Source organism: Streptomyces sp. NPDC006487 (assembly GCF_042870555.1).
In the GTDB taxonomy this organism is placed as follows: domain Bacteria; phylum Actinomycetota; class Actinomycetes; order Streptomycetales; family Streptomycetaceae; genus Streptomyces.
Map to the genome: position 1 here is coordinate 171,087 of NZ_JBIAHN010000016.1, position 55,793 is coordinate 226,879.

Below are 55,793 nucleotides of genomic sequence, written 5' to 3' on the forward strand. Positions count from 1 at the left end.
CTGTTGTGCGGCAGGCAGGCGACCCGGCTGAGTTCGGATCCGGTGCCGACCGTGGTGGGTACCGCGAGCAGCGGACGGGTGCGGCGGGTGCGCGGGTCCAGGGTGAGCAGTCCGCTGCGGCCGGTGGTGCGCAGGGCCGCGCGGGCCCGCTCGTCCCCGTGGGCCACGGACAGGAGCTTGGCCCGGTCGAGGAGGGCGCCGCCGCCGATGACGGCGACGAGTCCGGCGCCGGCGGTTGCGGCGGCCAGGGCGAGGATCTCGTCCGGGCCTCCGTCTCCATCGGGGACGATGGTGTGGGTGGTGTGTCCCGCCCGGTCCAGTTCCGCGGTCACCAGGGCGGTGATGCGGGAGTTCGCGACGGCCGGGTCGAGGAGCAGGGCGGTGACGGGACGGCTCCCCCCTGCCGGGTGGGCGTCGTCGAAGTCCGCCAGCCAGTCGCTGAGCCCTTCGGGGCCGATGAGCAGCCGGGTGGATCCGGACCAGGCGATGTTCACCGCAGTCCTCCGGAGAAGTTTTCGACTCCGCGGCGGACGGCTTCCATGAGGGCGTCGATCTCGGCGTCCGTCGCGGTGAGCGGCGGCATGATCTGGATGCCGTGGACGCCGGCGTGGACGATGGCGCCCGCCGCCCGGATGGCGGTGATCTGGGCGAGGACCCGGGCCTGCGGGAGGGGTTCGCCGCCGGCCGTGACGATCCGCAGGGAGCGGAAGAGGCCGCGGCCGTCGTGGGAGTCGAAGAGGGGGTGTTCGGCGACGAGCCGGTCCAGGTGGGCGCCGAGGGTCTCGGCGGCGCGCCGGCCCCGGGAGACGGCGTCGAGGCGGCGCATCTCCTCGATGGTGGCGATGATCGCGGCGCAGGTGACGGGGGTGCCGGCCTGGGTTTCGCCGTGGGTCAAGGTGGCGTCGGCTTCGCGGAAGGCGTCGGCGATCGTCCGGGAGACGATGACGGCGGCGGCCGCGCAGGTGCCGTTGGTCAGGCCCTTGGAGGTGACCAGCAGGTCGGGGCGTTCGCTCCACCGCTGGGAGGCGAACATCGATCCGGTGCGGCCGAATCCGGTGGCCACCTCGTCGGCGGCGAGCAGGAAGCCGTGTTCCTCGCGGAGCCGGAAGAGGGTCTGGAGGTACTCGTCGGTGAGGGGGACGGCGCCGCTGCCGAGGACGGGTTCGACGACGACGGCGGCGATCTGGGAGCCCTGGGCTCGCATCAGCTTCTCGATGTCGGCGGGGTCGTTGGGGGTGACGTGGCGCACCAGGCGCTGGTCGACCCCGTAGACCTGCTGGCCGAGGTTCTCGCCGGTGAGGGCGAAGCCGCCGAAGGTCAGGCCGTGGTAGCTGCCGCGCAGCCCCACGATGATCTTGCGCTTCTCGGCGCCGCGCAGGGCGTGGTAGTGCCGGGCGGTCTTCATGACCAGGTCGTTGGCCGCGCCGCCGGAGGTGGAGAAGAGGACGCGGGCGAAGTGGTCGGCTCCGCAGAGTTCCACCAGGGCCTCGGCGGCCTGCCGGGCGTAGGGGTGTTCGTAGCGGAAGACGCTCAGGTACGAGGCCTTGAGCAGGGCCTGGTGGCAGGCCTCGGCGATGTGCCGGTTTCCGTGGCCGAGGTTGGCGTTCCACAGGCCGGAGTCGCCGTCGAGGAGTTCGCTGCCGTCGGCGAACCGTACGTACATCCCCTCGGCGGAGACGGCGCAGATGCCGTCGTCGCCGTGGGCGGAGGGCGGGAGCAGGGAGGTCCACAGGGCCGGGTGGCCGTGGTCGGGAGCCTCGTCCTGTCCGGTCAGGGTGGGCAGGGCGGTGGTCATCACAGGGCCTCGGCTTCCAGGAGGACGTCGTGGTGGCGGCCGCCGCCGGGGATGGGCGTGGTGGAGCGGATGGCGAAGCCGGCGGCTTCGAGTTCGGCGACCAGCAGGGGTGCGGGCATCACGCCGATGGTGGTGGTGGCGACGTGGACGGGGCCTTGGGCCGGCGGGTCCGCGGGGATGACGGTGACCGTGCGGGAGCTGTTGCCCGAGGTCCACTGTTCGATCATCCGGTAGGAGCGGCCGGTGATCTCGCCGGGGGCGAGGATCTCGCTCTCGTCGCTCCCGTCGTCGGCGGCGTCCACCTCGACGGTGGTGAGCAGGAACCTGCCGCCGGGCGCCAGGTGTTCCCGTACGCACCGGTAGAGGCCGGGGCGGGCCTCCGGCGGGAGGAGGGAGATGGAGGTGGTGCCGAGGACGACGGCGCCGAAGCGGCGGCCGAGCGAGAAGTCGCTCATGTCGGCCTGGACGGGGGTGCAGCGGCCCTGGAGGGAGGCCGGGGTGGCGGCGAGCCGGTCCCGGAGCAGTCCGATCATGTGGCCGGAGAGTTCGAGGGCGGTGACCTCGCGGCCGAGGGCCAGGAAGGGGAAGGTCAGCCGGCCGGAGCCGGCGGCCAGGTCGAGGACCGGGCCGGGGATGCGGCGCAGGGTGGTGAGGAGTTCGCGGACCTCGTGCGGGGTGGTGCCGGCGATGTCGTGGTAGACGGGGGCGCCGGCCTCGTCGTAGAGGTCGCACAGGACGGCCCGGTCTCCGAGTTCGGCGACGGCCTCGGCGGCGCGGCCGGTGAGGCCGGTGCCCGCGGCGGCGGGGCTGAGCAGCATGGCGCCCATCAGCGGGTCGCTCCTTCCGCGGCGTCGGGGGTGGCGGTGCGGGGGGCGGCGGACTCGGTGAGGGGCAGTCCGATGCCGGAGAAGTAGGCGGCGACGGCGTCGACGGTGGCCGGGTCGGCGTAGTCGGCGGCGGCCCGGGCGGTGCCGGTGACGAGGAGGGCTTCGGCGGCCTGGGCGGCGTCGAGGGAGAGGGCGATGGTGCGGCGGTCCCCGGGGTGGTGGATCAGGGCCTGTTCGGCGTTGAAGAGCAGCACCGGAGTGTCGCCGGAGGTGTCCTGGGGGGCGGCGTGGGCGGCGAGGGCGGGGACGAGGCGCCCGCCGAAGCCGGAGACGCGGGGCTGTTCCAGGCCTCGGGTGACGGCTTCGCGGATGGCGCCGACGGCGGCCAGGTAGCGGGAGATCCAGGGGCGGGCGGCGAGCCGCTCGCGGCGCAGGTCCTCGTCGAGCACGCCGGCCAGGGCGCCGGTGGAGTCCTCCCAGGCCCGGTGCAGTTCGGCGGCGGGGGTGCCGACGGGGCCGAGGGGTGCGGCGCCGGGGGCGACGCTGACGGCGCCTTCGGCATCGACGTAGAGGCGCAGGGCCGGGCCGTCGCCGTCGCCGTTGCCGCCGAGCGCTCCGAGGTCGGCGAGCTGGACCGAGGGGTGGGTCAGGAAGGCGGAGAACTCGCCGTCGTTCAGGGCCCGGTCGGCGTCTTCCAGGAAGGCCTGGAAGTCGGCTTCCTCGACGATGCGGACCAGGGTGGGCCCGAGGACGGAGAGGTAGGGCGTGATCGAGTAGGCCTGGACCTGGAGGTAGAAGTCGGGGTGCAGGCCGGCCTCCGCGCCGGGTTCGCCCAGGGAGCCCTGCCAGACGATGACCTGGGCGCCGGTGGCCTCGTGCGGCTCGGGCTCGGCGGTCGGTTCGTCCCCGGGGACCAGGACGACGGTGCCGGGGCCGGCCACTCCACTGCCGAGCAGGGCGTCGAGGTGGGCGGCGTCCTCCAGGACGACCGTCGCGGTGAACGGCGGGCGGGGGGCGAGTGCGGCCAGGGGGCGTCCGGTGCCCCACTGCAAGGCGTGGGCCTTGACGGAAGTGAGTGTCATGAACATGCCTAACGTGAGTGCGTGGGTGGACGCGGGCGCCTGATGACGCGGAGGAAGGGGATCGGCCGGGCGGCCGGAAGCCTGAGCGGGTTACGGGCGGGCAGGGGCGCCGGAGCTACGGAGCTGCGGGCGCGGGGCCCGGGCCGCCTCGGGTCAGGAGGCGAGTCCGAGGAGCGTGAGCAGCGAGCGCAGTTCGCGGCTCGCGGCCTGGGCGCCGTACAGCTGGGCCACGCCCGTGACGTTGAGGACGATCTCGTCGACGCCCGCCTCGCGGAAGGCCTCGAGTTTCGCGAGGAGTTCGGCGGGCGCCCCGTAGAGGAAGGCGTCGCCGGCGACCAGGGCCGCGCCCCGCGCACCCTCGTCTTCGGCCTCCGAGCCGGTGGCGGCGGGGAGTTCCACACCGCCGCGCCGGAGCATGTCCTGGTAGTGCGCGGCCTTCAGGTGGTGCCGGTTGGAGGCGAGGGCGAGGCGTACGGGGTCCCGGTCGGGCGCCGCCAGGGCGATCGGCACCATGGCCACCACCTTGGGCGCCGGCCGGTCCGCGCTCTCGGCGCTCTTGCGCACCTCGGGCACGATCGTGTCGGCCAGGTAGCGGGCCGGGGTGAGCCAGCAGATCGCCGCGTCGGCCACCTCGCCGGCCACCCTCGCCATGCCGGGGCGCAGGACACCGAGGCCGATCTCGACGGGTGGTCCGGGCACCGGCGGGAGCAGCGCCTCCTGGTGCAGGTACTCCCCGTCCAGGACCGCGTCCGTACCGTCGAGGGCGGCGCGTACGGCGGTCAGGTACTCCCGGGCGGCGGTGAGCGGGCTCCGGTACGGGGCTCCGAGCAGGGCCTTCTGCACCGCGGGGGCTCCCGGCCCGTAGCCGGCGAGGACCGGCTGCCCCGTCATCAGCGCGAGGGAACGGGCCTGGAGGGCGGCCTCCGTGGGGTGGCGCAGCGGCATCAGGGTCACTCCGAGCCCGACGGGGACCCGGAATCCGGCGCCGGCGGCGTGGGCGAAGGCCTGGTGGGTCTCGGTGACCAGGCTCTGTCCCTGCCAGAGGCGTTCGGCCCCGGTCCAGTGGACGAGCCCGGCGAAGGGCAGGAGCTGCTCGGGGCGGCTCGGTACGAAGGGGACGAGCACCGAGTAGGCGGTCATCGGACTTTCTCTCCTTGTGCTCGGGGGCCGGGAGTTCGTTCCCGGGAGCCGGATGATTGAAGATCGAAATCGTCGAGGAAGATCGAATACCGCGAGAACGGGCCACCGGGGGGAATTCCGGGTCGGAGATCATGTGCCGATCTCTTCCGGAAGGACCCTCCGGGAGGAGGTGCTAGTCCCAGTTGTGGGTGTCGCGGCCCGGGATGATCACGCAGACACCGGGGAGCGGGAGACCGGCCGGAACCGGTACGCAGACCTGGGTACCGGGGGTGGGAAGCGGGGCGGGAGCGTCGGCGCTCGCGGTGCCGGCACCGGCAAGACCGATCAGTACGGCGGCGGCGAGAGTGACGCTGAGGCGCTTCATCACGGTGGTTCCCCCTTGATTTGCGGTCCGTACCGGACCCGGCCTTTTCCCGCCCGGTCCCGGTGGCCTCCGGTGTTTTCCCGGCGGCTCCTTGTGACCACAACTCTGCCGTTCGCAATGGCTTCGTTCGAGGGCTCTCACGCGCAGCTTGCTGCGTTCTGCGAGGTCACTTACTGCACCGTCCGCGGCACCCTTCCGCGCCGGGACCTGGAAGCGGAATGGATCATTGCCGTAGCCTCGACCCGGGGTAACAGGTAGATCTAGGCCAGGTAATGACCGGCCACGGCGTTGGGGGAATCCATGGGGGATCCGGATCTGGCGTTTCTCGATATCGATCCGGAGGACGAACGCTTCTACCGCGTCCTGCTCAGGAGCGGCGGCGCCGATCCCGAACAGCTCGTGCGGCACGCCGATCTGGACGAGGAGGCGGTGCGCGTCCTGCGGCAGCGGGCCACGGCCCTCGGTCTGGCCGCGATGACCGACGGGCTGCTGCGCCCGGTCAGTCCCGCCAAGGCGGTGCAGCACCTGATCGACGCACGGCTCGCCCGGATGCGGCAGGAGCTGGAGACGAGGGCGGCGGCGGACGCGATCGTGGCCTCGCTGCTCGCGGAACGGGACGCGGCCACGACCTCGGACGCGATCGCGGGGGCGGACCGGCCCCCCATGGAACGGCTGATGGGCATCGAGCAAGTGCGGGGGGCCATCGACGAGCTGACCTTCTTCACCCGGTCGGAGTCCATGACCACCTGGCCCTCCGGGGTGATGCGGCCCGAGATCATCGAGACCTCCCGGCCGGCCGACGCCCGCATCCTGCGGCGCGGGATCCGGATGCGCAGCCTGTTCGGGGCCGCCGCGCTGGACGATCCGGCCACGATGGCGTACCTGCGGGAGATGGTCGGCAAGGGGGCGGAGGTGCGGGTGTCCCGCCTCGACCTGGAGCGCATCCTCATCTTCGACCGGGCGGCGGCGCTGACGCCGATCGATCCCTCCGACAGCAAGCGGGGAGCGCTCCTGACCCGTGAACCGGGCCTGGTGACCACGCTGGTGTCCCTCTTCGACCGGATGTGGGGCCAGGCGCAGGAAATACCGGCGGCGGCGGACGAGGAAGGGCCGGCGGTGTCGGGCGAGCGCCCGACCGAACTGGAGCGCCGGATCCTGGAGTCGCTGTGCACGGCCGACAAGGACGAGAACGGGGCGCGGGACGTGGGGATCTCGGTGCGGACGTACCGCAAGTACGTGGCGACGCTGATGCACCGGCTCGACGCGTCGAACCGGTTCCACGCGGCGCTGCTCGCGCGGGAGCGCGGCTGGATCTGAGCGGGGCGGCCCCGGCGGCCGCCCGGTAAGCACGGAGTCCGCGTCGGAGGTGCTCCTCCCACGCGGACTCCCGCTAAGACGGCCACGGCTACGCGCGGGACCGCTGGAGCGCGCGGGCGCAGGAGAGCACGCCGACGGCGAGCACACCCATGACCACGTACCGCGCGGTGCCGTCGAACAGCACGGTGGACGAGGCCAGGAGGGCGATCAGCACACCGGTCGTGACGGCGAGCGGGTTCTTCTGGGTCTGGGCCATGGTGGTGGCTCCTTCGGAAGCGGGGATGGCCATTCCACTCTGACAGCGGGGTCCGTCCGCCCGGCCCCGTTACCGGTGCAGCATCCGGCATTCCGGCTCGCAGCATGCTGCGAGCCGGCCGCGCGAGAACGCCCTCCCGGCGCGGTCACCGCCCCTCGCCGCCGGATCAGCGGTCGGTGCGCGGCGCGTGCAGGCCCGTGACGACCATGTGCGTCAGCAGGGCGTAACTCTCGTCCAGGGCCTCGGGCAGCGCGAAGCCGCCGCCGGTCTCCAGGGAGACGAAGCCGTGGGCGGTGGCGCGCAGGCAGCGGGCCGCGTGGACGGCCGCGGAGTCCTCCAGGCCGTAGGCGCGCAGGGTGGCGAAGAGGATGGTGATCAGCCGTTCCCCGGCTTCGGCCGTCCGCGGCTCGGGGCTGTGCAGCAGGGCCGCGTACCGGTGGGGGTGGTGCAGGGCGTAGGTGCGCCAGGCCGTCATGAACGCGCGGATCGCCTCGTCGGCGGAGCGGCCGATGACCGCCACGCCGATCTCGTCCGCCATCTCGTTCATGATCCGCGCCGACAGGAGGTCGCGGAGCTCGGCGAGGTTGCGCACGTGCTTGTAGAGGGAGGGCGTCGCCACGCCCGCCAGGCAGGCCACCGCCGACAGGGTCAGGCCCGCCGGGCCCTGCGCGTCGACGAGGCCCAGCGCCACGTCGACCACCGCGTCGGCCGAGAGCGAGGCCCTAGGCACGGGCGGCCTCCTTCAGGAAGGACACGATGGCCGCGGCGGTTTCGGCGGGGAACTGCGCGTGGGCGTAGTGGCCCGCGCCCGCGATCGTCACGAGGCGCCCGCGCCCCTCGGGCAGTTCGGCGACGATGGCCGCGCCCTCGGCGACCGGGTCGGCCCAGTCGCAGTCGAGGCCGCCCTCGACGATCAGCGCGGGGCACCGGACGTCGCCGAGGCGGGCGCCCGCGTCGGTGGGGGCGGACATCCCCATCTTGGCGACGACGGCCATCCGGCCCGGCCGGCTCAGGTCGGCGTCGAGCGCCGCGAGGTGGGCGGCGTGACCGGCCGGGCGGGTGCCCGGGTAGGCGTGGTCGAGGTAGCGCTTCCACAGGCCGGCGCTGCGCAGGATGCCGGTGCCGAGCAGCAGGAGCATGCCCTTGCGGTAGCGGGCGTTGGAGCCCAGGGCGCCGAAGTCGATCTTCTGGGCGCGGGTGAACGGGCTGATCTCGACGATCGCGTCGACGAGCGCGGGCTCCTGTGCCGCCGCGATGGTGGCGGCGCCGCCGGCGAAGGAGTGGCCGACGATGACGGCCGGTCCGCCGAGGTGCCGGATCAGGGCGAGCAGGTCGCCCGCCACGTCGGTGCGGGTGTACGAGGCCCAGCCGGTGCTCGATTCCCCGTGTCCGCGCAGGTCGGTGGAGGCGACGCGGTATCCGGCGGTGACGAGGAGGGCGGCGGTCTCGCGGTAGGCCGCGCGGTTGTCGCCCATGCCGTGGGCGAGCACGACCAGCGGGCCTTCGCCCGTGACCTCGTAGGCGAGCCGCCCGTCGTCGGTGCTCAGAAACTCCGTCATGACCCGTCCCCCGAAGCTGTGATCAACACCTGCGGCTAATCCCTGTTGCCTGTAAGCTAATACCATTAGCCGTCAGGGTCAACTCCTACTTCGGGTCACTGTTGAACTTCGCGGCCGACCAGAAGTAGCCGAGGACGGTGAGGGCCAGGCACCAGGCGACGGCGAGCCAGCCGTTGTTGCCGATCTCGGTGCCGAGGAGCAGGCCGCGCAGGGTTTCGATGGCGGGGGTGAAGGGCTGGTACTCGGCGATGGGCTGGAACCAGCCCGGCATCCCCTCGACCGGAACGAAAGCACTCGACAGGAGCGGCAGGAGGATCATCGGGAGCGCGTTGTTGCTGGCGGCTTCCGCGTTGGGGCTGATCAGTCCCATACCGACCGCGATCCAGGTGAACGCCAGGGCGAACAGCACCAGCAGCCCGAGCGCCGCGAGCCACTCCAGCGCCGTCGCGTCCGTGGAACGGAACCCGATCGCCACACCGACGCCACCCACCAGGACCACGGACGCAATCGACTGGAGCACACTGCTGACGACGTGTCCGATGAGTACCGCACCCCGGTGGATCGCCATGGTGCGGAAACGGGCGATGATGCCCTCGGTCATGTCGTTGGACACCGACACCGCCGTACCGATCGTGGTCGACCCGATCGTCATCAGCAGCAGACCCGGCACCAGATAGGCGATGTAGTCGGACCGGCCCCCGCCCCCGATGCCCGCACTCATCACGTCTCCGAAAATGTAGACGAAGAGCAGCAGGAGCATGATCGGCGTGAGCAGCAGGTTCAGGGTGAGGGACGGGTAGCGCCGGGCGTGCAGGAGATTACGGCGCAGCATCGTGGACGAATCACGGACCGCGAGGGACAGAGAGCTCATCGGACGTTCTCCTTGGACTGGCTGGGCAGGGACTGGTCAGGGGTGCCGGTCAGGGCGAAGAACACGTCGTCGAGGTCGGGCATGTGCACGGTCAGCTCGTCCGCCTCCACACCCGCCGAGTCCAGCCGGTCAAGGACCGAGCGCAGCGCACGCTGACTGCCGTCACTGGGGATCTGCAGGACCAGCGCCTCATCGTCCCGGCCCGCCTCGCCGAGTACCGCGCCGGCCGACCGGTAGGCATGCGGATCGCAGAACCGCAGGCGCACATGCCCGCCCGGGATCATCCGCTTCAGCTCTTCCGCCGTGCCCTCCGCGACGATCCTGCCGCCGTTCAACACCGCGATCCGGTCCGCGAGTTCATCGGCCTCCTCCAAATACTGGGTCGTGAGGAAGACCGTCACACCACCCGCCACGAGCTCACGGATGATCTGCCACATGTTGTGCCGGGACCGCGGATCAAGACCCGTGGTCGGCTCATCAAGGAAAATGATCCGCGGATCACCCACCAGCGTCATCGCAATGTCCAGCCGACGCTTCATCCCACCCGAATAGGTAGACGCAGGCCTCTTCGCCGCCTCCACCAGATCGAACCGCTCCAACAACTCAGCAGCGACCCGCCGCCCCTCCACCTTCGGCAAATGATGCAGATCCGCCATCAAAAACATGTTCTCCTCACCCGTGATCAACCCATCCACGGCCGAGAACTGCCCCGTCACCCCGATCGCCGCCCGCACCCCGCCCGGGGAGGCCGCGATGTCGTGGCCCGCGACCTGGGCCTGACCGCCGCCGGCGGTGATGAGCGTGGACAGGATCTTCACAACGGTGGTCTTGCCCGCGCCGTTGGGGCCGAGCAGGGCGAAGACGGAGCCGGCCGGGATGCTCAGGTCGATGCCGTCGAGGACGGTCTTGTCGCCGTAGGACTTGCGCAGACCGACGGCGGAGACGGCTGCCGGAGACGGGTGACCGCCACCTCGGCGTGATGTGGACATGACAGAAGAAGGCATGAGGCCCTCCATTCGAAGGCTGAAGCGACAGGGGGAGAGTCGAGAGGAGAGTCGGGCGGTCAGGCCCCGGCGGTGGCGCGACGGACGTCGATGTTGCCGTACTTCGTACGGGCGCGGACCTTGACGGTGTCCGCGCCCCCCTCCGGGCTCCCGGACGCGGTGAGCGTGTTGCGCACCTGGCCGGAGCCCGAGCTGACGTCGAGCCAGGCGGCCGTGCCCTCGCGGACGCCGACCTCGATGGCCCCGTACGAGGTCTCCAACTCCACGGTGCCGCGGGCGACTTCAGCCACCCGCAGGGTGCCGTGGGCGGTCTTGGCGGTGACCGAGTCCTCTGCGCGCCGGATCTCGATGTCACCGTTGGCACCGCTCACCCGCAGCTCGCCGATGGCGGCTCCGACGGTCGTGGTGCCGTGCGAGTTCTTCAGGACGGCAGGGCCGTCGACGAAGCCGAGGCGCAGGCTGCCGGAGCTGGTGGTGATCTCGGTCGCCCCCTCGGCCCGGTCCACGGTGATCGAGCCGTGCGACGCGGTCAGCTTGAGCGGGCCGGTGGTGTCGAGGCGGACATCACCGGACGAGGTCTTCACCCGGACCTCGCCGAGCCGGCCCTCGCCGAGCACCTGGGTCCAGGAGCCGGTCGTGTCGACGTGCGAGCCCGTGGGCAGTTCCACCGTCACGTCGACGATGCCGGGCTTGCCGAACGGGTTGGACTTGGGCGTCCTGACGGTCAGCACGCCGCCCGCGAACGCGACCTCGGTCTGCTCGGCGGTCCGTACGTCCTTGTCGCGCTTCGGGTCCCGGGGCTGCACCGCGACGACGGTGTCGAGGCGGTCGCCCGCGGTGAACTGGATGGAGCCGGCCTCCACGTGTGCGGTGACCGAGATCGCTTCGGAGGTGTCGAAAGAAGGCATGGCTGTCCCGTCCTCTTGAGTCTTCTGGGCGTCCCCGCTGGTGGGACGTGGTGTGGGAGAACTGATGCGGTGCGGTGATGGAGCCGGACTAACGGACCCAGCCCGTGAAGCTCTGCCCCACGCTCTGGGACTTCTCCGCCGTACGCGGCCGGGCGCCGCCGTCGACCGCGGCCGACACGGCGCGCACCAGCCACGCGTTGACCGACAGCCCCTCACGGCTCGCGGCCTCCTCGGCGCGGGTCTTGAGGTGGGCCGGCAGCCGCAGGTTGACGCGGGCGGTGCCGCCCTCGTCCCCCTCGGGGGATGCGTGCGGCGCGAGCGGTTCGGCGAACGCAGCGGTGGTGGCGGGCTCCACGGGGGCGTGAATCTCGACCGCCGGAACCGTCACCACGAACTCGGGGTCGAGCCCGCGCAGTCGTACGTCGACCGAGCCCGGGGCGAGTTCGCGGGTGATCTCGTCCATCGCGGCGGAGAGCACGTTGAGCAGGGTCAGCCTGGTGGCCGACTCCAGAGGGGCGGTGAGCCTCTCGGCCAGCTTGCGGGCTTCGTCGCCGCCGGCCTCGGCGGCGACGGCGAGCTCTTGGCGGAGGGTGGCGACGTAGGGCGTGAGGTCCATGTCGCACAGCATGGCACAGACGTGGCGCCATGTCGAGCCAATGTGGCGCCACTCTGCCGTGCGGCGATGTCGCGAACCATGAAATGCCTGGTCAGCGCGATGGCGCCATCATGCACCATCGTGGCGCTAGGGCGGCATCATCCCTCCTCGGGGCAAGGCCCTACCCGCCCTGCGGGCAATCCAGCCGCGTGCACGTACAGGCCGACGCCAGGAAAAATCCAGCCCCTCCGGCGTTTGAGGAGCGGGGGTCCGGGGGCTGGCCCCCGGAGACGGCGCCGCACGCGGCAACGGGCCCGGGGTCAGGACGGGGACGCCGTCCGCCGCGCGTAGTGGCGGGCCGCCTTCGCGCGGTTGCCGCAGCCCGTGCTCGTGCACCAGCGGCGGGTGCCATTGCGGCTGACGTCGTGGAAGCGCAGCCCACAGCTCGGGTTCGCACAACTCCGCACCCGGTCCCCCGCCGTGCTGAGCAGCCGGAGGTGGTCCGCCGCCGCGAGGTACCCGAGCAGGCGGCCCGAGTCGGGCACCTCCAGCCGCTCGACGGGCCCGGCGGCGGTGAGCAGCCGGCGGATGCGGCCCGCGTCGAGCAGCCGGTTGAAGGCGTCGAGCGCCCCCGGCCCCGCGTCGGCGCGCCCGACCACGCCGGCCAGCGCGGAGCGGGCGGCCCGGGCGGCGGCCAGGGTGGCCCGGTCGGCACGCAGCTCGCCGCCGGCGTACGCGGCGGCCACCCGGGACCCGGCCAGCCAGCACGCGAGGCCGTCGGTGGAGTCCAGCAGGTCGTGGCGGCCGTACCGGTCGTGCCAGTCGGTGTTGAGGAGGTCCAGGCTGAGCGGCTCGCCGGTCAGCGGACGCGGATCGGGTGCGCCGGCCCCCGTGATCGGTACGCCGGCCCCCGTGATCGGCGTGCCCGCCCCCGTGATCGCCGCCCCCGCGCGGTCCACGCTCATCCCCTCGGCCCGGTCATCCCCGCGGCCCGATGCGCACGGCTTCGGGGACGGTCACGAAGGCGCAGTACGGCGACGAGCCCTCGACCCGGTACAGCTCCACGGCCTGCGGCGCCGCGAGGATCCCCGGCAGGATCAGCTGCCACAGCCGGGTCAGGTGTCCGCGCAGCGGCCCGCAGGAATCGCCAGGGCGGTGTTTCTCCCCGCGCAGGCACACGTCCATCCCGATCAGGGAGTGCACGAGTTGCGCGGCCGTCCCCCAGGGGTCGGCCGCGCCGGCCAGGGCGTCGGCCAGCTCCTCGCGGACGGCATCGGTCCAGGAGACGCTGCCGTCGGGGTAGTGCACGAACTCCCGGGTCAGCCGCGCGCCCGCCCGTACGACGGGGTCGTGACCGAGTCGCCCGGCGACGGCGTGCGTCATGTCGACGGCGGCTTGCAAGGGCCGGATCCCGCGGTGCGGTACCGCGGCCAGCGCGCCGACGACGGTCTGCCGGGCTTCCGTGCGCACCGCTCTGACCAGGTCGTCCTTGGCGGGGAAGTGGTACATCAAGGCACCCTTGGTCACTCCCGCGGTGGTGCAGATGACGGCGAGCGAGGCCCCTTCGTAGCCGTAGAGGTCGATGGCCTTGGCGGCGCCGTTGATCAGAGCCCGGCGCGTCCGCTCGGCTCGCTCCTGCTGCGCCATGGGCGCTCCTCGTGCGTAGGGGATGGAGACGTACGGGTGGTGCGGCCGGGGCGGGCCCGCCCCGGCCGCACCACCCGTACGGTCAGGCCGCGGAGCCGGCCGGGACGGAGGCCAGGCTGTCCTCGAAGCTCTTGCGGAGCTGGGCGCGGCGGAGCTTGCCGATGCCGGTCTTGGGGATCTCGGACCGGTCGACGGGCAGCAGGTGCCGTACGTCGACGCCGAGCCGCTCGCGGACGCGCTCGCGGATCCGCTCGCCCTGCTCCCCGGTGAGGGTGCCGGTGCGCGGGCTGAAGAAGACGGCGAGCTCCTCGGGGCCGCCGGGCTCGGCGGTGACGAGGGAGGCGACGGTGTACGAGGGCTCGATGAAGTCGAGTTCCTCGACGGCGGCCTCGATCTCGTGGCCGTGGTAGGCGATGTCGCCGAGCTGGATGACGTCGTCGGTGCGGCCGGTGACGGTGAGGATGCCGTTCTCGACGTACGCCAGGTCGCCGGTCTTGAACCAGCCGTCCTCGGTGAAGGACTGCCGGTTCTGCACGGGGTTGTCGTAGTACCCGGAGGTGATGGTCGAGCCGGTGACCTGGAGGCGGCCGGTGATGCCCCAGGGCACGAGCTCGCCGTGCTCGTCGACGACCCGGATGCGGGTGCCGGGCTGGGGGCGGCCGACGGGCACGTAGCGGTCGTCGCCGGCGGCGGCCTCGGTGAACTGGCAGTCGGCCACACCGGCGGTGGTCTCGGACATGCCCCAGCCGGGGAACATGGCGGTGGCGGGCAGCCCGTAGGGGGCCAGCAGGTCCAGGAAGCGGCGGACGACGCCGGAGCGGACTGCCTCGCCGCCGTTCATGATGTAGCGCAGCGGGCTCAGGTCCCAGCCGCGGCCCTCGAAGCGGTCGGCCTGGTCGTTGACGAGCACGAAGGCGAAGTTGGGCGCCCAGGTGGTGTCGGCCCGGTGGGTGGAGACGGCGTCGAGCCAGCGCAGCGGGTCCTCGAGCACCCACTGGATCTTGGCGTGGACCTGCGCGGCGCCGAGGAAGACGTCGCGGGCGTGGAACATCACGAGCCCGCCGATGTGGTCCAGCGGCATCCAGTTGAAGGTGCGGGTGTCCGCGTCGAGCTTGTTCGCGCGGGAGGTGGCCGCGCTGCGCGTGAGGATGTTGCGGTGGGTCAGGGTGACGGCCTTGGGCACGCCGGTGCTGCCGGAGGTGAGCAGCAGCACGGCCGGGTCCGCGGCGTCCGGCTGGTGCGGGGCGAGGTCCGGCTCGTGGGCGGTGCGCAGGCTCGCCACGTCGCCCAGGTGGGCGGCGGTCCAGCCGGCATCGGCGGTGACGGCGGGCGCGATCTCCTGGCCGGTGCCGGTCAGCACGCGGGGGCGGCCGTACCCGCCCCAGACGCGCTCCAGCAGGCCGGGGCCGTTGACCGCGTCGGCGCTGACGGGCAGCGGCAGGAAGCCGCCGAGGACGCAGCCCCAGAAACCGGCGAGGAGGTCGGCGTCGTCGGCCGACTGGAGGATGATCTTCTCGCCGACCACGGCGCCGGAGGCGCGCAGGCCGGCCAGGACGCGCGAGGCGTCGTCGAGCAGCTCGGCATAGCTCTGGTGGACCTCGGTGCCGTCGGCGCGGATGTACGTCACCCCCCGGCCCTCGCTCCCGGCGACGGCGCGGGCGAGGGCGGCGCCGAGGTGCCCGACGCCGGTTTCGGGGGCGGGCCCGCCGTCGAGCAGCGATATGCCGGTGCCGGTCATGCCTGGTTCTCCTCTTGCTGAGCGGTGTCGGACGCGGTGGGGGCGGTGCCGGCGGGGGTCGCCGTGGCCACGATGACGAGCGGGCCCCGGCCGTGGAAGGGCGCGGGCTCCTTGCGGAACCCGCCGTACTCGGCCGTGATGGTCAGTCCCGCCGCGGCCAGCAGTCCGCGCACCTCGGGCCCGGTCAGGACGGCCTGGTCGAAGAAGTTGTCGTACATGGCGACCGTGCCGTCCGCGGTGCGGACCAGCAGGGTCTCCTCGTTGCGCCAGTTCGCGGCGTGCGCGTTGATGAACTGGCGGGCGAGGCGGGTGATGAGCACCCCGTCCCGGCGGTGGTGGCCGATGCTGTCGGGCTGGAAGGAGTCGACGAAGTTCAGCAGGTGGCCGAACTCCAGGACGACCTGCCCGCCGGGGGCCAGCAGCTCGCGGAGGGAGCGCAGGACCGCCGGGAGCCGGTCGCGCTCCAGGTAGTTGAGCGTCATGAAGAGGCTGTAGACGAGGTCGTAGCGCTCGTCGGTGCGGTACTCCTCGGCGCGGGCCTCCACGTAGGAGATCCCCGCACCGCCGGCGGTGCGGGCGTACTCCAGGAACGCGGCGCTCTGGTCGACGCCGGTGCCGCGGTGGCCGCGCTCGCGCAGGGCGCGCAGGTTGGATCCGGTGCCGCAGCCCAGGTCGAGCACGGTGCCCGCGTCGGGGAGCAGGGACGCGAGGAACTCCGTCTCGGCGTCGAGGTTGCGGAAGTCCTTGCGCATGATCTCGTAGTACTCACCGGGGAATTCGAAGCTCGTGCCGGTCAAATCCGTCATCCTCCTCGGATGTCAGTGCTCGTCGGTCGTCGGTGCGCGGTACTCATCGGCGCGCAGTACTCATCGGCACTACGTGGGCACGGCCTCGCGCATGGTCCGGTAGCCGCGCGGGGTGAGGCCGTACCGGTCGCGGAAGAGGCGGCTGAAGTGCGAGGCCTGGTAGAGGCCGGACCGTTCGCCGATCACCCCGACGGGCAGGTGTCCGAGCCGCGGGTCGCGCAGCTCCGACCTGCAGCGGGCGAGGCGCTCGTCCCGGATCCAACGGGCGGGGCTGGTCCCGTGCTCCTGGAAGATCCGCTGGAGGTAGCGCAGCGAGATGTTGTGGTGCTCGGCGACCGCCTGCGGTGTGAGCTCGGGGTCGGAGAGCCGTGCGCGGATGTACGCCTGGATGCCCAGCATGAGGTCGTGCCGGGCCACCTCGTCCTCGGCGGCCACGTGGCGCAGCCGGTCGGCGAGGACGGCCGCGGCCAGGCCCGCCACGGTGGCGCCGACCCGGTCGACGGCGGAGTGGATCTCGGTGCCGTGGTCGTGGAGTCCGGCGAGGAGCTGGGAGAGCAGGGCGCCGGCGCCCATCCGCCCGCACCAGCCGGTGGCGGTGAGCTTCGCGGTGTCCCCGGCCGACATGCCGAGGTGCCGGTGCGGGAGCTGCACTTCGACCAGGTGGAAGGGCCGGGGCAGCAGGAGGCGGTACGGGCGGCTGGTGTCGCAGCAGATGATCTGCGGGCCGCTCGCCTGGCCCCGGCGGCCGTCCTGGTGGACGTGGATCTCACCGGCCAGTGCCCGGAACACCCGCAGGGACTCGGAGGGGTCGGGGCGGATGTGGCGGCCGGGGCGTACGGCCTCGTGGGCCTCCCCGGTGACGAGGGAGATGGTCACGTCGCCGAAGTCGCGGCGGACGGTGGTCCCGTACACGGACTCGCCGTGTGTGCGGATGACCCGCGCCGTGCCGGGGACGGGCGCGGCGAGCGGTGGACTGCGGTCCGGCACGGATGCGCTCGGCCCGCGGAGGGGCAGCATGTCCATCGTTCTCCTCGCTCCGGGAAGCGTCATGCCCTCGTGACAGGCAGGCCCATAAAAACATACGTGCATGCAGGTACTAGCACGCCATCAGATGTTGTAATCAGCAGGGCCCAGGACCGGCTTTCGTGCGTAAACAGGCCATGAACAGGCGCATTTACGCAAGCCGACAGACAGGTCGGCCGGTACAGTTGAGGGTGAGGACTGGCCGGACAACGCGGCTTCACGTGCGGTCATGGATGTAGTTTCCGAACGAGGGGTATCACGTGACGATCAAGGTCGGCATCAACGGATTCGGCCGCATCGGCCGCAGCTTCTTCCGCGCCGCCCTTCAGCGGGGCACCGGCCTGGAGGTGGTCGCCGTCAACGACCTCACCGACGCCGCGACGCTGGCCCACCTGCTCAAGTACGACAGCACCCTCGGCAAGCTCGGCCACGACGTCCGCGCGGCCGAGGGCAACCTCGTCATCGACGGGCGCACCATACGCGTGACCGCCGAGCGCGACCCGGCCAAGCTGCCGTGGGGCGAGCTGGAGGTGGACGTGGTCATCGAGTCCACGGGTGTGTTCACCGACGCGCACAAGGCACGCGCCCACCTGGAGGCCGGTGCCCGCAAGGTCATCATCAGCGCGCCCTCGAAGAACGAGGACCTGACGATCGCCTTCGGCATCAACGACGACCTCTACGACCCGGCCGTGCACGACATCGTCTCCAACGCCTCGTGCACGACCAACTGCCTGGCCCCGCTGGCCAAGGTCCTCGACGACGCGCTCGGCATCGAGCACGGCCTGATGACCACGGTCCACGCCTACACCGCGGACCAGAACCTCCAGGACGGACCGCACACCGACCTGCGCCGCGCCCGCTCGGCGGCGACGAACACCGTGCCGACCACCACCGGCGCGGCCAAGGCCATCGGCCTGGTCCTGCCGCAGCTCAAGGGCAAGCTCGACGGGTACGCGCTGCGCGTGCCGATCCCGACGGGCTCCGCCACCGACCTCACCGTGCGCGTCGGCCGCGCGACGACGGTCGAGGAGGTCAACGAGATCTTCGCGAAGGCCGCCGAAGGCGCTCTCGCTGGCATCCTCACCTACACCGACGAGCCGATCGTCTCCAGCGACATCGTCACCGACCCCGCGTCGTGCATCTTCGACTCGGGCCTGACCAAGGTGATCGGCGACGGGCGCCAGGTCAAGATCGTCGGCTGGTACGACAACGAGTGGGGCTTCTCCAACCGCGTTGTGGACACCGCCCTGCTGATCGGCGCCCGCTGACCGGCGCCCGTAGCCGGGCGCCCGCCGACGGCCACCCCGTCGGCCGCGGCGCCCGTCCCGACCGGAGGTTCCCGATTCCCGTGATCAAGACCCCCCACCACGAGGGTGAACAGGCCGTCCAGAAGCAGGCCGGCGAAGGCGGTCCCGGCTGGGGCTCGCCGATGTTCGACGACGTGATCCAGCCCGGCTTCGACCAGTACCTGATGCGTCAGCGCATGCTCTTCCTGGGCGGCGCCGACGCCACGGGCGCCATGTGGTCCTCCCTGGTCACGGGCGACCCCGGCTTCGCCCTGCCCACCAGTCGGCGCACGATCACGCTGTCCTCCCTGCCCGTGCCCGGCGATCCGCTGGCCGGAGCCTTCGCCGAGACCGCCGACATCGGACTGCTGGCCCTCGAACCGCACACGACGACCCGGATCCGGATCAACGGCGTGGCGCGGCGCGAAGGGGAGTCGCTGCACATCCGCACAGAACAGGTACTGGGCAACTGCCCCAAGTACCTCCAGGTGCGGGTCCCGGTCGCGGACGGGCCCGCCTCCGCGCCCCGGGAGACCCGGGACGGCGACGCGCTCACGCCCGGGCAGGAGAAGTGGATCACCGGGGCGGACACCTTCTTCATCGCCAGCCAGGCCGACGGCTACGGCGCGGACTCCTCGCACCGGGGCGGCGACCCCGGTTTCGTCACGGTGGCGGGACCGCGCAGGCTCGTATGGCCCGACTACTTCGGCAATTCCTTCTACATGACCCTGGGCAATCTGCAGCTCAACGAGAACTGCGGACTGCTCTTCCTGGACTGGGAGTCCGGCCACACCCTGCAACTGACGGGCAAGGCACGGATCAACTGGGCCGAGGGGGACCGGGCGGACGTGCCCGGAGCCCTGCGGATGTGCGAGTTCGACATCGAGCGCGTGGTGCAGATCGACGGGGCGACCCGGCTGCGCTGGGCCTTCGGCGGTCCCTCGCCCTACAACCCGCCGGCACCGGCGCGCGGCTGACCCCCCGCGGCCCCGCGCCGTCCCCCTCCCCCGCTTGACCCCCGGTCACCGTCCGGCCGTGCCGCCTCCCCCGTCGGCACGGCCGGACGGTGTTGTACGCCCTGCCCGCCCCCGCGCTCTTCCCCGTCCCCGTCCCCTTCGAAGGACTCCCACCCTTAAGGATTGCGCCATGCCCGATGCCGACGATCCGTACACGACCTCCCCCCGGCTCCGCGCCGACGTCTCGACGCTCCCCGCCTACGTGCCGGGCCGCGCGGCCCGCGACGAGTTCGTCGACAAGCTCTCCTCGAACGAGAACCCGTACCCGCCGCTCCCGTCGGTCATCGCCGCGGTCGAGACCTGGCTGGGCCGCCTCAACCGCTATCCCGACCCCACCGCGGCCGAGCTCATCACGGAACTCTCCGGGCGCCTCGGCGTACCCGCCGGCCACCTGGTGCTGGGCACCGGCTCGGTCGGCATCACCCAGCACCTGGTCGCCGCCGCCGCGGGCCCGGGCGACGAGGTCGTCTTCGCCTGGCGCTCGTTCGAGGCGTATCCGCTGCTGGCCTGGGCCGCCGGGGCCACCTCCGTACAGGTCCCGCTGCGCGACGAGACGCACGACCTGGACGCACTGGCCGACGCGGTCACCGACCGCACCCGCCTGATCTTCGTCTGCAACCCGAACAACCCGACCGGCACCGCCGTACGCCGCGCCGAACTGGAACGCTTCCTGGACCGCGTGCCCCCGGACGTGCTGGTCGTCATCGACGAGGCCTACCGCGAGTTCGTCGACACCCGCGAAGACGTCCCGGACGGCATCGACCTCTACCGGGACCGCCCCAACGTGGCCGTGCTGCGCACCTTCTCCAAGGCCTACGGACTGGCCGCGCTCCGCGTCGGCTACGCGGTGGCCCACCCCCGCGTGACGGCCGCCCTGCGCGCCTGCTCCGTACCCCTCGGCGTGAGCGGCCCCGCCCAGGCCGCCGCCCTGGCCTCGCTGCGGGCCACGGAGGAACTCCGCGAGCGCGTGGCCGACCTGGTCGCGGAACGCGATCGCGTCAGCGCCACCCTGCGCGCCGAGGGCTTCGAAGTCCCGGAGAGCCACGCCAACTTCGTCTGGCTGCGCCTCGGCTCCCGTACCGCCTACTTCGCGGACGCCTGCGAGGCTGCCGGCCTGATGGTCCGCCCCTTCGGCGAAGAGGGCGTCCGCATCACGATCGGCGCCCCGTCCGCGAACGACCGCCTCCTGAAGACGGCGGCCGACTGGAACCACTGAGCCGGGCACGTACGAACGAGGCGGCGCACTCCGACCTGCGGGTCGGGGTACGCCGCCTTCGGACGGGACGGGACTGCACGTCAGAGGCTGCGGGCGGTGATGTCGCCGTAGGCGGTGGTCGCGTGGATGTCGAGCCTGGCGGCGGCGCCCTCGGCGTTGCGCAGGGCGTTGTGGATCCGGCCGAGGGCGGCACCGGCGTCGAGGGTGGCGCTGACCCCGCGCCCGGCGCCGACCACGATCTCCCCGTACTCGGTGTGCAGTTCGACCGTGCCGCCCAGCGCCTCGACGATGCTCAGGTCGCCCTTCTGGGTGCTGATCCGGGCGGAACCACCCAGACGACCGACCGAAACGTCACCGGCCGCCAGGGTCACCTGGGCACTCGCAGCCTCATCGAGCTTGACCGAGCCCTGCGCGGCCTCGAAGACCACGTCACCGAGACGTCCGACGCCCCGGAGCTCGGCACCGGCCGCCTTCGCCTCGACCCGGGAACCGGCGGGCAGCTGAACGGTCACCTCGACGGCGCCGGAGGCACCCAGGAGCTGGCTCTTCGCCGAGGCCGTGATCCGCAGCACCCCGCCCCCGAACTCGACCAGGGTCTGCTCGGCCGCCTTCACATCGCGGCCCTTCGAAGCGTCCGCGGGCCGGACCTCGACCACGGTGTCCGCACGATCCGCGGCGATGAACCGGACGGCGCCGGCGGGGATGTCCAGAACGGCGGAGATCGGGGCGGTGGTGGCGAACTTCTGCATAATTCTCTCCTGCGACTCGTTGTTTCCGATGAAGGAAAAGCTACGTTGCTTTCCAAGTTCCAGCAAGAAGTTCGTTGCGATGAACCATGATATCCGCAGGTCAAAAGCCCACAATCATTGCGAAGGGCTGAAGTCAAATGCAACGACAGCCACTCAGGACGTTGCAATGAGGTGAAAGTGAACGCTATACTGGAGGCACGACGACCCAAAAAGGAGACCGCGATGCCGGGAGGCAGGCTCACCCAGCAGGAACGCCGGCAGATCGCGCTGGGAGTGGCCGATGGCCTCGCCTACGCGGAGATCGCCAGACAGCTGGACCGACCGACCTCGACCATCACGCGCGAGGTCATGCGCAACGGAGGCCCCAGCGCCTACCGCGCCGATCTGGCCCACCGCGCCACCGAAGCCCGCGCGCACCGGCGCAAGCAGACCGCGCCCCGCGTACCGCAGGCCGCCCCGCAGGCCTACGGACGGGACGCCGAGGCCGTACGCGCCTACGAGGAGGTGTTCACCACCGTCATGATGGCTTCGGGCATGCCCACCATGACGGCCCGGGTGATGGCCTGCCTCACCCTCACCGACACGGGCAGCCTCACCGCGTCGGAACTCGTCCAGCGCCTCCATGTCAGCCCGGCCTCGGTGTCGAAGTCGATAACGTTCCTGGAGGGACAGGGCCTCATCCGACGGGAACGCGAGGAAGGCCGCCGCGAGCGCTACGTCGTCGACGACGACATCTGGTACCAGTCGATGATGGCCAGCGCCCGCTCCACCGCCCAGATCGTCGAGACGGCGCGGCAGGGCGTCACCGTCCTCGGCGCCGGCACCCCGGCCGGCACCCGCATGGAGAACATCGCCCGCTTCCTCGACTTCGTCTCCGAGAGCATCGCCCGCGCCGCGGAACAGGCCCGCGAGATCCTCCACACGAAGCCGCAGGCCCCCTCGGACGCCGGTGACGCGGGTGATGCGAGCGACCCCGAAAGGAATGTCGCGAAGACCGATGAGTTTCCCGGGGAGCCACGGTCTTAGATCATGAAAGGCGCGCCACAGCGGCCACGCACGTGGCCGCAGGGCGTACCGGACGACCTGACGAACCTGACGATCCGCCGAGAGCCCGCCACTACAACCCGAGGAACACACGATGCGCACCCTGATCAGCTCCGCCTTCATCTCCCTCGACGGCGTCGTGGAGGCTCCCGGCGGCGAGCCCGGCTACCGGAACTCAGGCTGGACCTTCAAGAACGTCGAGTTCCTGCCCGAGGCGTTCGAGATCAAGGGCCGGGAGCAGAAGGAATCCGCCGCGATGCTGCTCGGCCGGACCAGCTACGAGGCGTTCAGCCCCGTGTGGCCCGGCATGGAGGACTTCGCCGACTACAAGGTGATGCCGAAGTACGTCGTGTCCACCACCCTCGCCGAGGACGACCTGGTGTCGGACTGGGGCGACACCACGATCCTGCGCTCGCTCGACGAGGTCGCCGCGCTGAAGGAGACCGAGGGCGGCCCGATCATCATGCACGGCAGCGCCGCCCTGAACCGGGCGCTCTCCGACGCCGGCCTGATCGACCGGTACCACCTGCTGGTCTTCCCGCTGCTCCTCGGTGCGGGCAAGCGGCTCTTCAGCGCCACCGACAAGGACGCGCAGAAGCTGAAGCTCGTCGAGCACGCGGCGTACGACAACGGCCTGCAGCTGAACGTCTTCGACGTCGTCCGCTGACCCGAGCCCGTCCCCGCACGCCGTCAGCCGAAGGTGCCGAAGAGCCGCCGCAGTTCCTCGTGGAAGCCGGGGAAGGTCTTGGCCACGCAGGCCGGGTCGTCGAGGGTGCTGCCGGGTGCGCGCAGGCCCAGTACCGAGAATGACATCGCGATGCGGTGGTCCCGGTGGCAGGCGACCGTCGCCGGGGCCGGGGTGCCCGGGTGGACGGTGATGCGGTCCGGGCCGTCCTCCACCCGGATGCCGAGCGCGCGCAGGTTCCCGGCGACGGCGGCGATGCGGTCGGACTCCTTCAGGCGGGCGTGCGCGATGCCCGTGATGGTGACGGGGGCGTCCGTGAGCGGGGCGATCGCGGCCATCGTCATGAAGGTGTCCGAGATGTCTCCCATGTCGACGGTGAATCCGCCGCGCAGCGGGCCGGTGCCCGTGACCTCGGTCCAGTCGGCGGTCCTGGTGACCCGGGCCCCGGCGCGCCGCAGCACCTCCACGAACGCGGTGTCGCCCTGGAGGCTCTCCGTGCCCAGGGCCTGGACCCGTACGGTGCGTCCGGTGACGGCCGCCGCCGCGAAGAAGTACGAGGCGGTCGAGGCGTCCGGCTCGATGTCGAGGTCGGTGGGCCGGTACCCGCCCGGGTGGACCGTGATCGCGCTGCCCTCCTCCTCGACGCGGGCGCCGAACTGCCGCATCAGGGACAGGGTCATGTCCACGTACGGACGGCTGACCAGCCTCGGCACGTCCACCGTGAGCGGCCCGCCCATCAGCGGCGCGGCCATCAGCAGCCCGGAGAGGTACTGGCTGCTGAGCCCGGAATCCAGCTCGACGCGGCCGCCGGCCAGCCCCCGCGCGGTGAGGGTGAAGGGCAGGCCCGTGCCGCGCACCCGCGCCCCGAGGCCGGTCAGCGCGTCCAGCAGCGGCCGCAGCGGGCGGGCCCGCAGCTGGTCCGAGCCGTCGAAGGCGATCTCCCCGCGCCCGGTGGCCGCGAAGGGCGGCAGGAAGCGCGCGGCGGTGCCGGCGTCGGCGCACCAGACGCGGCCGGGGCCGGCCGGTCCGGTGCCGCGCCCGGTGACCTCCCACACCTCGCCGGAGCCGTCTCCGTAACCCGAGCCGTCGCCGTACCCGTAGCCGCTGTCGCCGATGTCGCGCACCCCGGTGCCCAGGTCCGTGAGCGCGGCCCGGAAGGCGAGGGTGTCGTCGCTGACCAGGGGCGCACCGAGGCGGCTGCGCCCGGGGGCGGCGGCCGCGAGGAGCAGCGCCCGGTTGGTGATGCTCTTGGAGCCGGGGATCCTGGCCTCCAGCACGGTCGCGGCGCTCATCGGGCCGTGGCCTTGCGCTGGGCCCGCTCGACGCTCGCGCGGGCGGCCGCGGCGACCTTCGGCGCGGTCAGGCCGTGGAGTTCGTACAGGGACTGGTAGGGCGCCGAGGCGCCGAAGGAGTCGATGCCCAGTGAGGTGCCGGCCGCGCCGACCAGGGCGTACCAGCCGAGGCTGGAGCCCGCCTCGACGGAGACCCGGGCAGCCACGTCGGTGGGGAGCACCTCCTCGCGGTACTCCGCTTCCTGTGCCTGGAACCACTCCAGGCACGGCATGGACACGACGCGGGTGGCGACGCCCCCGTCCTGGAGGATGCGGCGGGCGTCGAGGGCGATGGGCACCTCGCTGCCGGTGGCGATGAGGATGGCAGCGGGGCACCCGCCCTCGGCCTCGGCCAGGACGTACCCGCCGCGTGCCGCGCCCTCGGCGGGGGACAGCCCGCTCTCCTCGGTGCGCTCCAGCACGGGCAGGTTCTGCCGGGACAGGCACAGGCCCGCCGGGCGGTCGTCGTTCTCCAGGATGGTGCGCCAGGCGACGACGGTCTCGTTGGCGTCGGCGGGCCGGACCACGTCGAGGCCGGGAATGGCGCGCAGCGACCAGAGGTGCTCGATCGGCTGGTGGGTGGGGCCGTCCTCGCCGAGACCGATGGAGTCGTGGGTCCAGACGTAGGTCACGGGCAGCTTCATCATCGCCGCGAGGCGGACGGCCGGCCGCATGTAGTCGGAGAAGACCAGGAAGGTGCCGCCGTAGGGGCGGGTCCCGCCGTGCAGGGCGATGCCGTTGAGGATGGCGCCCATGGCGTGCTCGCGGATCCCGAAGTGCAGGGTCCGCCCGTACCGGTGCCCGGCATACGCCTCCGTCGACAACTCCTCCGGAATGAAGGACGGTTCACCCTTCATCGTCGTCAGGTTCGACTCCGCGAGGTCCGCGGAACCGCCCCACAGCTCGGGCAGCGTCGCGGCCAGCGCGCTCAGCACCTCGCCCGACGCCTTGCGGGTGGCCATCTGACCGCCCGCCTCGAAGACGGGCAGCGCGTCCGTCCACCCCGCGGGGAGCCGGCGCTCGGAGAGCCGGTCGAAGAGCTCGGCGCGCTCGGGGTTGAGGGCGCGCCAGTCGGCGAGGGTCTTGTCCCACTGGCGGTGGGCCCCGGCGCCGCGGTCGGCGACCCGGCGGGCGTGGGCCAGTACCCCGGCGGGGACCTGGAAGGAGAGCGAGGGGTCGAGGCCCATCGCCGCCTTGGCGGCCGCGGCCTCCTCGGCGCCGAGGGCCGATCCGTGGATGCCGCCGGTGTTGCGCTTCTTCGGCGCGGGCCAGCCGATGATCGTCCGCAGCGATACGAGGGAGGGCCGGTCGGTGGTCTCGCGGGCGGTGACGAGCGCCCGGTACAGGGCCTCGACATCCTCTCGGTACTCCCCGCTCGCGGTCCAGTCGACCTCCTGCACGTGCCAGCCGTACGCCCGGTAGCGGGCGAGGGTGTCCTCGGAGTGCGCGATCCGCCGGTCGTCCTCGATGGAGATGCGGTTCTCGTCGTAGAGGACGACGAGGTTGCCCAGGCGCTGGTGACCGGCCAGCGAGCTGGCTTCGTGCGCGACGCCCTCCTCCAGGTCGCCCTCGGAGGCGACGGCCCAGACGGTGTGGTCGAAGGGGCTCTCGCCCGGTGCGGCCTGCGGATCGAACAGACCGCGCTCGCGGCGGGCCGCCATGGCCATGCCGACCGCGTTGGCGAGGCCCTGGCCGAGGGGGCCGGTGGTGGTCTCCACGCCCGGGGTGTGCTCGTACTCGGGGTGCGCCGGGGTCAGACTGCCCTCCGTGCGCAGGCCCTTGAGGTCGTCGAGGGTGAGCCCGTAGCCCGACAGGTAGAGCTGCGTGTAGAGGGTCAGGCTGGCGTGGCCGCAGGAGAGTACGAACCGGTCGCGGCCGGCCCAGCGCGGGTCCTGGGGGTCGTGCCGCAGCAGCCGCTGGAAGAGCAGGTAGGCCGCGGGCGCGAGGCTCATGGCGGTGCCGGGGTGTCCGTGTCCGGCTGCCTCGACCGCGTCCACGGTCAGGGCGCGGGCGACCTCGACGGCCCGGCGGTCGGCGTCCTCCCAGAGCAGGTCGGACGCGGTGCCCTGCGGGGCTGTGGCGACGGTCATCTCGGGCCTTCCTGTTCGGGGGATTCGGGTACGGGTGCGCGTGCGGCCCGCTTCACCGGGAGATCCGCTCGTAAGCGGCCCGGAGCAGGTCCTCGTCGGGGGCGGTGAGCAGCGCGGGGCGGCCGATGGCGTCGAGGACGACGAACCGCAGCCGGTTGCCCCGGGTCTTCTTGTCGATCCCCATCGCGTCGCGCAGCGGGGCCCAGGCTCCGCCGTGCGTGGTGGGCAGGCCGGCGGCGGCGAGGAGGGCGCGGTGGCGCTCGGCATCGGCCGTGGGCAGCCGGCCGTCGAGCCGGGCGAGTTCGGCGGCGAAGACCATGCCGGCGGCCACCGCGTGGCCGTGCCGGACGCGGTAGCCGGAGACCCGCTCGATGGCGTGGCCCAGGGTGTGGCCGTAGTTGAGGTGCTCGCGGCGGCCGTCCTCCCGGAAGTCCTCTGTGACCACCTCGGCCTTGACGCGGATGGCGCGCTCGACGAGCTCCCGGGTGTGGACGGCGCCGGCGGGGTCCTCCTCGACCAGGCGCAGGATCTCCGGGTCGGCGATGAACCCGGCCTTGATGACCTCGGCGAGGCCGCTGACGCGGTCGGGGGCCGGCAGGGTGTCCAGCAGATCCAGGTCGCACAGCACCCCGGCGGGCGGGTGGAAGGCGCCGACGAGGTTCTTGCCCTGGGGCAGGTTGACGGCGCTCTTCCCGCCGATGGCGGCGTCGACCATGCCGAGCAGGGTGGTCGGCACCAGGACCAGCCGCACGCCGCGCAACCACCCGGCGGCGGCGAACCCGGCGAGGTCGGTGGTGGCGCCGCCTCCGACGGCGACGACGGCGTCGGAGCGGGTGAACCCGGCGTCGGCGAGGGCCCGCCACACGCCCACCACCACGGTCATGTCCTTCGCGGCTTCGCCGTCGGGCACTTCGAGGGAGACCACGATGCGTCCCTCGTGGTCGAGTTCCCGGGCGATCCGGCGGGCCGTGGCCAGCAGGGTCCGGGAGTGGATCACGGCCACCCGCAGCGGTCCGGCGCCCGGTCCCCCCAGGAGACGGCCGGTCTCGCCGGTCAGCCCGTGGCCCACGAGGACTCCGTAGGGCCGGTCCCCGCCGACCGGGATCCTGGTGCTCCCCGCCGGCGCCGGCTTGCTCCCCGCCGGCGCCGGCGTGTTCAGCGCCGGCCTGTTCAGCGTCGGCGCGCTCACCGGACGGCCAGGTTCTCGAGGTAGCCCCGGTGGTTGCGGGCGGTCTCGGCGAGGGAGTCCCCGCCGAACTTCTCCAGCGCGGCGTGCGCGAGGACCAGCGCGGTCATCGCCTCGGCCACGACCGCCGCCGCGGGCACCGCGCAGACGTCGGAGCGCTGGTGGTGGGCGACGGCCGTCTCGCCGGTGGCGACGTCGATGGTGGCCAGGGCGCGCGGCACGGTGGCGATGGGCTTCATGGCGGCGCGCACCCGCAGCGGTTCGCCGGTGGTCATGCCGCCCTCGACCCCGCCGGAGCGGGCGGTGCGGCGGCGAAGGGCGCCCGCTTCGTCCCGCTCGATCTCGTCGTGCGCGAGGGAGCCGGGGACCTTGGCGAGGCCGAAGCCGTCGCCGAACTCGACGCCCTTGATGGCCTGGATGCCCATGAGGGCGGCCGCGAGCCGGGAGTCGATGCGCCGGTCGCCGTGGACGTAACTGCCCAGGCCCGGCGGAAGTCCGTACGCGAGCACCTCGACGATTCCGCCGAGGGTGTCGCCGTTCTTGTGGGCCCGGTCGACCTCGGCGACCATCGCGGCGGATGCCGCGGGGTCCAGGCAGCGCACCGGGTCCGCGTCCACGCGCCCGGTGTCGTCCGGCCCGGGCACCACGCCCTCGGGGGCGGCGGCCGCGCCGAGCGCGACGACGTGGCTGACGATCGTGATCCCGTACGCCTGCGACAGGAAGGCGCGGGCGACCTCGCCGACGGCGACACGGGCGGCGGTCTCGCGGGCACTGGCCCGCTCCAGCACCGGCCGGGCGTCGCCGAACCCGTACTTCTGCATCCCGGCGAGGTCGGCGTGGCCGGGGCGGGGGCGCGAGAGCGGGGCGTTGCGCGCCCCGCCGGCCGGTACCTCCGGGTCCACGCCGTCGGCGGCCATCACCGTCTCCCACTTGGGCCATTCGGTGTTGCCGACCTGGATCGACACCGGTCCGCCCTGGGTGAGGCCGTGGCGGACGCCGCCGAGGAAGGTCACCTCGTCCCGCTCGAAGGCCATCCGGGCGCCCCGGCCGTGGCCGAGGCGGCGTCGGGCGAGGGAGTCGGCGACGGCCTTGGTGGAGATCTCCACCCCGGCGGGCATGCCTTCGAGGACGGCGGTGAGGGCGGGGCCGTGCGATTCGCCCGCGGTGAGCCATCGCAAAGTACTCAAGGGTGATCCTCTGTCGTGCGGCGTGGTGTGCCGGAAGGGGTCGTACGGGGATCTGCGGACGCGGGGTCAGACTCCGACGGCCACCGGCGGAGCCTCGATCGGCCCCATCCGCTGGACCCGCCAGCCCGCGCTCATCAGGCCCTGGGACAGGGTCACTGCGGTCCCTCGGGCGACCATCAGCTCGACCAGGCCGCTCTCGTCGCCCGGCGAGTGGTCGATGGTCATGTCCTCGATGTTGACGCCGAGTTCGGCGGCGTTCGCGAGGAGCCGGGCGAGCTCGCCGGGCTGGTCCCCGATCAGGACGCGGACCGGCGCGCAGGCGGGTACCGGGTGTCCGTGCTTGCCGGGGATGCGGTCACGGCCGCTGATGCCGCGGCCGAGCAGGTCGGCCAGGAGCGTGGTGCCCTGGGCCCGTTCGTCGGCGTCGTCGGTGGCGAGGCCCCGCAGGGCGGCCACCGTGACCTGGAGGTCCTCGGCGAGTTCGGTCAGCACGTCGGCGACCGCGGTGGCGTTGGACTCCAGGATGTCGCTCCACAGCCGGGGGTCGCCCCCGGCGATCCGGGTCACGTCGCGCAGCCCCTGTCCGGCGAGGCGGCAGGCGTCCTCCTGGAGGTGCTGGAGGCGGGCGGCCATCAGCGAGGCGACCACGTGCGGGGTGTGGGAGACGCGGGCCACGGCCCGGTCGTGCGCGTCGCTGTCCATGACGACGGGCACCGCCCCGCACAGGGAGACCATCATGAGCGCCATGTTGAGCGCGTCGCGGCCGGTGTGGGCCGTGGGGGTCAGCACCCAGGAGCGGCCCTCGAAGAGGGTGGCGCAGGCGGCGAGCGGGCCGGAGCGCTCCCGGCCGGCCATGGGGTGTCCGCCGATGAAGGTGACGGGGTCGGCGCCGGCGGCGAGGACCCCGATCTCCGGCTCGGTCTTGACGCTGGCGACGTCGGTGTACGAGCGGGCCAGGCCCAGCCTCTGCTGGGCGGCGAGCACGGTGCCGACCTGGGCCGGCGGGACGGCCAGTACGGCCAGGTCCACGGTGGTCTTCGGGGCGCCGAGGGTGCCTGCGCCGAGCGAGGCGGCGGTGCGGGCGGCCGAGTCGTTCTCGTCCATGAGGTGGACGGCCACCCCGCGGCGGGACAGGGCCAGGGCGATGGAGGTTCCGATGAGGCCGGTCCCCACCACCGCGGCGGAGCGGATCATCTGGATTCCCCGGCGGTGACCAGGTCCTGGCGCAGGGCGGCCGCCCCGCCCAGGTAGATGTGCTTGACCTCGGGCCTGGGCAGGTCCGTCTCGGCGTAGGCGAGGATCCGCACCACGCGGGGCAGGGACCCGGCGATGTCCAGTTCCTGCGCGCACATCAAGGGCACGTCGACGATGCCCAGTTCCCGGGCGGCCACCGCCGGGAACTCGCTGACCAGGTCCGGGGTCGCCGTGAAGAGCACGCTGACCAGGTCGTCCTGGTCGAGCCCGTTGGCGAGGAGCATCTCCTGGAACAGCGTTCGGACCCCGTCCAGCAGGTGGCCCCGCTCGTCGACTTCCAGCTGGATGGCACCGCGCAGGGCACGCACGGACATGGGCTTCTCCCTTTGCTTCGGACGGTACGTCGATCGGTCGCTCGGGATCAGGCGGCGGCCGGTACGGCTTCGCGGCGGGCCGCGACCGCCGTTCCGCGGTTCCGGTACAGCTCGGCGACCCGGAAGGCCAGGTCGAGCGACTGCTTGCGGTTCAGGCGCGGGTCGCACGCGGACTCGTAGCGCTGCCCGAGGTCGGCGAGCCTGACCTCGGCGCCTCCCCCGACGCATTCGGTGACGTCGTCGCCGGTCAGCTCGATGTGGATGCCGCCGGGGTGGGTGCCGAGCGCGCGGTGGACCTCGAAGAAGCCGGTGACCTCGTCGAGGACGTCGTCGAAGTGGCGGGTCTTGTGGCCGCTGGGCGCCTCGAAGGTGTTGCCGTGCATCGGGTCGCAGATCCACGCGGGGCGCGCGCCCTCGGCGGTGACCTTGCCGATGAGCTCGGGGAGGATCTCGCGGATGTTCCGGGCGCCCATCCGGGTGATGAAGGTGAGACGGCCGGGCAGGCGCTCCGGGTCCAGCTTGTCGATGAGGCGCAGTGCCTCGCCGGCGGAGGTCGTGGGGCCGAGCTTGACGCCGATGGGATTCTGCACGCCGGCGGCGAACTCGACGTGGGCGCCGTCCAGTTGCCGGGTGCGCTCGCCGATCCAGATCATGTGGCCGGAGACGTCGTACGGCTTCCCGGTACGGGCGTCGACGCGGGTGAGCGCGGCCTCGTAGTCCAGGAGCAGAGCCTCGTGGCTGGCGAAGATCTCGGAGGAGTGGACGGCGGCCGGGTCGGCGCCGCAGGCGGCGAGGAAGGTGAGGGCGTCGTCGATGTCCCCGGCGAGTCGCTCGTAGCGCTCGCCGATCGGGGAGGCGGCGACGAAGTCGCGGTTCCACTCGTGGACCTGGCGCAGGTCGGCGTAGCCGCCGGTGGTGAAGGCCCGTACGAGGTTCAGGGTGGCGGCGGAGGAGTGGTACATCCGCTTGAGCCGCTCGGGGTCCGGGGTGCGGGACTCTGGGGTGAAGGCGAGGCCGTTGACGGAGTCGCCGCGGTAGACGGGCAGTTCGACGCCGCCGCGGATCTCGGTGGGCTTGGAGCGCGGCTTGGAGTACTGTCCGGCGATCCGGCCGATCTTCACCACGGGCACGGAGCTCGCGTAGGTGAGGACGGCGGCCATCTGGAGCAGGGTGCGGACCTTGTCGCGGACCTGGTCGGAGCTGACGGCGTCGAAGGTCTCGGCGCAGTCTCCGCCCTGGAGGACGAAGGCCTCGCCCCGGGCGACGTCGGCGAGCCGGTCGCGCAGCCGGTCGCACTCGCCGGCGAAGACCAGGGGCGGGTAGGAGGCGAGGTCGTCGAGCGCGGAGCGCAGGGCGACCGGGTCGGGGTAGGACGGCTGCTGGGCGGCGGGCAGCAGCCGCCAGGAGTCGACGGCCGTGGCGTGCGTGGCGAGGGTCATGGTGGCTGTGCCTCGATCGGTTTCGGTGGAAAGGGAAGAGGTGTGGGCCTGTCGCCGCCCGGGGTGGCGGCCCCGGGGTGCCGGGGGTCCGTACGGTGGTGCGGCCGTACGGACCCCCGGTGGGCGATCCGTTGCGGGATCCCGTCTCGCCAGGGGCCTAGACCGGCTCGCGGACCTCGGAGGACCGGGCCGAAGGGGCCTGCTCCCCGGGCACCGGAGCGCCGGCTTCCTCGCCGGCGGCCTGGTGGCCCTTGGTGAGGCCGAAGAAGAGCAGACCGCCGACGCCCAGGACGGCGATGACGATGCCCATCGGAACGGCGCTGTCCTCGCCGGCGAGACCGACGAGCGGGACCACGGCCGCGCCGATCAGGTGCTGGGACAGGCCCAGCAGCGCGGCTGCCGAGCCGGCCACGTCGCCGTGGTCCTGGAGGGCCAGTGCGAAGGAGTTCGGCAGGACGAGGCCGACGCTGGCGACGACCAGGAAGAGCGCGACGAGCAGCGGGGCCAGACCGGCGTCGGTGAGGACGACGGCGAGCAGCCCGAGGCCGCCGACCGCGGAGACGGCCAGGCCGGTGGCGAGCAGGGCGCGCGGGCCGGTCTTGTGCACGATGCGCCCGCTGACCTGCGCGGCGATGACCAGGCCGAGGGCGTTGACGCCGAAGACGACGCTGTAGGCCTGCGGGGACATCCCGTGGATGGACTGGAGCACGAAGGTCGAGCCGGAGATGTACGCGAACATCGCGGCGAAGGCGAAGCCGCAGGCCAGGTTGTAGCCGACGAACACCCGGTCGCCGAGCAGCCGGCGGAAGATCGGGCCGGTGGCCTTGAGGCCGCCGCGCACGCGCCGTTCGGCGGGGTGCGTCTCCGGCAGGGCTCCGGCGACGCCGAAGAGCATCAGGGCGCCGATGATCGCCAGCGCGATGAAGATGCCCTTCCACGAGGTGACGAGCATCAGCTGGCCGCCGAGGACGGGGGCCAGGATCGGGGCGATGCCGGTGATGAGCATCAGCATCGCGAAGAACCGGGCCGCGGCGGGCCCGGTGTGCCGGTCGCGCACGACCGCGGAGGCGATGACGATGCCTGTGGCGCCGCCGAGGCCCTGGAGGGCGCGCAGCCCGACCAGCGTCCAGATGTTGGGGGCGAAGGCGCACAGCAGGGCGGTGACGGCGAACAGTGCCAGTCCGGCGATGAGCGGACGGCGGCGGCCGAGCGCGTCGCTGACGGGTCCGGCGATGAGCTGGCCGATGCCGAGGCCGAGCAGGCAGGCGGTGAGGCTGAGCTGGGCCGCCGAGGCGCTCGTGTTCAGGTCCTCGGCGATCTGCGGGAGGCCCGGCATGTAGGCGTCGTTGGCCAGCGGGCCGAGGGCGGTGAGTGCACCGAGGATGATGGCGAACCGGACGATGCCGGCGCTCTTGGGTGTGGCGGGTGAAGTCATGTTTCTGATCCCCTCCGGGGAACGCGGAATCAGTAGGCGACGGTGATGCGGGACTGGATCGCTTCTCCGCGCTCCAGTACGTCCGCGAAGGCGACGGCGTAGTCCGCGATGCTGATCCGGCTCTTGCCTTCGGCGTCCACCAGGAGCTGCTCACCGCCGACGCGATAGGTCCCGGTGCGCTCACCGGGCTCGATCTGGGCGGCCGGGGAGATGAACGTCCAGTCCAGGGAACCGGCCTGGCGGTAGAGGCCGAGCGCCTCGCTCTGGGCGAGGGCGTTCTGCTTCCAGACGGCCGGGAAGTTCGGGTTGTCGATGACCTTGACCCCCGGGGAGACCTCCAGGCTGCCGGCGCCGCCGAGGACCACGACACGGCGTACGCCGCTGCGCGTGAGGCCCTCGATGAGCGCGTTGGCCGCACCGACGATGATCTTGTGGTCGTCGTCGACGCCGAGCTTGGGGCCGACGGCCGAGGCGACGGCGTCGTAGCCCGCCGCGGACAGTTCGGCCACGGTGTCCGCGTCGGTGGCGTCACCGGCGATCACCTTCAGGCCCTCGTGGCCGTTGCCCGCGATCTCGCCGGTGCGGGTCACGCCGGTGACGGCGTGACCGCGGGAGAGCAGTTCGCCGGCGATGGCGCTGCCGATGTGCCCGCTGGCTCCGAAAAGCAGGATGTTCATGGTGGTGCCTCTTCTTCCTCGGTGATTCTTCGGGGGTGGTGCCGGACGAGGAGACGTCCCGCGGGCTAGTCCTCTTCGAGGAAGTCGGGCTGCTCGCGGATGATCTCGTCCCAGAGCAGCTGGAAGCTGAACCAGCCCAGCTGCTCGTTGCCGAAGCCGTCCCCGGCGGCGACGGCCTGCTCATGGGTGAAGCTCTTGGGCGTGCCCGCCGCCCTGGCGAGCAGCTGCACCTGGGCGCAGCTGTCGTAGGTGAAGAACCAGTGCACGGCCTCGTCGAGCGATCCGCCGACGGTTATCAGGCCGTGGTGGCGCAGCAGGATCGCGCGGTTGTCGCCGAGCTTCTGCGCGATGTCGCGGCCGAGTTCGGCGGAGACCGAGGGGCCCTCGTACTCCTCGTAGAGGACCTGGCGGTTGTAGAACGCCGCCGATTCCTGGTCGATGGGGTCAAGCAGGCGGCCCAGGGCGCCCAGCGCGCGGGAGTGCGCGGTGTGGCCGTGGGCGGCCGCCGTGGCGCCCGGCTGCATCTCGTGGATGGCCGAGTGGATGACGAACGCACTGGGGTTGACCCGGTGCTTACCCTCTACGACATTGCCCGCCGAGTCCACGCAGATGAGGTCGGCGACGCGGACCAGGTTGAAGGAGACGCCGAAGGGGTTCACCCAGAACCGGTCCTCGTGCTCCGGGTCGCGGACCGAGATGTGGCCCGAGATGCCCTCACCGAAGCCGTACTTGCCGAACAGCCGCAGTGCGGCGGCGAGCCGCTGCTTTCGGTGGCGGCGCGTTTCCTCGTGGGTGGCGAAGACCGGCTCGCTCGGGATCGGCAGGCCGGTGTGCGTGTCCGCCAGGTAGGCGGGCCGGTCGGTCTCGGTGACGCTCATGCTCGGGGTCCTCATCTCCGGAATCTCCGGATCGTTTTCCGGTGGCGTACGGATGCGGGTGCGGGCGGGGATGCGGGCGGGGATGCGGGCGGGGCTAGACCGTGAGCAGGACGTCCTCGTTCTCCTGGGTCGCGGCCGTGACGGTCTCGGCGTGCTGCAGGATCGCGCCGACGATGTCCTGGCTGCGGTCCACCAGGGAGGGGATGCCGAAGGTGAAGAAGAGGGAGCCGGCGGCGATGTTGCCGAGCCCGTACAGGCGCGGGTCGGGCCGGCCGTTGGTGGTGAGCTGGCTGGTCGGGCGCGCTATGTGCAGGCCGCCGTGGGGGTGCCGGCTGGCGACGCGGCTGCGCATCAGCGAGGTGACCAGGGGCGCGGCGCTGGTGGGGATGCGCCCCTCGGAGGCGTTGACCGCGCTGATGACGCGGTCGGCCGTGAAGTCGTGTCCCTCGGCGGTGACGACGTCGAAGCCGGCCTCGGGGTGCGGGGTGATGTTCTGGAGGCCCGCGACGATCTCCAGCTTGTCGGCCTCTACGAGGTCGAGGAGGACTCCGGCGCTGCCGGGCGGCATGGGGCAGCACAGGCTCATGATCGTGCGGTAGTGGGCGCGCAGCAGCTGGACCTTGTCCTGTTCGCGCAGCATCGGCCAGACGTCGGGGCCGGTCTCGGGGACGGCGCGCTGGAGGATGCGCAGGCCCATGTGGGGGGAGTCGACCTCCTCGATCTGCCGGCGCAGCCGGTCGACCGGGTCCTCCAGGTCGACGCGGATGATCTCCGAGACCACCGCGTCGAGGTCGGCGCCGACATCGCGGAACTCGGCCCGCATGATGGTGGCGATGTCCTCGAGGGTGACCTCGGGGTGGATCGCGGCCAGCTCCTCCATCCGGTGCGGGGTGAAGTGCCGCAGCTCGAAGGGGACCGCCTTCTGCCGTACGCCGGGCAGGACCCCGCGCCGCGACAGCAGGCTGATCTTGCCCTGGTGGCCCTGGGCGGCCAGCGACAGGATGATGTCGATGGCGGTCAGGCCGCTGCCGATGATCGCGACGTGCTCCCGTTCGCCGACGTCGGCCAGCTTGTTGACGATCGGGTACGGGTCCCCGACGAAGCCGGGGGTGTCGCCCAGACCGTAGACGTCCTTGGGACTGTCGCCGCCGACGCACAGGATGGCGTAGTCGAAGGCGCGGGCGCGCCCGTTGCCGGTGCGCAGCAGGACCCGGTTGGCGGCGCGGCTCGCGGAGGTGACCCCCTCGCCGACGAGGTCGACCCGCCAGCCCTGGCGGCGCAGTTCGCCGAGCGCGGCGTAGGCGGTCTGCTCCAGGTACTCGCCGTAGACGGTCCGGGGGGCGAAGCGGCTTCCGGACCAGCGGTCGACTCCGGTGCGGACCCCTATGACCTTGTCCCGCGTCTCCAGCCAGTTCTCGAAGTGCCGGAGGTCGCCGGCGCGCACGGACATGTCGTCGGGGGTCGCGTTGACCTTGAGGGTCTCGGTGTCGACCTGGTAGGCCCGCCCGCGCCACAGGTGCGGTGACGGTTCGAAGACCGTGAGGCTGCCCGGTTCGCCTTGTGTTCGCGACAACGCGTCGATCAAGCAGACTGCAGCCGCGCCTCCTCCGACGATGCCGATCGAGAATCCACGGGACATGTGTCAGTCACCTATCAATTCGTGGAAGGCGCGGGGTCGTCGTGCGCCGGCCTTGCTGTCCGCGATCACGGTGGCCCTTTCCTCGCCTGCTCCGGGGATTCAGTGGGAGCCGCCGGCCACCCCCGGTGCGGCGGGGGTGGAGCCGGTCGGCCGATGACTCGGTTCTCTGCGACTCAGGAGGCGGAGTTCTTGAAGTTCTTCATCGAGACGGTGAAGTCCCCGCGGTTGGCGCGGTAGTCGATGCAGTAGTCCTGCGGGTACCAGCCGGCGATCTGCCACTCCTGCGGCTGCTTGACCGGCCAGCAGCGGCTCGGGTTGACCCCGGCGGCGATGCCGTCGAACCAGGCCTTCGTGATCATCGGCTCGAGGAAGGTGATCTTGGCGTCGTAGGAGCCGTAGATGAAGGTCTGGGTGAAGGCGGTGGATCCCCACTCCGGCGAGGTCAGGTCGACCAGGTGGTTGCCCATGGCGGCCTCGGCCACGCCCTTGTCCGTGTAGTCCTTCGGCATGTACTGCGGGGCGATCGGCTCGGTGGCCGTCGCGTAGTCGTCGCAGTTGATGGCCAGGCCGCAGGGACCGCTGCGGATCGCGTCGCGCTCCGCCTTCGACTGCGTGTAGAAGTGGAAGTCGAAGTGCGGGTGGTCGTATATGTGCTCCGGGCCGTGACCCATCGGGTTGAAGTTGACCAGGGCCCACTTGAGCGGCACGCCAGGCAGCGAGGTGAGCTGCGAGGGCAGGTCCAGCGGGCGCTCGTGGCCGCCGACGCACTCGGTGTGCTCGTTGACCGAGCCGTCACCGTTCATGTCGTAGCAGTGGTGGCCGTCGGTCATCGTGGTCGGCATGCCGGTCAGCGTGGACTGGGGGAAGACGATGCCGACCGTCTGCGGCTTGGAGTCGGAGATCTGCGCGTACGTCCGCAGGTTGCCGTTGCCGAGCGCGCTCGGGGTGCCGTACGAGGCGCAGGGGCCCGCGTAGGAGAGCGTCTCCCGGAGCAGCACCTGCGAGGCCCACGGCGCGACCTTCACGGTGCGCTCGCGGGCCGGGGCGTCCCGGGTCACCAGGCAGACGGTCACCGGGCCCGCGGTGCGCGCCGCGGTCTCCGCCGCGGACGCCGTGGCCTGGGCCGGTATGCCGGGCAGGATCAGCAGGGTCAGGGCTGATGTGGCCAGGGCCGCCCCGAGGAGCACCCGCCAGCTCGACAGCTTCTTCGCGCGCACGTCACACCTGTTCCAGTTCGAATCTGTGGAATCCGCCCTGAAGGAAGATCAGGGGGGTCTGGGTCTCGCGGGCACCCATGGCGAGGACTTCGCCGATGACCATCACGTGGTCGCCCGCCACCACGTGGTCGCGCAGGCTGCACTCCATCCAGGCCGCCGCGTCGAACAGGAGCGTCCCGGTGGCCTCGCCCGGCGCTCCGGCCACCTCGGTCAGCGCCTGGTCGCGCTCGGGGCGCCGGCGTGCGAACGCGCGGGCGGTGGACTCGCCCTCGGCGCCGAGGATCGAGATCCCGACGACGCCGGTCCGCAGCAGCTCGGCGAAGAACTCCGAGTCGTGACGGAAGCTCAGGGACACCAGCGGCGGTTCCAGGGAGACGGAAGTGAGCGAGTTGACGGTGATCGCGTTGTGGGTGCGTACGCCGTCCTGGTCGGTGTAGGTGCTGACGACGCACACCCCGGTGGCGAAGGAACGCATCACGTCGCGCAGGTCGTGGTTCATGGCCGGGCCTCTCTGCTGGGCGCGGACGGGTGCGCGCGGCGCGTCGGCCGCGGGCACCCGTCCGTACGCGGGCTTGGCGGTCAGTTGTCCTGGGCCCAGCGGCCGCGGGTCCAGCCGTCGAGGTCGTAGTCGTCCATGGCCCTCTGGACGAGGTCGCCGTAGTTGTCGAGCAGACCGGCTCCCCGCGACCAGTTCAGGGTGTCGAGGCGCACCTGGTCGGGACCGCCGGCGTAGTTGAGCTCGTACAGCTCGTGGCGGGCGCCGAACTCGGTGCCGATCGCGTCCCAGGCCAGCTTGAAGAGCTTGGTGCGCTCCTCGGCGGTGGCGCCGGTGCCGCGGTAGTAGCGGTCGAGCAGCGGGCGCAGCTCGGGGTTCTGCAGGTCCTTGCCGCTGGATGGGGTCATCAGCAGCGCGCCCGCGAGGTGCTCCTCGAAGAAGCGGTGCGTGCGCTCCCAGCTGAGCGGGGCGAGGGCCCGGTAGCCGGCCGAGTAGTCCATGCGCGGCAGGACGGTGCCGGCCGGGCCGGCCTCCGGGTCCAGGGCCATGGCGCTGGTGACGGCCCAGGTCTGGTGGCGCCAGGCGAGCAGCTCGCCGAGGCCGGCCTGGACTCCGCGGAAGCCGTCGGTGCCGTTGATGCGGGTGCCCTTGTCGAGGATGCCCGCCATGAACTCGAGCTTGACCGACATGCGGATCGCGCCCTGGAAGAAGCCGCGGGAGAGCAGGCCGGAGCGCGGGAAGTACTGGTGGATCTTCTCGGTGTCCCGGTAGATCAGGACGTTCTCCCACGGGATGAAGGCCTTGTCGAAGACCAGCACCGCGTCGTTCTCGTCGAACCGGCTGGAGAGCGGATTGTCGAACGGGCTGGTGGCCTTCCCCTCGTACGAGGTGCGGCAGACGACCTTCATGCCCGGGGTGTTCAGCGGGGCCATGAAGGCCAGCGCCATGTCCTCGGCCTTGCCCTTTTCGAGGTTGGCCAGGTGGATCTGGCCGACGAAGGCGACGTTGCTCAGCGCGGAGGCGGTGGCCATGAGCTTGGCGCCCTCGACGACGATGCCGTCCTCGCGCTCCTCGACGACCTTGAGGTAGACGTCGCGGATCTCGTGCGCCGGCTTGTTGCGGTCGACGGGCGGGTTGACGATCGCGTGGCTGATGGAGAGGCCCTGGCGGGCGTACTTCTCGTACCAGGCGCGGGCGTTGTCGCCGAAGGGCTCGTAGAAGTCGTGGGTGACGGCCAGGCCGGCCATGAACGACGCCTTGTAGTCGGGCGTGCGGTTCATGAAGCCGTAGCTCAGGCGGGCCCAGTGCTCGATGGCGTCGCGGGCCTTGACGAGCTCCTCGGGCGAGTGTGCCGGGGTGAAGAAGCGGTGGACGCGGTACCCCGTGTACCGGTCGACCGTCGTCATCAGGTCCTTGGTGTCCGGGTGGTGGAGCGCGTCGTAGAGGTGCGCCGTCGACCTCGCGGCATTGGCGAAGGCCGGGTGCGTCGTCACGTCCTTGACGAGCTCGCCGTCCACGAAGACCTGGCGGCCGTCACGCAGGCTCTCCAGGTAGGAGTCGCCCGTCATGAGGTCGTTCGGAGCCTCGACGGCCGACTGATCCGCTATCGGGACCTGACCCATTTTGGTGTCCTCTCCAGGGGTAATACAAGCGACCGCTGCCGGGCGCACAGTTCGATTGCCCCGAGCGTAGGCTCGGCCGCCGATCCGCTCTTGTTGGGCTGCGCACGGACAATTGCCCATCTACGCCAACCCTGGCGCCATCACGCTCCAGGGGATACGTCAACAACGAGGCGGAGAAGGCTTGTCGACGTCACGGAGAAGGTCAGGTCACGCTTCTCGACTATTGCGGAACGATGAATTCCGAATGCCCGGAAATAACTTCGGCCCGGCATCGTTCCAGGTAATTCGGATACACGGCCGGGCCGAATGGAGAAGGATTACGAAAATATGTCCGGCGGCCTGTCAGGCGGCGGGCCGGGTACGGCCGGCGGAGGCCGCGTCTATACAGGCGGCCTCGGCGATCAGAATGATCTTCTCCGCGTGCGGCAGCAGTCGTACGCCCGCCTCGGTGAGCTGGACCCGGCCGCCGGCGCGATGGAACAGGGCGGCCCCGATGTAGTCCTCGAGGTTCTTGATGTGGGCGGTGACGCTGGGCTGCGAGTAGTGCAGGTTGCGAGCGGCGCGAGTGAAGCTCATCTCGGCGGCTACTTCACGGAACGAGCGTAACTGCTGAAACTGCACGGCAGGGGCTCCCTTCTGCGAGGCTCAGAGCCTCGGAGACTAGAAACATACCATGGTGCAGGTATAACTTCGCTAGAGGATTCGCCGTCCAGCTTGACGAACGGCTGCGGACATACCTGTGGCCATGCCCTCGGAGAGGGCATGGCCACAGGTCAGCCGCTGCTTCGTGGTTGACAGCGGGTTGGGCGGAGTGGACTAGTCGGACATCTCCATCGGCGAGAGGAGGTCCCTGGCGATCTGCGGGAGCAGACGGTCGATCAGCAGGCCCGTGCGCGCGGATCCGTCGGCCGCGCGCGGGATCACGTCGACGGCCACCGCGTGCGAGAGCACCCACGGCATGCGCCGCTCGCAGGCGGCCAGCGCGGCCTGGCGCCCGCCGGCCTCCTGGTCCTCCTCGGGAAGCGGTACGAAGGCCACCACCAGCGTCTCGCCCACCTCGGGCAGCCGGGTGCGCATCACCGCGACGTCCTGGACGCAGGGCAGGTCGAGGAGTTCGAGCTCGAGTGCGAAGAAGGCCGTCTCGAAGTCCTCCACCAGCAGCTCGTCGTACGGCTGGTCGTCGAAGGAGGGCAGGTTCACGCGGACATCTCCTGTTGCATCGACTGCTCAAGCTGCAGGTTCAGAGTGATGATGGGCAGCACCGCGTCGAGCAGGTCCCCGGTGCGGATGCGGCCCGTCGGGCTGTACGGGATGGTGTCGACGGCGATGACGTGCGCGGGCAGTGACGGCACCCGGCGGGCACAGGCCGCGCTGAGCGCCTGGTACCCGGTGGCCTCGCGACCGACCGCCACGGCGATGAAGGGGACCACGATCGCGTCGCCCAGCACCGGGCTGCTGACCCGCATGACGGCGGTGTCGCGCAGGCAGGGCAGGTTGAGCAGGTCCGACTCCAGCCGGAACAGCTCGGTGTCGACCGCCGAATCGCGGACCACCACGGGCACTTCGGTGACCCGTCCGGTGACCAGCAGCCGGCCGGTCTCGTCCACGTGCCCGGACTCGTCGGTGACCAGGAAGCGCTCCGCGCCCCAGCCGAGGTCCAGCTCGGCGAACCGGGTCTCGCCGTCGAGGTAACCGTCCATGACCTGGTGACCGGCGAAGGCGAGGCGGCCGCTCTCGCCCTGCGGCACCGGCTGCCCGTCCTCGCCGAGGACGGCGACGGCGGTGCCGAGCGTGGTGTGGCCCGAGCGCGGCGGCGAGACCAGCAGCTCCTCGGGGCCCATGACGGCGGTCAGTCCGGTCTCCGCACTGCCGAGCGCGGTGTGCAGCACGGGGCCGAGGCGCTCCCAGGCCGTGTTGACGGTCCACCGGCCCAGGTGGGCGCCGGGAGTGAGGAGGAACCGCAGGTGACGGGTGCGCGGCGAGGGCTCGGCGGTCTCCGGCAGTCCGAGCACTCCGTGCAGGGCGGACGGGGTGATCACACCGGTGCTGACGCGCTCGGCGACGAGCAGCGCGGTCAGGGTCTCGGGGCCGGCTCCGTCGGCGAGGACGACGGTGGCGCCGATGCCGAGCATCGTGCGGGCCAGCGCGAGGGCCGTGGGCTCGGTCGGCGGGGCGGAGACCAAGTGGACGTCGTCCCGGTTGAGGCCGAACTCGTCGACGAGATCGACCAGGTGGCGGCCCTCGGAAGGGGTGCGGCGCACGGCGATCCGGGAGGGGCCCTCGCTGCGCGCACCCACCGCGAAGGATTCGTACGGCCGGGGCGCCGGAAGGCTGCGCAGGGGTTCGGCCGCGGTCAGCAGGTCGAAGTTGAGCGCCTGGTGCTTGCCGGGGGCCGCCGGGGCACCGGGTGCCGTGATCCCGTCCAGCAGGACGTGCACGGCCTGCGGACCGCTGGGCCAGACGAGCCGGTCGAGGGTGGCGCGGTGCTCCGAGGTCACGAAGACCACGGACGGCTCCAGCCAGGAGAGCAGCTGGCCCAGGTCGTCCGTGCCGCTCTGCGGATCGAGTCCGGTGCAGGAGACGCCGAGGGTGGCGCAGGCGCTCATCGCGACGGTGAGCTGCCAGCTGTTCCCGGCGAGGAAAACCGCCCGGACCGCGCCCTCTTGGGGCAGGTGCTCGGTGAGTCCGGCCGCCGTCCGCTCCACGGTCTCGGCGAACTGGCCCCAGGTCAGCCGCACCTGGCCGTCGACCAAGGCATCCCGCGTCGCGCCGCCCGCCGCGTGCCGGCGGATGTCATCGAGCTTGATCATGTGGGTTCTCCGTGGTCGGTCAAGAGCCTCGTATGTGGCTCGGGGCCGCGCCCATGGAAACAAACCTGCATGAAGGTAGGCAACCGTCATCGGAAGATCTGATGTCGCCGCCCGGAGCGCCGACCGGGGCGCGGAAAGCCCTCCGCCGGGCGTCGAGGACGCCCGGCGGAGGGAAACGGGGAAGCCGTGTGGTCGCCGGGACTCCCCGGCGACGGGACGTACTAGGCCTGGAGCTCTGCCGGATCGGCCGGATCGGCCGGATCGGCCTGTTCGGCCTCGGCCCGCTCCCGCAGGTGCTTCTCCAGGTCGGCGGCGACCCGCTCGGCGCGGCCGGGAGCCATGTCGAGCTCGGCCAGCACGGTCGGCAGCGCGATGATCGGCATGATGTGCCTGAGCAGCACGGATACCCGTACTTCCAGGTCATCCCAGTCGGACACCACCTCCGAGAGCACCTGCACCCCGGTGAAGCCGCCGACGATGAGGTTGGCGACCGCGTCCAGGTCCACGTGCGCGTGGAGTTCGCCGCACTCCCGGGCCTGACCCAGGGCGAGCCGGTTGTGGTCGATCCAGTCCTGGTAGGGCCGCAGGCGGTGCTCATGGTGGCTGCCGCGCTCCAGGGAGAGCCTCAGGCTGCCCTGCACGATCGGATCGGTGCGGATCTGAACGGCGAAGAGCATGCCCTTGTCGATCATCTCCTGGAGGCGGGTGCTCCGCGGCAGGATGGGGAAGCCGACCGTGTCGATCTGGCTGGCCAGGACGGCCTGGGCCAGCTCTTCCTTGCCCTTGAAGTAGTAGTAGAAGGCACCCTTGGTCAGGCCGAGTCGCTGGTAAACGTCCGCGATCGTGGCCCCGTTGAAGCCCTTCTCCGCGAACACGGCGCCGGCGGCCTCGACGATCAGTCGCCGGGTGCGCCGAGAAGTCTCCCTCTGAGACACCTTCGCTCCTTCCACGATGCTGGCGGCCACCGATGCACCTCCTCGGAGGTATGAGCATGTCACCGAAAACAGCCGTTGCAAATTATACCAGGCAGCACGTATCTTGCGGCGAACCAAGACATACCACGAGTGACTCGAATATGCCTCGAAGTACAGAGGAGACATCATGTTAAGCACCGCGTATGCGAGTGAAAACGCCCAAAGACCGTCGGTCGGGGTCTCACATGCAAGGCCTCCGGCCGTACCCAACTGGCTTGTGCACCGTCCCGACACCTCCGAGGTGTTCCTCTCGGCCTGGGAACGCACCGCTCCCGACCGATTCGACGTGACGCTGCGTTGGCCTGAAAGCCACCCGTTCCATACCGCGCTCCACGGTTTCCGTTCGCCCACCGTCATCGCGGAGGCCATCCGCCAGACGGGCATCCTGCTCTCCCACGCCGAGTACGACGTCCCCCTCGGGCACCAGTTCCTGATGTCGGACATCCACTACCGGATCGATCCCGGAAGCCTGGCGGCGGACAGCGGCTCCCCCATCCACATGGATGTCGTCTGCACCGAGGTCAACCGCCGCGGCACCCGCTTCTCCGGCATGGTGTGCCACATGACCGCGGTGCAGGACGGCCGGGTCATCGCGACCGGCGGCGGCAACCTGACGTGCACCTCTCCCGGCGCCTACCGCCGGATGCGCGGTGAACACGCGGACGCCCGGCCGCTCCTGCCCGTGCCCGAACCGGTGGATCCCTCCCTCGTCCTGCGGACCGAGCCGAGCCACGTCCTGCTGGCCCCCACCATGGACCCCCGGTGCTGGACCCTGCGGCCGCACACCGCGAACAAGACGCTGTTCGCGCACGAGAACGATCACGTCCCCGGCATGGCCCTCCTCGAGGCCACCCACCAGGCCGCCTTCGCCGTCGCGGGCACCACCCGGCTGTACCCGACCTCGCTCCACCTGACCTTCGACAGGTACGTGGAGTTCCATTCCCCCTGTCTGGTCCAGGCGCAGCCGGTGACGCAGAACCGGGACGACACCCTCTCCCTGAGCGTGTCCGGCCATCAGGGCGGCCAGCGGGTCTTCTTCGCCTCGCTGGACGCAGTTCCCGTTTCCGGCTGATCTTCTCCCTTTCCTACGAAATGGCCGTCGATTTCCTGCGATCCACTGGCCGAGACACCTCTGCGCGAAGTGGCGGGAAGGTCGCGAGCGTGCCAGCCTGTGACGTCATCCGACTCACCGTCACCAGCAGTTGTAGGAGGGATACTCCTGTGAGCAGGCAGTGCCCGTTCGTCATCGATCCGCTCGGCCAGGACATCCACGGAGAGATCAAGGAAATACGCTCCCTGGGCCGGGCCGCGCGGGTCGTACTTCCTGGCGGAGTGGAGGCGTGGTCCGTGACCGACTACGCACTCGTAAAGCGCCTGCTCACAGATCCCCGGGTGTCGAAAGACGCCTACCGGCACTGGCCGGCGTGGATCAACGGAGAAGTCGACCAGGAGTGGCCACTGGCCATTTGGGTCTCGGTCCAGAACATGGTCACCGCCTACGGCGAGGAGCACGCGCGCCTGCGCAAGCCGGTGGCGGGGGAGTTCACCATGCGTCGCGTGGCGGCCCTGCGGCCGCGCGTCGAGGAGATCGCGGCCGGGCTGCTGGACCGCCTGGAACGGGCCCCGGCGGGACGGCCCGTGGACCTCCGCAAGGAATTCGCCCACTTACTGCCCCACGCCGTCGTCTGCGAGCTCTTCGGAATTCCGCACTCTGCGCGCGATCCCCTGCAGAAGATCATCGACAGTTTCTTCGCCACCTCGATCACCCCCGAGGACGCGATGGCGAATGGCATAGCCATGTACGAAATCCTGAACGACGTCGTGGCGCACAAGCGGGAAAATCCTTCCGACGACCTGACCTCCGGCCTCGTCGTCGCACGCGACTCGGGTGCGGCGGACATGAGCGAGAAGGAACTGCTCGACAATCTCATCCTCCTCTTCACCGCCGGCTACGAGACGACGGTGAACCTCATAGACAACGCGGTCGTCTCCCTGCTCACCCACCCCGGCCAGCTGGAACTCGTACGCAATGGCAAGGCCTCGTGGGAGGACGTGATCGACGAATCCCTGCGCGTGGACCCGCCCGGCGCGCACAGCATCCTGCGCTACGCCGTCGAGACGATCGAGATCGACGACGACGTTCGGATCCCGCAGGGCGACGCGATCGTCGTCTGCTTCGCCGGAGCGGGCCGCGACCCCCTGCACCACGGGGCCGGGGCCGACCTCTTCGACATCACCCGCGACACCCGCGCCGATCACGTGTCGTTCGGGTACGGAGCCCACCACTGCCTCGGCGTGAACCTGGCGCGGATGGAGGTCGCCATCGCCCTGTCGGCGCTCTTCGAGCGGTTCCCCGACATCGCCCTGGCCGTGCCGGCCGATGAACTCCGGCCGAAGTTCTCGTTCGTCTCGAACGGCCACCGCACGGTTCCTGTGCTCCTGGGCCGGTCCGGCCCGCGCGAAGGGTCTTTTTCCGGCCAATAGTGTCGGTCGGCCCCTCCCCCTGAAGACTTCATCGGGCCGGCCCGGCCCGGACCGCAACGCACCGCACCGGTCGCCCGGCCGGGCGACGCCCGACGGAAGACGGAGGACTCACCATGGCGGGAAAGACCGGCCTCCTCGTGGGCAGGCGCGCCCTGATCACAGGGGCGAGCAGCGGTATCGGGGCGGCCGCCGCCCGGGTGTTCTGCGAGAACGGGGCCTCGGTGCTCCTCACCGCCCGGCGCGAGGAGCAACTGGCCGCGATCACACGCGAGTTGACGGACGAGGGGTTCATCGCCGCCTACGCCGTCGTCGACGTGGCACGCGCCGATGAGGTCGAGGCGGCGGTGGGCAAGGCGGTGGAGCTCTTCGGGGGTCTGGACGCCGCCTTCAACAACGCGGGGCTGGGGACCGTCCCCGCGCCGCTGCACCTCACCGAGAACGCGGACTTCGAGGCCGTCATGGCCACCAACGTCCTCGGCACGTGGAACTGCATGAAGTACGAGATCGCCGCGATGCTGCCGGGCGGCGGTGCGATCGTGAACAACAGCAGCGTCGCGGGCCTGGTCTGCACCCCGGCCTCCGCCGCGTACATCGCGGCGAAGCACGCCGTCATCGGCCTGACAAAGGCCGCCGCCGAGTACTCCGCCCAGGGCGTCCGGGTCAACGCCATCGCTCCCGGCACCACCCGCAGCGAAATGATGGCCCAGTGGTTCGACCTGAACCCGGGCCTGGAGGAAGAGCTGCACGCCATGGCCCCGCTGCCGCGTACGGCGGACCCGCGCGAGATCGCCCACGCGGCCGCGTGGCTGCTCAGCGACCAGGCCTCCTTCGTGGTCGGCGCGACCGTCCCGGTGGACGGCGGCTGGACCGCCCGCTGAGGGGTCCGCACGGCGGTGTCGGATCACGCGGCCGCAACCCGGTGTAGCTCAAAGGCCGAAGAGCAGAGAAGAGCCGTACGCAGGCATCGGAGCAGTCGGCCGGGCGGCGTACCCACGTCGATGAAATCGAGCCCATGCACTTATCCGAGAGACCCCATGTGATCGTCCTTGCGGGAGCCACCGGTTTCATCGGCTCGGCCGCACTGGAGGCCCTGGCCCGCCGTCCCGACGTCCGGGTGCGGGCCCTCGCCCGCAGCCCCGGTACGGCGCGCGAAGGCGTGGAGTGGATGCCTGCGGACCTGTGCGACCCCGGCTCGCTGCGCGGGGTCTGCGAGGGCGCGACCGCGCTGGTGAACCTGGCCTCCTACATCGGACGGGACGCCGAACGCTGCCACACGGTCAACGTCCTGGGCGGCGCGGCCCTCCTCTCGGAGGCCCTCCGGGCGGGGGTGCGCCGGATCGTCCACCTGTCCACGGCCGCGGTCTACGGGAACATCCCGCACCGCGGCATCGAAGTCGACGGGGTCGCCCCCGATCCGGTGTCCGCCGCGAGCCGCAGCCGGCTCGAGTCGGAAGCCCCGGTGCTGGCCGCCGGCGGGACCGTCCTGCGGCCGGGGCTGGTGCTGGGCGCCGGTGACCGCTGGGTGGTCCCGGCCCTGGCCGAGCTGGTCAACCGGGTCCCCGCCAGCTGGAACGGCGGGCGAGCGCTGTTGTCCGTGGTCGACGTCGGCGAGCTGGCCCGCCTGATCGACGCCCTGGCCACGGTCCCGGACCCGCCCGGGGGCGGGATCCACCACGCGAGCCACCCCGTCCCGGTGACGAGCGCCGCCCTCGTATCGGCCCTGGCCGCCGAAGGGATCCTGCCCGAGGTGCGGGAGGAGTGGCCGTGGGACCTCTGCCTGGAACGACTCCGCGAGCGCCCCGGCCGGGTGACGGAGCGGCAGTTCTCCCTGCTGGCCCGCGACTACCACCAGCGCGCCGACCCCATCTGGCAGCTGACCGGCCTGCGCCCCACGCCCACGCCCCTCGCCCTGCTCCCCTCCGCCGCCCCCTGGTACCGCGCCCACCTCGCCCGCGCCTGAAGGGCGCCGCCGACCGGCCGGGTCAGCCCGGCCCCTCGCCCACGCCCTCGCCCCCGCCGTGCAGGACCCGGAAACGGCCGGTGTCCTGAGGATCCCGGTCGACCACACGGACCGGTGCCCAGACCCACTGCCAGACGCCGCTCCCCGGCGTCCGGGAGAACCGGACGGTCCCCCGGGTCCCCTCGACCACCACCCGCGGCCAAGCTCCGGCGATGTCCGCCCGTTCCATGCCGTGCGAACGCAGTACCTCGGCGAGGACGGTGACGCTGTCCCAGCCTTCGAAGGCCACGAACGAGGGCTCCTCGCCCAGCCGTTCGCGGAGCTCCTCGCCCACCCGGTCGCCGAGCGGACCGAGCCGCTCGGGCAGGTAGCGCAGGAAGGGGATCCCGGCGCCGTCCGCGCCCAGCGCCCCGGTCCAGCCGGCGAACTCAGGCTGTCCGGCCGGGGCTCCGATGAGGACCTCCCCGAGCCGCCGGTCCCGCCGTACGGCCCTGACGATCGCCGCCGCCGGCTCCGGATACCCGGCCAGCAGGAGGAGCGCCGTCGCACCGTGCTCGGCGAGCGCGTCGCACAGGCCTTCAGGGGTGAGCGCGTTGGCGTCGAACTCGACGAGGGTGCCGCCGCGGGAAGCGAGGTGGTCCCGCAGGATGCGGGTCCCGGAAGCCCAGTAGACGCTCGGCTGGGTCGCCACCGCGATCCGCCCGTGGCCCGCCCCGAGGAGGAAGTCCGCGTACGTGCGCCAGCCGTGGGACTGGGCCGGAGCCAGGCGGGCGACCCACTCCGTCGGCTCCTCGGTGAGCGCGTCGAGCACGGCGGAGGAGCAGAGGAACGGCACGCCGAGTCCGTCGGCCCGGGAGGCTGCGGCCCGGGCGACGACGCTGTGGTACTCCCCCACCACGGCGGCCACACCCAGAGCGGCCAGTTCCTCCACGGCCGCCGCGGCCCGCTCAGGATCGGCCGCGGTGTCCCGGACCACGAGCTCCAGCGGCCGGCCACCGACCCCTCCCGCGTCGTTGACCTCGTGCACGGCCAGCTCGAGTCCCGCGAGCAAGTGCCGTCCCGCATCGGCCCAGCCGGGGCGCGTCAACGGCACGAGAGCCCCCAACCGCACGGCCGGCCCGCCGACCAGCTCCCCTGATGACGGCCATGCCGACGCGTTCACTCTGTGGCGCTCCTCTGTCCCCGCGCCGATGCGACCGAAGTCCGCCCGACCGACGCGCCCGTTTGATCATCGCGCCCATTGGATCCGCTCCCCCCGCTCCGGGGCAACCGCTTACCCCCCTGACGCACACCGCGCGGGAACCGGCTCCGGACCCCCGGCGTCGTCGTACCCACCGCAGGTCACACCGCACGCCCCCGAACGGAACAGGCAGGAACGGCCCCATGACCCAGGCGAACCCGGGCCCGACTCCCGGCCCTTCCGAAGGTCCCACCACCAGACCTCACCCCCTCCTCCCCCGCCGGCCACCCCGCCCCGGCCGTCGCCGACTCCCCTGGACCACGCCCCTCCCCGCACTCGTGCCCGTACTCGTCTCCGTACTTCTCGCCGCCCTCCTCACCCGTCCCTCCCTCGTCCCCGACGCACCCGGCCACCCCGGCAGCCTGCTGGAAACCTTCCTCCCCTGGCTCGGCCTGGCCGTCCCCCTCCTCCTCGTCCCGGCCCTCCGGCGCCGCTCCGCCGCCACCGCCCTGGCCCTCCTGCTCCCCGCCGCCGCCTGGCTGGGCCAGTTCGGCGGCCTCCTGCCCCACCCCGCCCCACCGGCCGCCGCCCGCCCCGCCCTCACCGCCGTCCAGCACAACATCAGCGACGAGAACCGGGACCCCTCCCGTACGGCCAAGGCCCTCGCCGCCGCCCACCCCGCCCTCATCGCCGTCGAGGAGCTCACCCCCGCCGCCATCACGGCCTTCACCGCCACCCTGGCCGCCGGCCACCCCCATCACGCCACCCACGGCACGGTCGGCTTGTGGTCGGCGTACCCGCTCACCGACGTCCGCCCCGTCGACATCAAACCGCCTGCCCTCGCCGGCGACCCGCACTGGAACCGCGGCCTGCGCGCCACCGCCGCGACCCCCGACGGTCCCGTCGCCGTCTACGTCGTCCACCTGCCCTCCCTGCGCCTCGGCGCCTCGGGCTTCGGCTCAGCCCGCCGTGACGAGAGCGCACGCCTCCTCGGCGCCGTCCTCGCCGCGGAACCCGCCGAACGCGTCATCCTGCTCGGGGACCTCAACGGCACCACCGACGACCGCGGTCTGGCCCCCGTTCGCACCGCCCTGGCCACAACGGCGGCGTCCTCCCCCGGCTTCGCCTTCACCTGGCCGGCAGCCTTCCCCCTGGCCCGGATCGACCAGATCCTGGCCCGCTCGGGCACCGTCACCCACGTCCGTACGCTCCCCGCCACCCCGAGCGATCACCTGCCCCTCACCGCCGACATCCAGTTCGATTAACGTACGTTCATGACTGAATTCGTACTGGTGGCAGGCGCCTGGCTGGGAGCGGCGGCATGGGACGAGGTGGCAGCCGAACTCCGCACCGCACTGCGCGCCACGGGTGACCGTGACCACGAGGTCCACGCGCTGACCCTGTCCGGCCTCGGGGACAAGCAGGGCGTCGCGGCCGGCCAGCAGACGCACGTCACGGACATAGTCGATGCCATCGACGGACTCGGTCTGCGCGATGTGGTCCTCGTGGGCCACAGTTACGCCGGCATCCCGGTCGGCCAGGCCGCCGAGCGGATCGGCGCCCGCCTGAACCGGGTGGTCTTCGTCGACGCCAACGTCCCCACCCACAACGGATCGTTCGTCTCCGCCTGGCCGGACGGCCGCTCCGCCGTGGAAGCCTCCCTCGCGGCGAACAACGGCTTCTGGCCGCCGCAACCGGCCGCCGAGTACGAGGGCCAGGGCCTCACCTCCGAACAGATCGCCCGGCTCCTCGCCGGCGCGACCCCGCACCCGGGCGCCACCCTCACCGAACCTGCCGTACTGACCCACCCGCTCGCCGAGCTCCCCGCGACCTACGTCAAATGCCTGCTGGACGGCGCCGAGCCCCACCCCGACGTGGCGGAGCTCCTGTCCACCGGCCCGGACTGGCAGCTGGTCACCCTGGACACGGGCCACTGGCCGATGTTCTCCGCCCCCTCCGCCCTGGCCCGCGTCCTCCTCGAGGCCGCCGCCCAGGACACCCCGCCGCCGGCTTCCGCCCTGCGCATCCACCCTGTGCACGCCGCCTCGGAGGCCGCCCTGCACGACTGGCAGCACGTCCACAACACGGTCATCCCGACGGCCTTCCTCTCCCTCGAAGACGTACGGGAACGCTCCGCGCGCCACGTCCTGCACATCGCCCACTTCGGCGACACCCTCGTCGGATGCACGACGCTCCGGCCCCCCGCCGCGGGCTCCACGACCGCCACCGTGATCGCGCGCGTCCTGCCCGCGTACCGCGGACGGGGGTTCGGCCGGGAGCTGTACGCCTCCGCACTCGCCCAGGCACGGACCCTCGGCGCAGAGGTGATCGAGACCGTGGTCCTCGCCTCCAACCCGGAGGGCCTGGACTTCGCACGACGAGCCGGCTTCACCGAAGTCGACCGCTACGTCCTCCCGGGCGACACCGTGCCCTTCGTGGACCTGCGCCTGACATGACCGCAGGTCCCCCGGCCTGGGCGCGTCTTGCCCTAGGCCGGCTGGCGTCGCCGCCTCCGGGAGACGGCGACGCCGGCCAGGCAAACCGCACCACCGAGCAGGGTCAGCGCGGCCGGGATCTCGTCGAGGGCGATCCAGGCGATGAGCACCACGACCGCGGGCACCGCGTAGGTGGTCGCGCCCATCTTTCCCGCGGTGGTCCGCGACAGCGCGTACGTCCAGGTGGTGAAGGCGAGCGCGGTCGGGAAGAGCCCCAGGTAGAGCATGTTGAGGACGGCGTCGAGCGGGGCTCCGGGAAGCTGGTCGACGAGCTGTCCGACGAAGGGCAGGGTGACGGCCGTACCGACGAAGCAGCTGTACGTGGTCACCTGGACCGGGCTCGCGTACGCCAGCGCCGGCTTCTGCGCGACCACCCCGGCCCCGTACGTGAGCGCGGCGACCAGGCAGAGCAGGACCCCTCCCAGCGAGGCGCTCCCGCCGTTCGAGGTGGACAGCCCGACCAGCACCGCTCCGGCGAAGGAGACCGCCATGCCCGCCAACAGCATGGGCGGGAACCCCTCCTTCAGCAGCCAGCCGCTGAGCAGAGCGATCACGATCGGGCCGATGTTGACGATCATGGCCGCGGTGCCGGCGTCCACGAGCTGCTCGCCCCAGTTCAGCGTCACCATGTAGAGCCCGAACCAGAGCACCCCGGACACCAGGATCCCGGGCCACGCCTGCTTCGGCGGCGGCGGCACCCGCTTGACGACCAAGACCAGCCCGAGCGCGACCGAGGCGGTCAGCAAGCGTCCGAACGCGAGTGCTCCGGGCCCGAAATGCGCGGCCGCCGAGCGGATGGAAACGAACGCGGAAGCCCACAGCACGACGGTCACTCCGGCGGCTACCAGCGCCCACCGGTCGGCCCTGACCTGATCAGACGTCTTGTCCATGCGAGCAAGCTACCTGCCCCGCCCGAAAGGCCCGTCGCCCTTTTCCGGCGCCCCTACGCTCCACCCGGAGCCAGCACACCCCGCAGCAGCTCCGCATAGCCCCGGGGGTGCGTGGTGTTGCCGTTGTGGCCGCCCGGGAAGACCCGTATCTCGGTGTCCAGCAGGGCCGCGAGTGCCGTCGCGCACCGGTGGTCGAAGACGGTGGGCGGGGTGGCGGTGCCCACCGCCGCGATGATGCGCGTCCGGGTCCGGGTGAGGGCGGCCGCATCGAGGGTGTCCTGGACGATCGCCGTGAAGTCGTGCTCGATGAAGTAGCCGAAGTTGGACCGAAGCGGAAGGCCTTCCGGAACTGACCCGCGCCCTGGAGGTCCTGGCCCGCCACCTGGTCCCCCGCGACACCCACTGAATGGGGGTCCCCAGGAGGGGGGCGGGCCCGACAAGTCCCGCCCGCCCCGACCCACAACCGTCAGGCGTCGCCCGACAGCAGCAGCTTCTTCTGCGGCTTGCCCATCGCATTGCGCGGAATCGCCGCAACGAACCGCACCTCGCGCGGCCGCTTGTGCACCGACAGGTGCGCGGCGACGAAGTCCGTCAGTTCCGGACCCGTGACGCCCTCGGCCACCACGAAGGCCACGATCCGCTGCCCGAGGTCGGCGTCCGGAAGCCCCACCACCGCCGCCTCGCTCACCTTGGGGTGATCCAGCAGCGCGTTCTCGATCTCGCCGGCGCCGATCCGGTACCCACCCGACTTGATCATGTCGATGGAGGCCCGGCCGACGATCCGGTGGACCCCGTCGGCCTCGTCGACGGCCGCGATGTCTCCCGTACGGAACCACCCGTCCTCCGTATAGGCCGCGGCCGTGGCCTCGGGGCGGCCCAGGTACCCGGAGAACAGCGTCGGCCCGGTGAGCTGGAGCTCGCCGATCTCGGAGCCCGCCTCCGCCACGATCCGGGTACGGATGCCGCGGAGCGGAGTGCCGACCGTACCGGGCCGCACCTGCCCGCCCGCGCGCCCGCTGACGGTGATCAGTGTCTCGGTCATCCCGTACCGCTCCACGGGCCGCAGCCCGGTCAGCCGCTCCAGGTCCCGGAAGACCGGCGCGGGCAGCGCGGCACTGCCGGAGACGAGGAGCCGGGCCCCGCCCAGCGCGGCGGCCGCCGCCGGCGCCCCCGCGATACGGGACCACACGGTCGGCACCCCGAAGTACAGGCTGCCCCCGGCCTCCGCGTAGGCCTCGGGGGTGGGCCGCCCGGTGTGCACGAGACGGCTCCCGGTACGCAGCGCTCCGAGCACCCCGAGGACCAGCCCGTGCACATGGAACAGCGGCAGCCCGTGCACGAGGGTGTCCTCGGCGCTCCACTGCCAGGCTTCGGCGAGGGCATCGAGATCGGCGGCCACGGCCTCGGCGGTGAGGACGACCCCCTTGGGCGGCCCGGTGGTCCCGGAGGTGTAGAGAATCAGCGCCGGCTGCCCGGGGCCCGCCACCACCCCCGCACCGCCGTCTGCGCGCCGTGCGAAGTCCACGTCGACGAGCACCGCGCCGGAGTCCCGCAGGATGTGCTCACGCTCGGAGGGCCCCGCGTCGGGCGGCAGCGGTACGAAGGGAACTCCGGCCAGCAGCCCGCCCACGACGGCGGCGACGGTCTCCAGCGAGGCCGTCGCGGTCACCGCGAAAGCGGGCGCCCCGGCAACATCGGCAGCCACGGCACGGGCCGCACCGAGCAACTCCTCATAGGAGGCGTCCCGCCCGGCCACCCGCAGAGCATCGGCCCGGTCCCCATACACCCCGGTAAGCGCGGTCAGCACTGATCCCCCAAAAGTCGATCACCATCAACCGCCCACCCTACGACCACCCCACCGGTCCCACCCCAGCCAGCTCACCCCAACCGGCCCACCCCGGCCCCGCCGGCATTTGAGGCGCGGGGTCCGGGGCGGAGCCCCGTGAGGCCCGGGCGCAGCCCGGTCTCCCAGCGGTCCGGGCGCAGCCCGGGGAACGGAGGAAGGGCGGGTAGGGGACACATCCGCACAGCGGCACCCCCGACCCGCCCCAACCCGCCACCTCAGCGCATCAGCGCATCAGCGCACCCTCGCGCCCCCGCATCAGATCAACCCCTGCGCCAACATCGCGTCCGCCACCCGCTCGAACCCAGCAATGTTCGCCCCGGCCACATAGTCCCCGGCGGAGCCATACCGCTCGGCGGTCGCGTACGACACCGCATGGATGTCCCGCATGATCCCCGCCAGCTCCGACTCGACCCGCTCCGCGCTCCACGCCACACGCCCCGCGTTCTGCGCCATCTCCAGCGCGCTGACCGCGACACCGCCCGCGTTCGCCGCCTTGCCGGGCCCGAAGGACACCCCGGCCGCCTGCAGCAGGTGCACCGCCTCCGGCGTGGTCGGCATGTTCGCGCCCTCCGACACCGCCTTGATCCCGTTGGCGATCAGCGTCCGCGCGTCATCCGCGTTCAGCTCGTTCTGCGTGGCCGACGGGAAGGCCACCTCCGCCGCCACTTCCCACACCCGCCCGCCCGGCACGAACCGCGCCGAGGGCCCGCGACGCTGCGCGTACTCGCTCACGCGCCCGCGCTCGACCTCCTTGATCTGCTTGAGCAGCGCGAGGTCGATGCCCTTCTCGTCCACCACATAGCCCTGCGAGTCGGACGCGGTCAGCGGGTTCGCCCCCAGCTGCTGCAGCTTCTCGATCGTGTAGATCGCGACGTTGCCCGAACCGGAGACGACGGCCGTCAGCCCATCCAGCGACAGCCCCCTGACCGCCAGCATCTCGGCGGCGAACAGCACGCTGCCGTAGCCCGTGGCCTCCGGGCGGATCAGCGAGCCGCCCCAGCCCTGGCCCTTGCCGGTCAGGACCCCGGCCTCCCAGCGGTTGGTGATGCGCCGGTACTGCCCGAACAGATAGCCGATCTCACGCCCGCCCACACCGATGTCACCCGCCGGCACATCCGTGTGCTCACCGATGTGACGGTAGAGCTCGGTCATGAAGGACTGGCAGAAGCGCATGACCTCGGCCGCCGACCGCCCGCGCGGGTCGAAGTCGCTGCCGCCCTTGCCGCCGCCGATGCCGAGCCCGGTCAGCGCGTTCTTGAAGACCTGCTCGAAGCCGAGGAACTTCACCACGCCGATGTCCACGGACGGGTGAAAGCGCAGGCCGCCCTTGTACGGGCCGAGCGCGCTGTTGAATTCGACGCGGTAGCCACGGTTGACGTGGACGCGACCACGGTCGTCCTGCCACGGCACCCGGAAGATGATCTGCCGCTCCGGCTCGGTGAGCCGCTCCAGCAGGGCCAC

54 protein-coding genes and 1 pseudogene (2 of these 55 cut by a window edge) are annotated in these 55,793 nt (G+C 71.9%); 13 read left to right on the top strand and 42 right to left on the bottom strand.

Annotated features, from left to right (window positions below):
* The 6 genes from mpaC to ACFYM0_RS27865 all read right to left on the bottom strand — a co-directional run.
* Window positions 1–494, bottom strand: partial view of a daptide-type RiPP biosynthesis dehydogenase gene (gene mpaC, locus ACFYM0_RS27840; RefSeq protein WP_388506092.1) — the 5' end (the start) only. Its footprint begins 712 nt before the window's first position; the window shows 494 of its 1,206 coding nt (coding positions 1–494); the start codon lies at window positions 492–494; its stop codon lies off the left edge, out of view.
* On the bottom strand, window positions 491–1,795 hold the full coding sequence (mpaD, locus tag ACFYM0_RS27845) for a daptide-type RiPP biosynthesis aminotransferase (protein WP_388506094.1): 1,305 nt from the start codon (window positions 1,793–1,795) through the stop codon (window positions 491–493). The genes mpaC and mpaD overlap by 4 nt, the downstream gene beginning before the upstream one ends.
* Complete coding sequence (mpaM, locus tag ACFYM0_RS27850) at window positions 1,795–2,622, bottom strand: daptide-type RiPP biosynthesis methyltransferase (RefSeq protein ID WP_388506095.1); 828 nt, start codon at window positions 2,620–2,622, stop codon at window positions 1,795–1,797. The genes mpaD and mpaM overlap by 1 nt, the downstream gene beginning before the upstream one ends.
* Window positions 2,622–3,704: a daptide biosynthesis RiPP recognition protein gene (gene mpaB, locus ACFYM0_RS27855; protein ID WP_388506096.1), complete on the bottom strand. Its 1,083-nt coding sequence runs from the start codon at window positions 3,702–3,704 to the stop codon at window positions 2,622–2,624. Before mpaB ends, mpaM begins: the two co-directional genes overlap by 1 nt.
* A gap of 153 nt (window positions 3,705–3,857) precedes the next feature.
* Window positions 3,858–4,844, bottom strand: a complete 987-nt coding sequence (locus ACFYM0_RS27860) for an LLM class flavin-dependent oxidoreductase (protein ID WP_388506098.1) — start codon at window positions 4,842–4,844, stop codon at window positions 3,858–3,860.
* A gap of 172 nt (window positions 4,845–5,016) precedes the next feature.
* Window positions 5,017–5,208, bottom strand: coding sequence for a hypothetical protein (locus ACFYM0_RS27865; protein ID WP_388506100.1), 192 nt, complete (start codon window positions 5,206–5,208; stop codon window positions 5,017–5,019).
* 300 nt (window positions 5,209–5,508) lie between these two features.
* On the opposite strand from ACFYM0_RS27865, the gene ACFYM0_RS27870 reads away from it, so the two are divergent.
* Window positions 5,509–6,525 (top strand): helix-turn-helix transcriptional regulator, encoded by a 1,017-nt coding sequence (locus ACFYM0_RS27870; protein ID WP_388506102.1) that lies wholly within the window; start codon window positions 5,509–5,511, stop codon window positions 6,523–6,525.
* Window positions 6,526–6,613: 88 nt separating this feature from the next.
* Here the strand turns inward: ACFYM0_RS27870 and ACFYM0_RS27875 are convergent, their stop codons facing one another.
* From ACFYM0_RS27875 to ACFYM0_RS27930, 12 genes are all read right to left on the bottom strand, one after another.
* Complete coding sequence (locus tag ACFYM0_RS27875) at window positions 6,614–6,781, bottom strand: hypothetical protein (protein WP_250744256.1); 168 nt, start codon at window positions 6,779–6,781, stop codon at window positions 6,614–6,616.
* A gap of 166 nt (window positions 6,782–6,947) precedes the next feature.
* Entirely contained in the window at window positions 6,948–7,511 is a 564-nt protein-coding gene (locus tag ACFYM0_RS27880) for a TetR/AcrR family transcriptional regulator (protein WP_388506104.1), read from the bottom strand.
* Window positions 7,504–8,340 carry an alpha/beta fold hydrolase gene (locus ACFYM0_RS27885; RefSeq protein ID WP_388506106.1) on the bottom strand — a complete coding sequence of 279 codons (837 nt, stop codon included), beginning with the start codon at window positions 8,338–8,340 and terminating at the stop codon, window positions 7,504–7,506. Before ACFYM0_RS27885 ends, ACFYM0_RS27880 begins: the two co-directional genes overlap by 8 nt.
* 85 nt (window positions 8,341–8,425) lie before the next feature.
* Window positions 8,426–9,211: an ABC transporter permease gene (locus ACFYM0_RS27890; protein WP_388506108.1), complete on the bottom strand. Its 786-nt coding sequence runs from the start codon at window positions 9,209–9,211 to the stop codon at window positions 8,426–8,428.
* Entirely contained in the window at window positions 9,208–10,215 is a 1,008-nt protein-coding gene (locus tag ACFYM0_RS27895; protein WP_388506110.1) for an ATP-binding cassette domain-containing protein, read from the bottom strand. The genes ACFYM0_RS27890 and ACFYM0_RS27895 overlap by 4 nt, the downstream gene beginning before the upstream one ends.
* A gap of 59 nt (window positions 10,216–10,274) precedes the next feature.
* Entirely contained in the window at window positions 10,275–11,123 is an 849-nt protein-coding gene (locus tag ACFYM0_RS27900; protein ID WP_388506112.1) for a DUF4097 domain-containing protein, read from the bottom strand.
* An 88-nt stretch (window positions 11,124–11,211) separates the two neighbouring features.
* Window positions 11,212–11,739: a hypothetical protein gene (locus ACFYM0_RS27905; RefSeq protein ID WP_388506114.1), complete on the bottom strand. Its 528-nt coding sequence runs from the start codon at window positions 11,737–11,739 to the stop codon at window positions 11,212–11,214.
* Between the two features lie 299 nt (window positions 11,740–12,038).
* On the bottom strand, window positions 12,039–12,677 hold the full coding sequence (locus ACFYM0_RS27910; RefSeq protein ID WP_388506116.1) for a CGNR zinc finger domain-containing protein: 639 nt from the start codon (window positions 12,675–12,677) through the stop codon (window positions 12,039–12,041).
* A gap of 19 nt (window positions 12,678–12,696) precedes the next feature.
* Window positions 12,697–13,365 (bottom strand): TetR family transcriptional regulator, encoded by a 669-nt coding sequence (locus ACFYM0_RS27915; protein WP_388506118.1) that lies wholly within the window; start codon window positions 13,363–13,365, stop codon window positions 12,697–12,699.
* An 82-nt stretch (window positions 13,366–13,447) separates the two neighbouring features.
* Entirely contained in the window at window positions 13,448–15,103 is a 1,656-nt protein-coding gene (locus ACFYM0_RS27920; protein ID WP_388506120.1) for an AMP-binding protein, read from the bottom strand.
* Entirely contained in the window at window positions 15,100–15,909 is an 810-nt protein-coding gene (locus tag ACFYM0_RS27925; protein WP_388506122.1) for a class I SAM-dependent methyltransferase, read from the bottom strand. Before ACFYM0_RS27925 ends, ACFYM0_RS27920 begins: the two co-directional genes overlap by 4 nt.
* A 69-nt stretch (window positions 15,910–15,978) precedes the next feature.
* On the bottom strand, window positions 15,979–16,932 hold the full coding sequence (locus ACFYM0_RS27930; protein ID WP_388506124.1) for a helix-turn-helix domain-containing protein: 954 nt from the start codon (window positions 16,930–16,932) through the stop codon (window positions 15,979–15,981).
* Window positions 16,933–17,192: 260 nt separating this feature from the next.
* Between ACFYM0_RS27930 and gap the strand changes: the two genes are divergently transcribed.
* The 3 genes from gap (at window position 17,193) to hisC (ending at window position 20,450) form a co-directional block, all read left to right on the top strand.
* Entirely contained in the window at window positions 17,193–18,200 is a 1,008-nt protein-coding gene (gap, locus tag ACFYM0_RS27935) for a type I glyceraldehyde-3-phosphate dehydrogenase (RefSeq protein WP_327257887.1), read from the top strand.
* Between the two features lie 80 nt (window positions 18,201–18,280).
* Window positions 18,281–19,195: a pyridoxamine 5'-phosphate oxidase family protein gene (locus ACFYM0_RS27940; RefSeq protein WP_388506126.1), complete on the top strand. Its 915-nt coding sequence runs from the start codon at window positions 18,281–18,283 to the stop codon at window positions 19,193–19,195.
* A 169-nt stretch (window positions 19,196–19,364) separates the two neighbouring features.
* A complete protein-coding gene (gene hisC, locus ACFYM0_RS27945) occupies window positions 19,365–20,450 on the top strand; it encodes a histidinol-phosphate transaminase (RefSeq protein WP_388506128.1) in 1,086 nt (361 codons plus the stop codon).
* 80 nt (window positions 20,451–20,530) lie between these two features.
* Here hisC and ACFYM0_RS27950 read toward each other — a convergent pair whose 3' ends face one another.
* Window positions 20,531–21,199 (bottom strand): DUF4097 family beta strand repeat-containing protein, encoded by a 669-nt coding sequence (locus ACFYM0_RS27950; RefSeq protein ID WP_388506129.1) that lies wholly within the window; start codon window positions 21,197–21,199, stop codon window positions 20,531–20,533.
* A 222-nt stretch (window positions 21,200–21,421) separates the two neighbouring features.
* Between ACFYM0_RS27950 and ACFYM0_RS27955 the strand changes: the two genes are divergently transcribed.
* Both ACFYM0_RS27955 and ACFYM0_RS27960 read left to right on the top strand, forming a co-directional pair.
* On the top strand, window positions 21,422–22,225 hold the full coding sequence (locus ACFYM0_RS27955) for a helix-turn-helix domain-containing protein (protein WP_388506130.1): 804 nt from the start codon (window positions 21,422–21,424) through the stop codon (window positions 22,223–22,225).
* Window positions 22,226–22,337: 112 nt separating this feature from the next.
* Complete coding sequence (locus ACFYM0_RS27960; RefSeq protein ID WP_388506132.1) at window positions 22,338–22,910, top strand: dihydrofolate reductase family protein; 573 nt, start codon at window positions 22,338–22,340, stop codon at window positions 22,908–22,910.
* A gap of 23 nt (window positions 22,911–22,933) precedes the next feature.
* Here ACFYM0_RS27960 and aroA read toward each other — a convergent pair whose 3' ends face one another.
* The 18 genes from aroA to ACFYM0_RS28050 form a co-directional block, all read right to left on the bottom strand.
* Complete coding sequence (aroA, locus tag ACFYM0_RS27965) at window positions 22,934–24,220, bottom strand: 3-phosphoshikimate 1-carboxyvinyltransferase (protein ID WP_388506133.1); 1,287 nt, start codon at window positions 24,218–24,220, stop codon at window positions 22,934–22,936.
* Window positions 24,217–26,349 (bottom strand): transketolase, encoded by a 2,133-nt coding sequence (gene tkt, locus ACFYM0_RS27970; RefSeq protein ID WP_388506135.1) that lies wholly within the window; start codon window positions 26,347–26,349, stop codon window positions 24,217–24,219. The genes aroA and tkt overlap by 4 nt, the downstream gene beginning before the upstream one ends.
* A gap of 52 nt (window positions 26,350–26,401) precedes the next feature.
* The gene (aroB, locus tag ACFYM0_RS27975) at window positions 26,402–27,508 is read right to left on the bottom strand and encodes a 3-dehydroquinate synthase (protein WP_388506211.1); all 1,107 of its coding nucleotides are present in this window, start codon (window positions 27,506–27,508) and stop codon (window positions 26,402–26,404) included.
* 26 nt (window positions 27,509–27,534) lie between these two features.
* Window positions 27,535–28,722 carry a chorismate synthase gene (aroC, locus tag ACFYM0_RS27980; RefSeq protein WP_388506137.1) on the bottom strand — a complete coding sequence of 396 codons (1,188 nt, stop codon included), beginning with the start codon at window positions 28,720–28,722 and terminating at the stop codon, window positions 27,535–27,537.
* Between the two features lie 66 nt (window positions 28,723–28,788).
* Window positions 28,789–29,913, bottom strand: coding sequence for a prephenate dehydrogenase (locus ACFYM0_RS27985; protein WP_388506213.1), 1,125 nt, complete (start codon window positions 29,911–29,913; stop codon window positions 28,789–28,791).
* Window positions 29,913–30,290: a chorismate mutase gene (gene aroH, locus ACFYM0_RS27990; RefSeq protein WP_388506139.1), complete on the bottom strand. Its 378-nt coding sequence runs from the start codon at window positions 30,288–30,290 to the stop codon at window positions 29,913–29,915. Before aroH ends, ACFYM0_RS27985 begins: the two co-directional genes overlap by 1 nt.
* A gap of 47 nt (window positions 30,291–30,337) precedes the next feature.
* Window positions 30,338–31,729 carry a class II 3-deoxy-7-phosphoheptulonate synthase gene (locus ACFYM0_RS27995; RefSeq protein WP_388506140.1) on the bottom strand — a complete coding sequence of 464 codons (1,392 nt, stop codon included), beginning with the start codon at window positions 31,727–31,729 and terminating at the stop codon, window positions 30,338–30,340.
* A 157-nt stretch (window positions 31,730–31,886) separates the two neighbouring features.
* On the bottom strand, window positions 31,887–33,164 hold the full coding sequence (locus ACFYM0_RS28000) for a multidrug effflux MFS transporter (RefSeq protein WP_388506142.1): 1,278 nt from the start codon (window positions 33,162–33,164) through the stop codon (window positions 31,887–31,889).
* Window positions 33,165–33,193: 29 nt separating this feature from the next.
* On the bottom strand, window positions 33,194–33,841 hold the full coding sequence (locus ACFYM0_RS28005) for an NAD(P)H-binding protein (protein ID WP_327257871.1): 648 nt from the start codon (window positions 33,839–33,841) through the stop codon (window positions 33,194–33,196).
* A 65-nt stretch (window positions 33,842–33,906) separates the two neighbouring features.
* On the bottom strand, window positions 33,907–34,719 hold the full coding sequence (locus ACFYM0_RS28010) for a class II aldolase/adducin family protein (RefSeq protein ID WP_388506144.1): 813 nt from the start codon (window positions 34,717–34,719) through the stop codon (window positions 33,907–33,909).
* A gap of 94 nt (window positions 34,720–34,813) precedes the next feature.
* Window positions 34,814–36,358 (bottom strand): FAD/NAD(P)-binding protein, encoded by a 1,545-nt coding sequence (locus tag ACFYM0_RS28015; RefSeq protein ID WP_388506146.1) that lies wholly within the window; start codon window positions 36,356–36,358, stop codon window positions 34,814–34,816.
* Between the two features lie 173 nt (window positions 36,359–36,531).
* Entirely contained in the window at window positions 36,532–37,575 is a 1,044-nt protein-coding gene (locus ACFYM0_RS28020; protein WP_388506148.1) for a hypothetical protein, read from the bottom strand.
* Window position 37,576: 1 nt separating this feature from the next.
* The gene (locus ACFYM0_RS28025; RefSeq protein ID WP_327257867.1) at window positions 37,577–38,074 is read right to left on the bottom strand and encodes a flavin reductase family protein; all 498 of its coding nucleotides are present in this window, start codon (window positions 38,072–38,074) and stop codon (window positions 37,577–37,579) included.
* Between the two features lie 80 nt (window positions 38,075–38,154).
* The gene (locus tag ACFYM0_RS28030) at window positions 38,155–39,693 is read right to left on the bottom strand and encodes a 4-hydroxyphenylacetate 3-hydroxylase family protein (RefSeq protein WP_388506150.1); all 1,539 of its coding nucleotides are present in this window, start codon (window positions 39,691–39,693) and stop codon (window positions 38,155–38,157) included.
* A 342-nt stretch (window positions 39,694–40,035) separates the two neighbouring features.
* Window positions 40,036–40,314, bottom strand: coding sequence for a LysR family transcriptional regulator (locus tag ACFYM0_RS28035; protein ID WP_327257865.1), 279 nt, complete (start codon window positions 40,312–40,314; stop codon window positions 40,036–40,038).
* A gap of 195 nt (window positions 40,315–40,509) precedes the next feature.
* Entirely contained in the window at window positions 40,510–40,893 is a 384-nt protein-coding gene (locus tag ACFYM0_RS28040; protein ID WP_388506152.1) for a hypothetical protein, read from the bottom strand.
* Window positions 40,890–42,503, bottom strand: a complete 1,614-nt coding sequence (locus ACFYM0_RS28045) for a class I adenylate-forming enzyme family protein (protein ID WP_388506154.1) — start codon at window positions 42,501–42,503, stop codon at window positions 40,890–40,892. The genes ACFYM0_RS28040 and ACFYM0_RS28045 overlap by 4 nt, the downstream gene beginning before the upstream one ends.
* A 221-nt stretch (window positions 42,504–42,724) precedes the next feature.
* Window positions 42,725–43,438, bottom strand: a complete 714-nt coding sequence (locus ACFYM0_RS28050; RefSeq protein ID WP_388506155.1) for a ScbR family autoregulator-binding transcription factor — start codon at window positions 43,436–43,438, stop codon at window positions 42,725–42,727.
* Between the two features lie 166 nt (window positions 43,439–43,604).
* Here ACFYM0_RS28050 and ACFYM0_RS28055 point away from each other — a divergent pair, with 166 nt between their 5' ends.
* The 4 genes from ACFYM0_RS28055 (at window position 43,605) to ACFYM0_RS28070 (ending at window position 47,921) form a co-directional block, all read left to right on the top strand.
* The gene (locus tag ACFYM0_RS28055) at window positions 43,605–44,549 is read left to right on the top strand and encodes a ScbA/BarX family gamma-butyrolactone biosynthesis protein (RefSeq protein WP_388506157.1); all 945 of its coding nucleotides are present in this window, start codon (window positions 43,605–43,607) and stop codon (window positions 44,547–44,549) included.
* A 149-nt stretch (window positions 44,550–44,698) separates the two neighbouring features.
* A complete protein-coding gene (locus ACFYM0_RS28060) occupies window positions 44,699–45,961 on the top strand; it encodes a cytochrome P450 (protein WP_388506159.1) in 1,263 nt (420 codons plus the stop codon).
* A gap of 113 nt (window positions 45,962–46,074) precedes the next feature.
* On the top strand, window positions 46,075–46,839 hold the full coding sequence (locus ACFYM0_RS28065; protein WP_388506161.1) for an SDR family NAD(P)-dependent oxidoreductase: 765 nt from the start codon (window positions 46,075–46,077) through the stop codon (window positions 46,837–46,839).
* A 158-nt stretch (window positions 46,840–46,997) separates the two neighbouring features.
* Window positions 46,998–47,921, top strand: a complete 924-nt coding sequence (locus tag ACFYM0_RS28070) for an NAD-dependent epimerase/dehydratase family protein (protein WP_388506163.1) — start codon at window positions 46,998–47,000, stop codon at window positions 47,919–47,921.
* Window positions 47,922–47,943: 22 nt separating this feature from the next.
* Here ACFYM0_RS28070 and ACFYM0_RS28075 read toward each other — a convergent pair whose 3' ends face one another.
* Window positions 47,944–49,026, bottom strand: coding sequence for an ABC transporter substrate-binding protein (locus ACFYM0_RS28075; protein ID WP_388506215.1), 1,083 nt, complete (start codon window positions 49,024–49,026; stop codon window positions 47,944–47,946).
* Between the two features lie 413 nt (window positions 49,027–49,439).
* Here ACFYM0_RS28075 and ACFYM0_RS28080 point away from each other — a divergent pair, with 413 nt between their 5' ends.
* The 3 genes and pseudogenes from ACFYM0_RS28080 to ACFYM0_RS28090 all read left to right on the top strand — a co-directional run bounded on the left by ACFYM0_RS28080 (window position 49,440) and on the right by ACFYM0_RS28090 (window position 51,557).
* The gene (locus ACFYM0_RS28080) at window positions 49,440–50,366 is read left to right on the top strand and encodes an endonuclease/exonuclease/phosphatase family protein (protein WP_388506165.1); all 927 of its coding nucleotides are present in this window, start codon (window positions 49,440–49,442) and stop codon (window positions 50,364–50,366) included.
* Window positions 50,367–50,375: 9 nt separating this feature from the next.
* Window positions 50,376–51,095: pseudogene (locus ACFYM0_RS28085) on the top strand (alpha/beta fold hydrolase); the annotation flags it as partial.
* 24 nt (window positions 51,096–51,119) lie between these two features.
* Window positions 51,120–51,557, top strand: a complete 438-nt coding sequence (locus ACFYM0_RS28090; protein WP_388506217.1) for a GNAT family N-acetyltransferase — start codon at window positions 51,120–51,122, stop codon at window positions 51,555–51,557.
* A 32-nt stretch (window positions 51,558–51,589) separates the two neighbouring features.
* Here the strand turns inward: ACFYM0_RS28090 and ACFYM0_RS28095 are convergent, their stop codons facing one another.
* From ACFYM0_RS28095 to gdhA, 4 genes are all read right to left on the bottom strand, one after another.
* Window positions 51,590–52,486, bottom strand: a complete 897-nt coding sequence (locus ACFYM0_RS28095; protein WP_388506167.1) for a DMT family transporter — start codon at window positions 52,484–52,486, stop codon at window positions 51,590–51,592.
* Between the two features lie 53 nt (window positions 52,487–52,539).
* Window positions 52,540–52,710: a hypothetical protein gene (locus ACFYM0_RS28100; RefSeq protein WP_388506169.1), complete on the bottom strand. Its 171-nt coding sequence runs from the start codon at window positions 52,708–52,710 to the stop codon at window positions 52,540–52,542.
* A 242-nt stretch (window positions 52,711–52,952) separates the two neighbouring features.
* Window positions 52,953–54,293, bottom strand: coding sequence for an AMP-binding protein (locus tag ACFYM0_RS28105; protein ID WP_388506171.1), 1,341 nt, complete (start codon window positions 54,291–54,293; stop codon window positions 52,953–52,955).
* A gap of 294 nt (window positions 54,294–54,587) precedes the next feature.
* Window positions 54,588–55,793 carry the 3' portion of an NADP-specific glutamate dehydrogenase gene (gene gdhA, locus ACFYM0_RS28110; RefSeq protein WP_388506173.1) on the bottom strand. Its footprint extends 159 nt past the window's final position, so 1,206 of the gene's 1,365 nt are visible here — the last part of the coding sequence; its start codon lies off the right edge, out of view; it ends in the stop codon at window positions 54,588–54,590.

What these genes read in the sequence shown, in the direction of transcription:
- ACFYM0_RS27860 (WP_388506098.1), bottom strand. Translation starts at nt 4,844, where the DNA reads ATGACCGCCTACTCGGTGCTCGTCCCCTTCGTACCGAGCCGCCCCGAG.
- ACFYM0_RS27895 (WP_388506110.1), bottom strand. Translation starts at nt 10,215, where the DNA reads ATGCCTTCTTCTGTCATGTCCACATCACGCCGAGGTGGCGGTCACCCG.
- hisC (WP_388506128.1), top strand. Translation starts at nt 19,365, where the DNA reads ATGCCCGATGCCGACGATCCGTACACGACCTCCCCCCGGCTCCGCGCC.
- ACFYM0_RS28025 (WP_327257867.1), bottom strand. Translation starts at nt 38,074, where the DNA reads ATGAACCACGACCTGCGCGACGTGATGCGTTCCTTCGCCACCGGGGTG.
- aroA (WP_388506133.1), bottom strand. Translation starts at nt 24,220, where the DNA reads ATGAGCGCCGCGACCGTGCTGGAGGCCAGGATCCCCGGCTCCAAGAGC.
- mpaD (WP_388506094.1), bottom strand. Translation starts at nt 1,795, where the DNA reads ATGACCACCGCCCTGCCCACCCTGACCGGACAGGACGAGGCTCCCGAC.
- ACFYM0_RS27890 (WP_388506108.1), bottom strand. Translation starts at nt 9,211, where the DNA reads ATGAGCTCTCTGTCCCTCGCGGTCCGTGATTCGTCCACGATGCTGCGC.
- ACFYM0_RS28095 (WP_388506167.1), bottom strand. Translation starts at nt 52,486, where the DNA reads ATGGACAAGACGTCTGATCAGGTCAGGGCCGACCGGTGGGCGCTGGTA.
- ACFYM0_RS28000 (WP_388506142.1), bottom strand. Translation starts at nt 33,164, where the DNA reads ATGACTTCACCCGCCACACCCAAGAGCGCCGGCATCGTCCGGTTCGCC.
- ACFYM0_RS27920 (WP_388506120.1), bottom strand. Translation starts at nt 15,103, where the DNA reads ATGACCGGCACCGGCATATCGCTGCTCGACGGCGGGCCCGCCCCCGAA.
- ACFYM0_RS27960 (WP_388506132.1), top strand. Translation starts at nt 22,338, where the DNA reads ATGCGCACCCTGATCAGCTCCGCCTTCATCTCCCTCGACGGCGTCGTG.
- ACFYM0_RS28030 (WP_388506150.1), bottom strand. Translation starts at nt 39,693, where the DNA reads ATGGGTCAGGTCCCGATAGCGGATCAGTCGGCCGTCGAGGCTCCGAAC.
- ACFYM0_RS27915 (WP_388506118.1), bottom strand. Translation starts at nt 13,365, where the DNA reads ATGGCGCAGCAGGAGCGAGCCGAGCGGACGCGCCGGGCTCTGATCAAC.
- ACFYM0_RS28010 (WP_388506144.1), bottom strand. Translation starts at nt 34,719, where the DNA reads ATGAGCGTCACCGAGACCGACCGGCCCGCCTACCTGGCGGACACGCAC.
- ACFYM0_RS27900 (WP_388506112.1), bottom strand. Translation starts at nt 11,123, where the DNA reads ATGCCTTCTTTCGACACCTCCGAAGCGATCTCGGTCACCGCACACGTG.
- ACFYM0_RS27930 (WP_388506124.1), bottom strand. Translation starts at nt 16,932, where the DNA reads ATGGACATGCTGCCCCTCCGCGGGCCGAGCGCATCCGTGCCGGACCGC.
- ACFYM0_RS27995 (WP_388506140.1), bottom strand. Translation starts at nt 31,729, where the DNA reads ATGACCCTCGCCACGCACGCCACGGCCGTCGACTCCTGGCGGCTGCTG.
- mpaB (WP_388506096.1), bottom strand. Translation starts at nt 3,704, where the DNA reads ATGACACTCACTTCCGTCAAGGCCCACGCCTTGCAGTGGGGCACCGGA.
- ACFYM0_RS27875 (WP_250744256.1), bottom strand. Translation starts at nt 6,781, where the DNA reads ATGGCCCAGACCCAGAAGAACCCGCTCGCCGTCACGACCGGTGTGCTG.
- ACFYM0_RS27925 (WP_388506122.1), bottom strand. Translation starts at nt 15,909, where the DNA reads ATGACGGATTTGACCGGCACGAGCTTCGAATTCCCCGGTGAGTACTAC.
- ACFYM0_RS28065 (WP_388506161.1), top strand. Translation starts at nt 46,075, where the DNA reads ATGGCGGGAAAGACCGGCCTCCTCGTGGGCAGGCGCGCCCTGATCACA.
- tkt (WP_388506135.1), bottom strand. Translation starts at nt 26,349, where the DNA reads ATGACCGTCGCCACAGCCCCGCAGGGCACCGCGTCCGACCTGCTCTGG.
- ACFYM0_RS28055 (WP_388506157.1), top strand. Translation starts at nt 43,605, where the DNA reads ATGTTAAGCACCGCGTATGCGAGTGAAAACGCCCAAAGACCGTCGGTC.
- ACFYM0_RS28045 (WP_388506154.1), bottom strand. Translation starts at nt 42,503, where the DNA reads ATGATCAAGCTCGATGACATCCGCCGGCACGCGGCGGGCGGCGCGACG.
- mpaM (WP_388506095.1), bottom strand. Translation starts at nt 2,622, where the DNA reads ATGGGCGCCATGCTGCTCAGCCCCGCCGCCGCGGGCACCGGCCTCACC.
- ACFYM0_RS27950 (WP_388506129.1), bottom strand. Translation starts at nt 21,199, where the DNA reads ATGCAGAAGTTCGCCACCACCGCCCCGATCTCCGCCGTTCTGGACATC.
- ACFYM0_RS28015 (WP_388506146.1), bottom strand. Translation starts at nt 36,358, where the DNA reads ATGTCCCGTGGATTCTCGATCGGCATCGTCGGAGGAGGCGCGGCTGCA.
- ACFYM0_RS27905 (WP_388506114.1), bottom strand. Translation starts at nt 11,739, where the DNA reads ATGGACCTCACGCCCTACGTCGCCACCCTCCGCCAAGAGCTCGCCGTC.
- ACFYM0_RS27955 (WP_388506130.1), top strand. Translation starts at nt 21,422, where the DNA reads ATGCCGGGAGGCAGGCTCACCCAGCAGGAACGCCGGCAGATCGCGCTG.
- ACFYM0_RS28005 (WP_327257871.1), bottom strand. Translation starts at nt 33,841, where the DNA reads ATGAACATCCTGCTTTTCGGAGCCAGCGGGCACATCGGCAGCGCCATC.
- ACFYM0_RS27865 (WP_388506100.1), bottom strand. Translation starts at nt 5,208, where the DNA reads ATGAAGCGCCTCAGCGTCACTCTCGCCGCCGCCGTACTGATCGGTCTT.
- ACFYM0_RS27870 (WP_388506102.1), top strand. Translation starts at nt 5,509, where the DNA reads ATGGGGGATCCGGATCTGGCGTTTCTCGATATCGATCCGGAGGACGAA.
- aroH (WP_388506139.1), bottom strand. Translation starts at nt 30,290, where the DNA reads ATGTCCGTGCGTGCCCTGCGCGGTGCCATCCAGCTGGAAGTCGACGAG.
- ACFYM0_RS27885 (WP_388506106.1), bottom strand. Translation starts at nt 8,340, where the DNA reads ATGACGGAGTTTCTGAGCACCGACGACGGGCGGCTCGCCTACGAGGTC.